We start from the raw sequence: 54,773 nt of genomic DNA on the forward strand, positions 1-54,773 counted from the left end.
GGCGAAATCACCACCAGCCGCGTGATCGTGTTCTTTGACAAGGATGGCAAGGTGGAGCGCTGGGAAGGCGGCAACCTGCCGACCGAGAAAGAATACATCGCCCGCATCGCCGGCCCGGCGCCGAACGCCAAGAAGGAAGCGGCCATCGAGGCAGCGCTGTCCAAGCCGGCCCCGACCGCGCCGCTGCCGGCCGGCACCGACAACCCGGCCGCTGCCTCGCCGGTCGGTGTCACGATCAGCAACGACAAGAAATAACAAGGATTTGAGCATGACCCAGATGAACATCGCCATCGCCGGCGCCGGCGGCCGCATGGGCCGCATCCTGATCGAAGCCGTGCAGAATGCGGACGACGCCCGCCTGTCCGGCGCGCTGGACCGTGCCGGCTCGGAGCAGGCCGATGCCGCCGCCTTCCTCGGCAAGCCGGCCGGCGTGCCGGTGGAGTCGGACTTCAGCAAGGGCCTGGCGGGCGCGCAGTACCTGATCGACTTCACCCGTCCGGAAGCGACCCTCGAGCACCTGAAATATTGCGCCGAGCACGGCATCAAGCTGGTGATCGGCACCACCGGTTTTGACGATGCCGGCAAGGCCGCGATCGCGGCAGCGGCAAAGAAAACCGCCATCGTGTTCTCGCCCAACTTCTCGGTCGGCGTCAACGTGACCATGAAGCTGCTGGAGCAGGCCGCCAAGGCACTGTCCACCGGCTACGACATCGAAATCATCGAAGCCCACCACCGCTTCAAGGTCGATGCCCCGTCCGGCACCGCGCTGAAAATGGGCGAGGTGATTGCCGACGCGCTGGGCCGCGACCTGAAGGAACACGGCGTGTTCGCGCGCGAAGGCGTGACCGGCGAGCGCGATCCCTCGTCGATCGGTTTTGCCACCATCCGCGGTGGCGACATCGTGGGCGACCACACCGTGCTGTTTGCCGGCATCGGCGAGCGCATCGAGATCAGCCACAAGTCCAGCAGCCGCGTCACCTACGCGCATGGCGCCATCCGCGCCTGCCGCTTCCTGGCCGACAAGCCGACCGGCCTGTTCGACATGTATGACGTGCTGGGCCTCAAAGACAAATGAATCCCGCGGCCAGCCAATTCACCCTGAGCCGCTTCTGGGAGCAGGGTGACGCCATCAGCCATGCGGTGGCGTTTGTGCTGCTGGCGATGTCGCTGGTCAGCTGGTTCTTCATCCTGGCCAAGGCCTATGCGTCCTGGCGCATCCGTCGCAGCGCGCCGGCGGTGCAGGCCTTCTGGGATGCGCCCAGCATGCAGGACGGCGTGGCCGCGCTGGCGCTGGCCGATCCTGAACAGATTTTCCTGCCGCTGGCGCAGCAGGGCGCCGCGCAGCTGACCGCTGCCGCCCGGCCGTCGCTGGGCGGCGAGATGGACCGCTCGGCGCAGGCCACGCGCGTGCTGCGCGCGGCGATACAACGTTCTACCAACCGGCTTGAGGCCGGCCTGACGCTGCTGGCGTCGATCGGCGCCACGGCGCCGTTTGTCGGCCTGCTGGGCACTGTCTGGGGCATTTACCATGCGCTGGCCAATGTCTCCTCGCACGGCACGGTGCAGATCGATAAAGTGGCCGGCCCGGTGGGCGAGGCGCTGGTGATGACTGCGATCGGCCTGACGGTGGCGATTCCGGCAGTGCTGGCCTACAATGGTTTCAACCGCGTCAATCGCCTGACCCTGGCCGAGCTGGACGCCTTCGCACACGACCTGCACGCTTACCTGACCAAGTAAGATCATGGCCTTCGGCGCATTCAATCACCACCGCAATCCCGGCCCGATGGCCGACATCAACGTCACGCCGATGGTGGACGTGATGCTGGTGCTGCTGGTGATTTTCATCCTTGCCGCGCCGATGTTCACCGGCTCGGTGCAGCTCGAGCTGCCGAAGGCGCAGGCCCCGGCCGCGCAAACGGCGCCGGCGGCGACCGTCACGCTGTCGATCGACGCCAAGGGCCAGGTTTTCTGGAATAACGATCCGGTGGAGAAGGACGCGCTGGAGTCGCGCCTGATCGAGGCGGCCAGACTGGACCCGCAACCGGAACTGCAGCTGCGTGCCGACAAGGACACCCGCTACGAAGTGGTGGCGCAGGTGATGGCCGCGGCGCAAAGCAATGGATTAACGAAATTGGGCTTCGTCACGGACCCCAAGGAGAAGAAATAAATGGCTACCGCAGAACTGAACGGCGCAGCGATCAAGGATTTCGACAGCTTCCACGCCGAATGCAAGGCCGCGATGGGCTTTCCCGACAGCTACGGCAATACCATGGATGCCTGGGTCGATTGCCTGAGCTATCTGCGCGATGACGATAGCATGAGCAAGTACAAGCTCAAGCCGAATGAGGTACTCGACATCGTCATCAAGGACGCGGCGGTCATGCAGCCCGACATCCTGGAAGAAGTCACCTACTGCGTGGCCGGCCTGAACGAGCGCTACGAAGATTACGGCGAAAAGCCGGCCCTCAAACTTACCCTGCGCTGATTTCTACCCCGGCCGGCACCGCGTTCGGAATATTGGCCTTGGCGCCGGTTTCGCCGGGCGCCAGCGTCAGCACCTCGAAGCCGGTTTCGGTGACGTGTACCATGTGCTCCCATTGCGCCGACAAGGATTTGTCGCGCGTCTCGACGGTCCAGCCGTCGCTCAATTCTTTCGTTGCGGCCTTGCCGGCGTTGATCATCGGCTCGATGGTGAACAGCATGCCCGGCTTCAGCACCATGCCCTGCCCTGGTCGGCCATAGTGCGTCACCTGCGGATCTTCGTGGTAGACCTGGCCGATGCCGTGGCCGCAGTAATCCAGCACCACGCTGTAGCCGGCTTTCTCTGCCACGGTCTGGATGGCGAAGCCGACGTCGCCCAGCGTGGCCTTCGGCTTGACGGCGCGGATGCCGGCCCACATGGCGGCGTAGGTGGTTTCCACCAGCTTGCGGGTGGGCTTGGACGGTTCGCCGACGTAGTACATGCGGCTGGTGTCGCCGTGCCAGCCGTCCTTGATGACGGCCACGTCGATGTTGATGATGTCGCCGTTTTTCAGCACCTGGGTTTCCGATGGAATGCCGTGGCACACCACGTGGTTGACCGAGCTGCACACGGTGGCCGGGAAGCCGCCGTAGCCAACGTTGGCCGGGATCGCCTGCTGCACGTTGACGATGTAGTCGTTGCACAGCTTGTCGAGGTAGGCCGTGGTCACGCCCGGCTTGACGTGGGGAGCGATCATGGTCAGGACATCGGCCGCCAGCTGGGCGGCGACGCGGGCCTGAACCATTTGCTCGGGCGTTTTGATGAGATTGGCGTTACGGCGGGACATGGACTACCTCGTTATTTGCTGAGGCGGTATTGTCCCACAATCTCAGCGTACCGCCTTTAAATCAAAGTGCGGGTTGAGGATGAGGCACAGCAGGTTGCCGAAGGGATCGGCCAGTTCGACCGTGCGGATGCCTTCGCCGACGTCCTGGATGGCGCCGTGGATGGTGGCGCCCAGCGCGGTGATGCGGGCGACTTCGGCTTCGATATCGTCCACGCCCCAGTAGACCAGTGCGCCAGCCTGGGCGGGCGTGCCGCCGTCCGGCAGCAGGCCCAGCTCGAAGCCGCCGATGTTGAAGCCGACGTAGAACGGCTGGTCAAAATACGGCTGGGCGCCAAAGACTTGGATGTACCAGTCCTTGGCGGCGGCCAGATCGGCCACCGGGTAGATGGCGGTGCGCAGTCCCTTGATCATGTGTGTCTCCAGTTGATGAAAACATCATCTTGGCACATCAGACAGCGGCGGGATTGGAAAAATGGAATCGCTCGGGCGTGGCGCCGGCCAGTTCCCGGAAATCGTGGATCATATGGGATTGGTCGAAGTAGCCGCACTCCAGCGCCAGTTGTGCCCAGTCCGGCACGTCGGCCGGGGCGGCCTTGATGGCGGCGGTGGCGTGGCGGAAGCGGCAAATCCGCGCAAACAGCTTGGGCGACAAGCCGACATGCTCACGGAACTGCGCCGCCAGATGCTGCCGCGACACGCCCAGCCCGGCCGCCAGGTGTTCGACGCGCAGCGCACCGCCACCGCCATCCAGCGCTTTCAACGCCCGCTGTACCAGCGCCGGGCCACCGGAGCGCCCAGTCGTTGCGCCGCCGGCCTGCAGCCGCCGCACCAGCTCCTGTTCAATCAGCGCCAGTTGCGCGCGCTCGGGCGCGTCACTGGTCCACAGCGCATCGGCCAGCCGATCCGCATCGCTCCGTCCCCACAGCACGTCGACGTCGGCCCGCTGATCGGTCAACGCCTGTAGCGGTGTCGCCAGGAACAACCCGGCCATACCCGGCTTGAAGCGTACCGCCAGCGTCCGCACCGGCCGCACGCTGGCGACCACGATGGAGGACGACATCATCCCCACCGCAAACCCTGGCTGTCCGCCATCTTGCCAAAGAATGTCGACGCAGTTATCCGGCAGCACCCGGTGCGCATGGGCCAAAGCCGGCGCACGCGCCGCCCACATGCAGTCCACGTAGGTGGCCAAGGCAGGGTGGGGTGGGTATTCTCGGTAATGCATCCGGACAGTATGCCACGCGCGAATCGTGCACGGCGCTTTTTACCGATGATGTAAGCTGGCAATAATGTTTATTTTGCATTGAACAAGGCAACCGTGGGCGAAAAAGCGATCATCCGGCTGGGCGATAAAACATCGCACAATGGCACTGTGCTGGAGGGATACCAGGACACTATCTGCATGGACAAACCCGTCGCGGGTGTTGGCCACAAGGTTAGCTGTCCCAAGTGTTCAGGCTCCCACACCATTGTCGAGGGGGCAACCAGTTTTTTTGTACTGGGGAAAAATATCGCTGTTGAGGGCATGAAAACCTCCTGCGGCGCGGTGCTGATTGCCAGTCAGCAGAACGATACCGTAGAAGCTGGAGGGGGCGGCGCGCCCGCCGGGGCTGCCGCTGCCAGTACGGCAAAGGCTGCGGCCGCCGCCGCTGCAGCGGCGGCGGCCGCGCTGGCAGCCAGCGCCTTCGACGAGCAATTCCAACTGGTTGACAAGCAGGGCAAACCGCTGGCCAACGCCACCTACAAAATCGTGGCTGCCAGCGGCCAGGAAGTGGAGGGCGTCACCGACGCCAACGGCAAGACCCAGCGCATCAAGACGGCCGCCGCCGAACAATTACAGATTTACCTGAAGAGCTGACCATGGCCGAATTCCTGCTGGTGGGCACTGCCGTCACCAATGCCGTTACCAACTCAGTGGTCCAGGTGCAGGTCGAGGAGCTGTTATGCTCGATCACGATTGTGCCCAATGAGCTCGGTGACAACCTGCCGATCATTCAAAAGGCATCGCGTACCCTGAATAACAAGGTACTGTATCACCTCAAGCTGAAAGCCCGGCTGGTGCGGAATGCCGGCGGCAAGCCGGCGCCAGGGCATGTACTGGCGCTGAAATCGAGCCGTCCCGGCGACAAGCTGACCGTGCCCCCGAAGACCGACGACAATGGCGAGCTGGTGTTTACCATCGATACCCGCGAAAAGGGCGAGGCGGTCATCACTACCACCACCGAGGGCGTCACGCTGGCTGAGTTCAGGGTTACTTTCAAAGAGGCGTGGTACGAGGAAAAATTCAAGATCACCGGCTATAACGTGTGCGACGAGGCCGATTTCTCAGGCGCGCTGGTCGCCGGCACCGGGCTGGATGAAAAGCACAAGGAAGATTTTCTCTTTGGCGCCGCCGGCGTGCCGATGCAGGGTACCGGCAAGGCCACGGACGGCCGCTACATTCGCCTGCAGTCCTTTGAAGGCGGCTGGCACCGGAATGCGCGCGGCAACCGGGACTACGTCAATACGCAGTCGAGCGTGACATTCGCCTATGCCGATGGTGTAATAGGCTCATTCAATCCGGTCAGCGCCAACCATTCGATCGCGGTTGATCCGCACGTGATCCCGAAAAAAGGCAAGGTCCATATCGAAAGCGTGGGCGAGCGCTGGGCGGATGACCGGGGCAGCGCCATCCTGGGTTATCACATCGATAATTTTCTCGGCGCGGGCAAGGCGGTGGTCACGGCCTGGCTCAAGGGTGAAGTCAACGGCACGCAGCGGCGCGTCAAGTATTTGGGAGAGTAAGGATGGCCTGGATTCGTATCGCGCTGGCGGCCAGTGCGCTGGCGCTGAGTCTGCAGGCGGAAGCGGCGGCGTTCAAGGATGTGTACGTCGACGATGCTGGCCAGGTGCACCTGGTGACGGCGGCCGGCAAGGACCTGCACATCGCTGGCAAGCGCTCCGCCATCAATCCGCAACTGGCGCCCGATGGCAACAGCGCCGCCTGGCTGGTGATGGCGCCCGCCGACGCCAAGGGCGAAGCCGGCGCCAACGAGGTGCGGCTATACCGCGACGGCAAGGCGCGCGCGATCAAGTGCGAACCCTTTATCCGTGATTTCTGGTTCTGGAAGGGCGGCAGCCGAATTGCCATCGACTGCGGCGGCAGCCACTTCGCGGGCCGTGAAATCCTCTATGACAGCGCCACGCTGAAGCAGCTGGAGAGCTTCGACCAGGCCATGGTGCCGGCTGAAAAGCGGCCTGAATGGTCATCTTCCAGCGACCGCTACCAGCCAGATTGAGGTCGCTGCGGCGTTACGCGCTCAGCGGGGGAATGAAACGGTATAATGTCCGGTTCATATTCAACTTTTGGCCGTACACCGATCATGCAAGATAAATATAGTCCCGCCGACGTAGAAAAAGCCGCTCAATCCCACTGGAAGGCGATCGACGCCTACAAAGCTGTCGAGAACGATCCGCGCTTCCCGAAAGGTAAGTACTACGCTTGCTCCATGCTGCCTTACCCATCGGGCAAGCTGCACATGGGCCACGTCCGCAACTATACGATCAACGATGTGATGTACCGCTACCTGCGCATGAACGGCTACAACGTCCTCATGCCCATGGGCTGGGACGCGTTCGGCATGCCGGCGGAAAACGCGGCAATGGCCAACAATGTGCCGCCTGCGCAGTGGACCTATTCCAACATCGCCCACATGCGCTCGCAAATGGAGCTGATGGGCCTGGCCATCGACTGGTCGCGCGAAATGACCGCCTGCAAGCCGGAATACTACAAGTGGAACCAGTGGATGTTCCTGAAGATGCTGGAAAAGGGCATCATCTACAAAAAGACCGGCACCGTGAACTGGGACCCGATCGACCAGACCGTGCTGGCCAACGAGCAGGTCATTGACGGCAAGGGCTGGCGCTCGGGCGCGGTGATCGAGAAGCGCGAAATCCCGATGTACTACGCGCGCATCACCGACTACGCCGAAGAGCTGCTGGAACACGTCGACCACAAGCTGCCAGGCTGGCCTGAGCGCGTGCGCATCATGCAGTCCAACTGGATCGGCAAGTCGACCGGCGTGCGCTTCGCCTTCCCGCACGAGATCAAGGATGCCGACGGCAAGCTGATCAACGATGGCAAGATGTACGTGTTCACCACCCGTCCGGACACCGTGATGGGCGTGACCTTCTGCGCCGTGGCTGCCGAGCACCCGCTGGCCGTCCTGGCCGCGCAAACCAATCCGGAACTGGCCGCCTTCAACGCCGAATGCAAACTGGGTTCGGTGATCGAAGCCGACATGGCGACCATGGAGAAGAAGGGCATGCCGACCGGCCTGTTCGTCACCCATCCGCTGACCGGCGACAAGGTGGAAGTCTGGGTCGGCAACTACGTGCTGATGACCTACGGCGACGGCGCCGTGATGGGTGTGCCTGCGCACGACGAGCGCGATTTCGCCTTCGCCAGGAAATACAATCTGCCGATCAAGCAGGTCATCAAGGCCGAAGGCCAGGAATTCTCGAACGACGCCTGGCAGGAATGGTACGGCGACAAGGAAGTGGCTATCGTCACCAACTCCGGCAAGTACGACGGCCTGCGCTACGCGGAAGCGGTGGATGCGGTGGCTGCCGACATGGCCGCCAAGGGCCTGGGCGAGAAGAAAATCACCTTCCGCCTGCGCGACTGGGGCATCTCGCGCCAGCGCTACTGGGGCACGCCGATCCCGATGATCAACTGCGCCGATTGCGGCTCGGTGCCGGTGCCGGAAAAAGACCTGCCGGTGGTGCTGCCGGAAGACTGCGTGCCGGACGGCAGCGGCAACCCGCTGAACAAGTACGAAGCCTTCCTGAAATGCGATTGCCCGCAGTGCGGCAAGCCGGCCCGCCGCGAAACCGACACCATGGATACCTTCGTCGATTCGTCGTGGTACTACATGCGCTATACCTCGCCAGGCTCGAACGATGCCATGGTCGACAGCCGCAATGATTACTGGATGCCGATGGACCAGTACATCGGCGGCATCGAACACGCCGTGCTGCACCTGCTGTACGCGCGCTTCTGGACCAAAGTCATGCGCGACTTCGGCCTGGTGAAATTCGACGAGCCATTCGTCAACCTGCTGACCCAGGGCATGGTACTGAACGAAACCTACTACCGCGAAGACGCCGCCGGCAAGAAGACCTGGTTCAATCCAGCCGACGTCGATCTGACCCTGGACGACAAGGGCCGCCCGCAAGGCGCGGTGCTGAAGGACGACGGTCAGCCAGTGCAGATCGGCGGCACCGAGAAAATGTCGAAGTCGAAGAACAATGGCATCGACCCGCAAGCGCAGATCGAACAATACGGCGCCGACACCGCGCGCCTGTTCACCATGTTCGCCTCGCCGCCAGAGCAAACGCTGGAATGGTCGGGCAGCGGCGTGGAAGGCGCCAACCGCTTCCTGAAGCGCGTGTGGAACTTCGGCTACGCGCAGCGTGAAGCCATCGCCGCCGCCGGTTCGCCATTGAGCGCCGCTGCCGCCAGCGACGCCGGCAAGACCCTGCGCCGCGAAGTGCACAAGGTACTGCAGCAGGCTGACTACGACGTCAAGCGCATCCAGTACAACACCGTGGTCTCGGCCTGCATGAAGATGCTGAACACGCTGGAATCGGCCAAGGACGTGGAAGCGGCCGTGCTGTCGGAAGGCTATGCGATCTTCCTGCGCCTGCTGAACCCTGTCGCGCCGCACATCACCCACGTGCTGTGGAAAGAGCTGGGCTACGCCGGCGACATCCTGGACGCGCAATGGCCGCAGGTGGATCCGGCCGCGCTGGAACAGTCGGAAATCGAAATGATGATCCAGGTGAACGGCAAACTGCGCGGCAGCGTGGTGGTGGCCAAGGGCGCCGACAAGGCCGCCATCGAAGCGGCTGCGCTGGCCAACGAGGCGGTGCAGAAGTTCATCGAAGGCACGCCGAAGAAGGTCATCGTGGTACCGGGCAAACTGGTCAACATCGTGGTGTAAGGCAGAGATATGGCAACGACTTCGAAGTTCTTGAGCGCGGCGGTGCTGGCTGCGGCGCTGACGCTGTCGGGCTGCGGCTTCCATTTGCGCGGCGACAGCGGCCATTACACGCTGCCGTTCCCGTCGCTGTACGTGGGGCTGCCGGAGTCGTCGCCATTGGCGATCGATTTGAAGCGCAATATCCGCGCCAACGGCGGCACCACGGTGGTCAACTCGGCCAAGGATGCCGACGGCGTGATCGACGTGCTGTCGAATCCCGAGAAGACCAAGACCAAAACCATTCTGTCGCTGAACAGCAATGGCCGCGTGCGTCAGTATCTGCTGACTTACAACATCGTGTTCCGCGTGCTGAACAAGCAGGGCGCGGAGCTGCTGGGGCCCACCACGATCACGCTGACGCGCCCGATCGACTTTAACGAAACCCAGCTGCTGGCAAAAGAGCAGGAAGAAGCGCTGCTGTACAAGGACATGCAGACCGACCTGGTACAGCAGATGATGCGCCGCATCGCCGCCGTGAAAACCCCGGGCGTGTCGCTGCCGCCGGCGCCGCTGCCGGCCGACAAGCAGCCATCGGCGCAGCCGTCGACGATTCCGCCGGCCGTGCCGATCCAGTAAAGGCGCCGCATGCAATTACGGTTGGAGGCGCTGGACGGCCATTTGAGCAAATCGCTGTCGCAGCTGTACGTGATCACCAGCGACGAGCATTTGCTGGCGCTGGAAGCCGCGGACAAAATCCGCAAGGCGGCGCGCGCGCAGGGCTATTCCGAGCGCGATGTGCTGACCGTGGAGCGCAGCTTCAAGTGGGGCGAACTGCTGGCGGCCAATCAGGCGCTGTCGCTGTTTGGCGACAAGAAGCTGATCGAACTGCGCATCCCGACCGGCAAGCCGGGCAAGGATGGCGGCGCGGCGCTGCAGAATTATGTGAAGGATCTGAGTCCGGACAACCTGACGCTGATCACGCTGCCAAAGCTGGACTGGCAGACGCAGAAGGCGGCGTGGGTGACCGCGCTGCAGCAGGCGGCGGTGTATATCGACATCCCGCAGGTGGAACGGGCGCATTTGCCCAATTGGATAGGCCAGCGCCTTGCCCAACAAGGGCAGAGCGCGGACCGGCAGAGTATTGATTTCATCGCCGATCGCGTGGAAGGCAATCTGCTTGCGGCCCATCAGGAGATACAAAAACTGGCTTTGCTGCACGAGCCGGGCAAGCTGACCTACGAGCAGGTGCATGAAGCGGTGCTGAACGTGGCGCGCTATGATGTGTTCAAGCTCAGTGAGGCGATGCTGGCCGGCGATCCGGCGCGCTTGATCCGCATGCTGGATGGCCTGAAAGGCGAGGGCGAGGCGCTGCCGTTGGTGCTGTGGGCGGTGTCGGACGAGATCCGCACGCTGCTCAAGCTGAAGGCGGGCATGGCGCAAGGCCGGCCGCTGGGGGCGCTGCTGAAAGAGCACCGCATCTGGGGGCCGAAGGAACGCATGATGGACCCGGCGCTGCGCCGCATTTCGCTGCCGACGCTGGAAGCGGCAATGAAGGATGCCGCGCAAGTGGACAAGATGATTAAAGGCCTGCGCGCGAAAGCGCATGCGGGCGACGCGTGGGACGCGATGCTGCAATTGGCCCTGAAAGTCGCACGCGGCTGATAACCGCCGTCATTCCGGCCTGCGCCGGAATGACGGAGCAGAGGACAACGATGGACACCAAGCACTACATGGAACAACTGGGTCAGCAGGCGCGCAAGGCTTCGCGCGCGATGGCCCGCGCCAACAGCGCGCAGCGCAACCGCGCGTTGTCGCTGATCGCCGATGCGATCGAACGCGACGCCGACGCCCTGCGCGCCGCCAATAAGCTCGACATGGACGCCGCCGCCGCGAACGGCCTGGAACCGGCCATGCTGGACCGCCTGGCGTTGTCCGACAAAGCCATCGCCACCATGGTGGAAGGCCTGCGTCAGATCGTCGCGCTGCCTGACCCGATCGGAGAAATCTCCGGCCTCAAATTCCGCCCGACCGGCATCCAGGTCGGCCAGATGCGCGTGCCGCTGGGCGTGATCGGCATCATCTACGAATCACGCCCCAACGTGACGGTGGACGCGGCCGGCCTGTGCATCAAGAGCGGCAACGCCACCATCCTGCGCGGCGGCTCGGAAGCCATCCACTGCAACCGCGCGCTGGCGAAACTGGTCAAGGAAGGCCTGGAAGGCGCCGGCCTGCCGGCCGATGGCGTGCAAGTGGTGGAAACCACCGACCGCGCCGCCGTCGGCGCCCTGATCACCATGCCGCAGTACGTGGACGTGATCGTGCCGCGCGGCGGCAAGGGCCTGATCGCGCGCCTGATGGAAGAAGCCACGGTGCCGATGATTAAGCACCTGGACGGCATCTGCCACGTCTACATCGACGGCAAGGCAGACATGAAGAAGGCGCTGGACATTGCCTTCAACGCCAAGTGCCACCGCTACGGCACCTGCAACACCATGGAAACGCTGCTGGTGGCGCGCTCGATCGCCCCGACCGTGCTGCCGGAGCTGGCCAAGCTGTATGCGACCAAGGAAGTGGAACTGCGCGCCGACGCCGAAGCGAAAGCGATCCTCGCCGGCTATCCGCACCTGACCGACGCCACCGAGGAAGACTGGTCGACCGAATACCTGGATGCGATTTTGTCGGTCAAGGTGGTCGCCGATGTGGACGAGGCGATGGAACACATCAACACCTACTCGTCCAAGCACACCGAGTCCATCGTCACCGAAGACCACTCGGCGGCGATGCGCTTCCTGCGTGAAGTGGATTCGGCGTCAGTCATGGTCAACGCCTCCACGCGCTTCGCGGACGGCTTTGAGTATGGCCTGGGCGCCGAAATCGGCATCTCCAACGACAAGCTGCACGCACGCGGCCCGGTGGGCCTGGAAGGTTTAACATCGCTTAAGTATGTAGTATTCGGTAATGGTCAAATTCGTGAGTAGATGCTAGGGAGTTCATCATGCTGACGCGATTACGAGTAAAGGGATTTAAGAGTCTAGAGGACGTTGAAGTTCGCTTTGGTCCTTTCACGTGCATTGCTGGCGTGAATGGTGTCGGCAAATCAAATCTGTTCGATGCAATTCTTTTCCTAAAGTATTTGGCTGATTTACCAATCATCGAGGCGGCAACCAACATCCGCAACTCAGTGAAGCAGCGAGCAAATATCGCGTCGCTTTTTACTAAAACTGCCACGCATCACGCGCAGATAATGGAATTTGAGGCCGATTTGCTTGTTCCTGATACGGTCATGGATGACTTTGCTCGTCAAGCTAAGCCCAAGGTAACGTATTTGCGATACAAGTTGGCTTTAAAGTATATCGCTGCGACGTCGTCCACGTCTGAAGGTATCGAACTGGCATCCGAGTCGCTCACCTTTATTCAGAAAGGCATGGCAGTTCGCGAACTCGGCTTTGATATGTCGAAGGAGTTTTTTACCTCGATCTACCAAGGAAGCAGCAAGATAGACTTCATCTATATGGATGAAAACGAACGGGGTGTAGTGAAAATCCGTCAAGATCAAACTAGTGGCCCTCCAATTAGCATACCAATTGCCAAGGCGGGGCGAACCATCCTGAGCAATATCAATACGATTGACAGGCCGACGGCGCTGGCTGCTCGTCGTGAGATGCAGTCATGGGTGAATTTGCAATTGGAGTCGAGTTCGCTGCGGAAGCCGGATGACTTTCTCTCAGTGAGTAGCGTCTCCGCCACCGGGGAACACTTACCCGCTGCGTTGGATCGGTTGAAGAAAAATGAAGATGTTGCTAATCAACTGGCGAACCTGCTGCCAGATGTTGCAAATGTTTTCGTCGACGTTGACGAGAAGAGACAACTAAAGACGCTCTATCTCGAAACGACAAGCGGTATAAAGCATGAGGCAAGATCACTATCGGATGGTACGCTTCGATTCCTAGCGCTTTCAATTATCGGTGCGGATGCGGAAGCGGGAGGCGTGATATGCCTAGAGGAGCCTGAGAATGGTATTCACCCGGCACGGATACCTGCGATTGTGGAGCTGCTCAACCAAATGGCGGTAGACTCGCGTTACCCTGTTGGGCCTGATAATCCGTTGCGCCAAATTATCATCAATACGCATTCACCATTAGTCATAGAGCGGTTAAAAGCGGACAATCTGATTGTGTCTCAGGCCTATCGACGTGACGGGGCATCGTTATCGACCTTTAACTCGATTCAGAACACATGGAGGGATGCCTACGTGGATTCCGAAGGTGCCGCGAAGCCAGTTGGTTTTGGTGCATTAATGGCTTACTTGGCACAAGACGACGTGTCAGAAAAAGGGGTTGCTGACAGACTAAACATAAGGCAGGAATTCGTTCATCAGATGAGTTTTTTGGATAGCGAAACTTGATGAAAGTGCTTCGTTATACCTTACTTTCCGACGGAAGCTCTGACGCTGCGCTGATGCCAATTGTTGAATGGCTGATCGCTGAACATAGGCCGGACCTCGGCATTTTGGGGCAGGCAGCGGCGGGACTGGAAACCAGTGATCGTACATTGCTTGAGAGAGTTCCCGCTGCTATAAAGATGTATCCGTGCAGTCTTTTATTTGTTCACCGTGATGCTGAAGGTGAGCCAACGGAACTTCGGCTTCACGAAATCGAAAGAGCATGTGCCAAGGTAGATGTGTTGTACGTTCCGATAGTTCCCGTCAGAATGACGGAGGCTTGGCTGTTGTCTGATGAAGTGGCGATTAGGTCGGCTGCGGAAAATCGTAACGGAAGTATGGCGTTGAATTTGCCCGCGAAGCGCAATTGGGAGTCGTTGCCTGATCCAAAAGGAATACTCTTCGAAACACTAGTTATCGCGTCGGGAAAACAAGGGCGTGCTTTAGCTAAGTTTAATCCACATCGGCAGCGCCCTTTGGTAGCGCAGCGAACCATTAGTTTTGCTGGCCTACGCGGGATACCGTCATTTGATTTTTTTGAGTCCCAACTTATTGAAAAACTGAGGAATTTTTAGGCATGCTCTGGATTAAAGCACTGCACATTTTTTTTGTAATTGCCTGGATGGCCGGCGTGTTCTACTTGCCGCGCATCTTCGTCAACCTGGCGATGGAGACCGACAGGAACACCACCGCGCGCCTGCTGCTGATGGCGCGCAAGCTGTATCGTTTTTCCATGTGGCTGTCGGTGTTTGCGGTGCTGTTTGGCGCAATTCTGGTGTACATGCAGTACGGCGTGCATATGCCGGGCTGGCTGCACGCCAAGCTGACGCTGGTGGTGCTGGTGATCGGCTATCACCATATGTGCGGCGGTATCCTGAAAAAGTTTGAACGCGGTGAAAACAAACGCAGCCACAAGTGGTTCCGCGTATTTAACGAGTTGCCGGTGTTCGCCATGCTGGCAATCCTGATTCTGGTGGTAGTGAAGCCGTTCTGAATATCATGAGCAAAACTTGCCAGTACTTTTTCGCCGCGCATTCGCCTTGGGCATACCTTGGTCACGAGCGTTTGATCGCGATGGCGCACAAGCACGGCGTAGCGATTGAGGTGAAGCCCTGCGACCTGGGAAAAGTATTTGGCGTATCGGGCGGCCTGCCGCTGGCAAAGCGCGCGCCGCAGCGTCAGGCCTACCGGCTGGTGGAACTGGCGCGCTGGTCGGAATATCTTGGCATTCCGCTCAAGCCACAGCCGCCATTTTTCCCGGTGGCGCCCGACCTGGCGAACAAGATGATCGTGGCGGCGCGCCAGGCGCACGGTACGGAAGCGGCGCTCGCGCTGGCCGGCGCCATCATGCGCGCCCTGTGGGCCGAGGACAAGAACATCGCCGACCAGGCGACGCTGGCGCAGGTCGCGACTATGGCGGGGATGGACGCCGCGGCCTTGCTGGCCGTGGCGCAAACGGCCAGCGTGCTGGCCGAGTATGAAAGTAATACGGATGATGCGAATGCGGCCAGCGTATTCGGATCGCCGTGGTATGTGCTGGATGGCGAAAGCTTCTGGGGCCAGGACAGACTGGACTTCCTGGAACGCGCCATGCGGAAGTAGATTTTTAACGGACAAAAGGTACACCTATGGCATCCTTCTTTTGCCCATGCCCACGAGGCATGGAAGCGGCGTTGGCCGAAGAACTGCGCGAGATCGCGCAACAAAGCACCACCATGAAGGTGCATAACGAGGTGCCGGGCGGCGTGCACGCTTCCGGCGACCTTGAGGATTCGTATCGCATCAACCTGCATTCGCGCATTGCTTCGCGCGTGCTGATGCGGATGGCCGCCGGCGGCTACAAGAACGAGAACGATATCTACGATCTGACCCTGGCGCAGCCATGGGAAGAGTGGTTCGGCTATGACCACACCATCCGCGTCGACCTGACGGCGGTGAAGTCGCCGCTGAAAAGCCTGGAGTTCACTACCCTGAAAATCAAGGACGCGATCTGCGACCGCTTCCTCGACCAGTACAAGAAGCGTCCTTCGGTCGACACCAGGGAACCGGACATGCGCATCTTCGGCTTCGTCGACGCGCACCAGTTCATCGTCTACCTGGACACTTCGGGCGAAGCGCTGTTCAAGCGCGGCTGGCGCACCGAGACCGGCGACGCGCCGCTGCGCGAGAACCTGGCCGCCGGCCTGCTGCGCGTGGCGGGCTGGAAGCCGGGCATGCCGCTGTTCGATCCGATGTGCGGTTCCGGCACCATCCTGTGCGAAGCGGCGCAGATGGTGCAGGGCGTGCCGCCGGGCGCGCGCCGCCGTTTCGCGTTCGAGAAATTCCACGACTTCGATCCGCAGCCATGGCAGGAGATGAAGGCCGCGATCAAGCCGAATCCGCTGCCGGCCGAGCCGACCATTTTCGGTTCCGACATTTCGGGCGACATGGTGGCGATGGCGCGCCACAATCTGCGCAGCGCCGGCATTCTGTTCGATGTGCCGCTGAAGCAGATCGAGGCGCAGCAAGTGCAGGCGCCGACCGCGCAGCCGGGCATTTTGCTGACCAATCCTCCGTACGGCGAACGTATCGGCGTGCGCGGCGACAGTTCGCTGGAGCAGGATGAACTGGCCAACAGCTTCTATGCGGATTTCAGCAGCACCTTGAAGCAGCGCTTCGCCGGCTGGACGGTGTATCTGTTCACGGCCGATCTGGGCGTGCCGAAGCTGCTGCGGTTGAAGGAATCGCGCAAGACGCCGTTCTTCAACGGCGCGCTGGAATGCCGTCTGTTCCGCTTCGACATGGTGGCCGGCTTCAACCGCCGCGAAGCGGCCAAGCCCAAAGACGCCTGACCCCGCAGGGCCACGCGGGGGCCGGTCCGCGAGGACCGGCGGGGCGAAGCCCCTGTCCTGACCTTGGGTCTGACCCCAGCCCATGCGCATCGGTGGGGTGAAAGCACGCACAAAAAAAAGGAAAACGATTCATGCTCCCGACACCGCCCGCCGATCTGCCCGACCAGGACACCATCGAGGACGTACCGCCGCCCGAACCGCCGCACCGCAAGCCGCTCACCGCCGCCGCGCTGGCCACCATGCTGGCCGCGCTGTCGATGATCGGCCCGTTCTCGATCGACGCCTATCTTCCCGCCTTCCCCAACATCCAGGCCACGCTGCACGCCACGCCGCTGGAAGTGCAGCAAAGCCTGACCTTCTACATGCTGGCCTTCGCCGGCATGGTGCTGTGGCATGGCGCGCTGTCGGACGCCTTCGGCCGCCGCAACGTCATCCTGGTCTCGCTGGCCATGTTCGCGATCGGCACGCTGGGCTGCGCTTCGGCGCACACGGTGCACTATCTGTGGGTGTTTCGCATCATGCAGGGCGTGTCGGCCGGCGCCGGCGTGGTGGTGGGGCGCGCCATTATCCGCGACCTGTATGAAGACGCCGCCGCCGCGCGCCTGCTGTCGCTGGTGACCATGATCTTTTCCATCGCCCCGGCCATCGCGCCGATCCTGGGCGGCTGGATCGTCACGCTGTCCGACTGGCGCGCCATTTTCCTGTCGCTGCTGGCATACAGCGTGCTGCTGTTCATCTTCTGCTATCGCCGCCTGCCGGAGACGCTGCCGCCGGAAAAACGCCATCCCTTCAACCCGCGCTTCCTGGTGCGTAACTATGGCGAGATTCTGCGCTCGCCGCTGTTCCACTTCAAGACCGGGGTGGTGGCGCTCAACTTTGCCGGGCTGTTTATTTATATCTCGGCGGCGCCGGTGTTCCTGCCCGAGCAACTGCAGCTGGGCGCCTCGCAATTTGGCTGGCTGTTCATCCCATCGGTGAGCGGGGTGTTCCTCGGCGCGCTGGCGGCCAACCGCATGGCCGGGAAAATGACATTTTCGCGACAGATCGGCATCGGCTTCTGCTTCCTGCTGGCGGCCTCCGTGTTCAACCTGATTTATCACGTGTTTCTGCCGCCGTCGCTGCCGTGGACGGTGCTGCCGATGCTGTTCTACACCTTCGGGATGTCGGTGGTGGCGCCGGGGGCGACCTTGCTGGCGCTGGATCTGTTCCCGCACATCCGCGGCACGGTGGCGTCCTGCCAATCGTTCGCGGTGACGCTGCTGGGCGCCATAGTGGCCGGGGTGATTGCCCCGGTCCTATCACACTCCGCCCTCTGGCTAGCCGCAGGACAGACGGTGTTTAGTGCCTCTGCTCTCGTTTTGTGGTTGACGTCGCGCTATTACCGGAGCATATTATCGCGCTATCCAGTCCGATAATCGTTAACGGCAGGAAAAACACTTAGTTTAGGAAGAAATTTTACTTGCTGTTAAGTTATTATCAGACTTTATGATAATATAATTTTTTAAGGCAATGTTTCCTGGCCCAAAAAACGCCGGAGAAGCGCATAAAGCCTAACGTTTGCGGAATTTGGCCGTTGATTCCGCCCCCTGTTCGATGTCTACTGGCGGCAATGTTTGATACGATGCATCAACAATCTGACCATGATATTCGCAATCGACTGCTGATTGCCCGTCTGCCGGCCATGCCGCAGATACTCATCAAGTTGATTGAGCACTTGCAGGCGGACGACGCCGGCATGCCGGAACTCGCCGCCCTCATCGCCAAGGACGCGGCGATGACCAGCAAGATCCTGACCGTGGCAAACAGCTCGGCCTATCATCGCAACCAGCGCACGGTGGGCCTCGAACAATCGCTGGTGTCGCTCGGCACCGACATGATCAAGACGCTGGTGATCAGCGAATCGGTATTCCAGACCTTTAACAGCTTCCCGCACTCGGGCAGCACCGACCTGCGCGGTTTCTGGAAAGGCTCGCTGACCACAGCTGTCATCGCGCGCGACATCGCCAGGCAGATGGAGTATCCGCACGTTGAGGAAGCCTATCTGGCCGGCCTGCTGCACAATGTCGGCCGCCTGGCCCTGCTGGCGACGGCGCCGAAAGAATACGCTTTCAACTTCACCGCGCGCGACGATGAAGACCTGTGCGCGGTTGAACAACGCACCCTGCAAATCACCCATTCGGAAGCCGGCGCCTGGCTGATCGAACGCTGGAACCTGGATTCCTTCCTGGCCGACAGCGTGCTGTATCACCACGAACCGATCACGCGGCTGGAAGCGGCGCATCCGCTGATCCGCATGGTGCGCCTGGCGCACCTGCTGTGCTGCCACGACGACCAGCAGCAGGCGATTGCCGAATCGGCGCGCCTGTGCAATCTGGATAGCGAAAAGCTGGAACAGATCATCAACAACGCAGCGCGCCAGGTGGCCAAGTCGGCCGACTACCTCGGCATCGACCTGACCGGCGCCGACGACATCGTGGCGCCAACCGCCTACGCGCCGCCGGTGGTCGATCCGGTGCAGCAGCGCCTGTCGGAAGAAGTGCGCAACATCATGCTGGTGTCCGAGATGGGGCAGACCTTCGCCCGCCAGCATGGCGAGAGCGGTCTGCTGGAAGCCATCACGCGCTCGGCGCGCATCCTGTTCGATTTTGAGAACGCCGTGCTGCTGCTGGAGAATCCGACCGGCCACGCGCTGCACGGCATGGCCACCGGCGACCACCAGCAGCGGCTGGCCGAATTCGTCATCCCGCTGAACAAGGGCGGCGCGGTGGCGCAATCGGCGCTGGAGCGCAAGCTGGCTTATGTCAGTCGTGAAGGCCAGATGCACAACGTGGCGGAAGAACAGCTGTTCCGCATCCTTGGCAGCGAGAGCATGGTGTGCCTGCCGCTGGTGGCCAACCAGCGCTGCCTCGGTGTGCTGATCGGCGGCGTGCCGGCCTGGCAGATGCCGCACCTGCAGAAGCGCGAGCGCTTCCTGCAGTCGTTCGGCACCCAGGCCGCCGCTTCGCTGGAAACCGCGATCAGCGAACGAGGTCACGCCAAGCGCCAGATCGCCCATGTGGCGGAAGAATACCGCGAAGCCTCGCGCCGCGTGGTGCATGAGGTGAACAACCCGCTGTCGATCATCAAGAACTATCTGTCGGTCCTGGACGGCAAGCTGGCCAAGCGCGAGCCGGTGGTGGGCGAGATGTCGATCCTGAACGAAGAGATCGACCGCGTCGGCCAGCTGATTAACGGCCTGGCCGATCTGCAGCCGACCGAAACCGCACGCACCACCGACGTGGCCAAGGTGGTGGACGACGTGCTGCGCCTGTTCCGCGCCACCGACTTCGTGCCGGCCTCGGTGCAGATTGTGGTGCGCATGCAGGAGGAACCGGCCGAGATCGATGGGGACGCCGACCTGCTCAAGCAAATCCTGGTTAACCTGATCAAGAATGCCGTTGAAGCACTGGGCGACGGCGGCAAGATCGAGATTTCGAATCGCGGTCACGTGAACCGTGAACGCAAGCTGTATCTGGAACTGGTGGTCAGTGACACCGGTCCGGGTCTGTCGGCCGACGTGCTGGCCAACCTGTTCTCTCCTGTACGCAGCAGCAAGGAAGGTGCCCACCACGGGCTGGGACTGTCCATCGTCCACAGCCTGGTCAAGAAAATGCAAGGCCTGATTACCTGCCGCTCCGGCAAAACGGGTACTACCTTTGAAATCCTGCTGCCCGCCAAGGGCAGTACCAGCCAAATCGCCAGCGTGCAAACGCGGGTGATGGATTCCGTTTAAGGCCATGATGAACCTGAACCCTGTCGACCTCGCCCCCGTCGAACCTTTGTCCAACGATAACCGTCCCCGCCTGCTGCTGGTAGATGACGAACCGCGCTTGCTGTCGTCACTGTACGAGCTGCTGCGCGATCGGGATTATCATCTGGTGACCGCCACCTGCGGCAGCGAAGCGCTGGCCCAGCTGACCAGACTGAAATTCGATCTGATCCTGCTCGATCTGCGCCTGCCCGACATGAGCGGCCACGAGATCATGGATTACATCAACGCCCGCGAGATCGACGGCGACGTGATCGTGATGAGCGGCGACGTCGGCATCGAAGCCGCCATCGGCGCCTTGAAGCGCGGCGCCTACGACTACCTGCGCAAGCCTTACAGCCGCGAGGAGCTGCTGAAGACGGTGGAGAACGCGCTGCAGAAGCGCCGGCTGGCCATCGACAATGAGCGCATCGCCTCCAAGCTGGAGAACTCGGAGAAGATGTACCGCTATCTGGTGGACTCGTCGCCGGACATCATCTATACCCTGAACCACGAGGGCAAGTTCACCTTCGTGAACGACCGCGTGCAGCAGCTGCTGGGCTTTACGCGCGAAGAACTGATCGGCAAGCACTACTCGGTGCTGGTGCATGACGAGGACCAGGAGCGCGCGCGCTACGCCTTCAACGAGCGCCGCGTCGATGAACGCGCCTCGCGCAACGTCGAGCTGCGGTTGAAGTGCAATCCCGGCACCGGCGCCGGCGGCGGCATCGAGCGCACCTTCAACAACACCCTGATGACGATTTCGCTGAACGCGATCGGCATGCATATTCCGGATCACGAAGTGAAGACGCGCGAGTTCTTCGGCACCTACGGTGTGGCGCGCGATATCACGGACCGCAAGCGCGCCGAGGAAGTCATCTCGTATCAGGCTTATCACGACATCCTGACCGACCTGCCAAACCGCATGCTGTTCAAGGACCGCCTTGGCCTGGCGGTGATTCAGGCCAAGCGCAAGCTGACCGAGCTGGCGGTGATGTTCGTCGACCTTGACCGCTTCAAGCTGGTGAACGACACGCTGGGCCACGTCAAGGGTGACGAGCTGCTGCAGCAGGCCGCACAACGCCTGAAAGATTGCCTGCGCCGCGGCGACACGCTGGCGCGTCAGGGCGGCGACGAATTCACCATCGTGCTGCCGGAGCTGCGCGACCGTCAGGACGCCAAGGCCATCGCGGACAAGTTCCTGGAAAGCCTGCAACGCCCGTTCGATCTGGATGGCCATCAGGTGCACATCTCCGCGTCGATTGGTATCGCTATCTACCCAGGCGACGGCGAGACCATCGACGAGCTGCTGCGCCACGCGGACATCGCCATGTATCAGGTGAAGGCGCTGGGCAAGAATGGCCACAGCTTCTATCACAACTCGATGCTGGATGTGTCGCACCAGAAGATCGCGCTGGAGCAGGCGCTGCGCAAGGCGCTGGAGCACAACGAACTGGAAATGTACTACCAGCCGCAAGTTGACGTGGCCACCGGCCGCATCATCGGCGCCGAAGGCCTGATGCGCTGGAACCATCCGCAGCGCGGCCTGCTGTCGGCCGGCGAGTTCCTGCCGTTCGCGGAAGAGAATGGCCTGATGCTGCCGATCTCCGACTGGATGCTGGGCGCGTTGTGCCGCGACCTGCTGCAATGGAATGCCAACGGCGGCGAGGCGCTGCGCCTGTCGCTGAATCTGTCGCCGCAATATCTGGACCGCGGCGACTTCTTTGAGAAGATGCGCGGCGCGCTGACGCGCTACGGCATTTCGCCGGCGCAGATCGAGGTCGAGATCACCGAAAACATCTGCATCCGCAACCCGCAATATGCGATCGAACAGCTGAACAAGTTGTGCCAGCTGGGCGTGTCGGTGGCGATTGACGATTTCGGCACCGGCTACTCGTCGCTGGCGTATCTGCATCGCTTCCCGATCCACACCATCAAGATCGACCAGTCGTTCGTGAAGGAGATCCACGACGAGAACGGCCACTACCCGGTGATCCTGGCGATCATCTCGATCGCGCGCGGCCTCGGGCTGCATCTGGTGGCGGAAGGCGTGGAGACCGAGGTGCAGGCGCGCTATCTGGAAGCCAATGGCTGCAGCACGATGCAGGGCTATCTGTACCATCGCCCGATTTCGCTGACCAGCTTTATCGATGTATTGCATGAGCAGAGCCGCCGGTCATCGCCATCGGTCGCTGTGCTGCACGCGGTGCCCGGCACCGTTGACGAACAACCGGCGATGATTGCGATCCAGGCCTGATAAGAAAGCATGACGAAATACAGTCCCAACGAAGCCGACGCGAGCAACGGCAGTACGTACACAGCTGAATTCCTGCGCGTCAAGGGACTGGCAGAACGTGGTGTAGCGAATGCCCAGCATAGCCTGGGCTTCATGTATTTCAACGGGCAGGGCGTGGCGCAGAGCTATGAACTGGCGGTGGTGTGGTATCGCCAGGCCGCGCAGGCCGGCCTCGAACATGCGCAGTACAACCTGGGCGTGATGTATCAGAAGGGCCAGGGCGTCGAGCAGAATTTCGAAGAGGCAGCGGCCTGGTATCGGCTGGCGGCCGAGCAGGGCTACGCTGCCGCGCAGTACAACCTGGGCTGGCTTTATGCCAAGGGCCAGGGCGTGCCGAACGATACGCAGCAGGCCATGCACTGGTTCAGCAAAGCCGCCGAACAGGGCGACGCCGGCGCGCAGAATAATCTCGGCATGATGTACGACACCGGCAAGGGCGTGCCGCAGGACTTCAAGCAGGCCATCTTCTGGTATCGCAAGGCGGCGGAGCAGGGCTATGCGCGCGCGCAGTTCAATCTCGGTCTGCGCTACGACAACGGGCAGGGCGTGCCGCAGGATGTGGGCCAGGCCATGTCGTGGTATCGCAAGGCCGCCGATCAGGGCTATGCGCCGGCGCAGTTCAACCTGGCGCTGCGCTTCGACAAGGGCGACGGCATCGCACAGGATTCGCAGAAGGCGATTCTGTGGTATCGGCGCGCGGCGGAGCAGGACCACGCGAGCTCGCAATTCAATCTGGGCCTGATCTACGATAACGGCCAGGGCGTGCCGCGTGACGAGCAGAAGGCGCTGGACTGGTATCGCAAGGCGGCCGAGCAGGGCCACGCGGCGGCGCAGAATAATCTCGGCCTGCGCTACCACCACGGCCAGGGCGTGGAGCAGGATTACGAGCAGGCCCAGTTCTGGTATCGCAAGGCGGCGGAGCAGGGCTTCCCTGGCGCGCAGTACCATCTGGGCCTGTTGTACGATGCCGGCCAGGGTGTGGTGATGGATCATCAGGAAGCCATTTTCTGGTATCGCAAGGCGGCAGACCAGGGGCATTTGCGCGCCCAGTTCGACCTGGGGCTGCGCTATGAAACGGGACGCGGCGTGCCGCAGGACTATCGCAAGGCCATGGGCTGGTATCGCCGCGCTGCGGAGCAGGATTATGTGGCGGCCCAGTACAGCCTTGGCCTCCTGTACGACAACGACGAAGGTCCGCAGCCCGATTGCATTCAGGCCCACCACTGGTATGGCAAGGCGGCGGAGCAGGGCCATACCCAAGCGCAGTTTGCGCTGGGCCTACGCTATGACAATGGCCTGGGTGTGCCGCAGGATTACGCCCAGGCGCATCACTGGTATCTGCAGGCCGCTTCGCAGGGCCACACGCGGGCCCAGTTCAATCTTGGCCTGATGTTCCTGGCCGGGCAGGGCGTGCGTGCCGACGCCGCACAGGCGTGGATGTGGCTGACCATGGCGCAGCGCGCCGGCTACAGTGCCGCCGCCCGCTACCTGCCGAATGCGGCCAGCCGCATGGACCCGCAACAGCTGGCGCAGGCGCGCGAGCGCATGGAAGTGCTGCCGGGCTGAGTTCAAGTTTCTCGTCGGGATGGCCGTTATTTAGACGACGAGCGCAGTTCCGCGCTCGGGATGACGGCCGCCCATGCAGATCAACACCAACATCGCCTCCCTGAACGCCCAGCGCAGCCTTACGCGCTCGGGCGAGGATATGGCCGTGCATCTGCAGCGCATGTCGAGCGGCCAGCGGATCAATTCCGCGCGTGACGACGCGGCCGGGCAGGCCATCAGTTCGCGCATGACGGCGCAGGTGAATGGGCTGCGGCGCGCCAATCAAAATATCAATGATGGCATTTCGCTACTGCAGTTGGCCGACGGCGCGGCCGGCCAGTTGAACGCCAATTACCAGCGCATGCGCGAACTGGCGGTGCAGGCGGCGAATGACACGAACAGCAAGATTGACCGCGCGGCCATACAGCAGGAAGTCAATGCCCTGGTGGCGGCCAATGTGAATATCGTCGATGGTGCACGCTTCAACAATCAGCGCTTGCTGGATGGTTCGTTCTCGCAGCAGTTGCAGGTGGGGGCGCAGGCCGGGCAGGTCATGCAACTGGCGATTCCGCGTGCGATCGTCGTGGAGGGCTACTCGACTGGCATGGTGGACGTGGCGCCGCAGCAGTCAACAGCTGTCGGCACGCCGGTGTTGGGCGCCATTCAGTTTGCCGACCTGGTGATCAACAACGGCGCGGTAGGGGCGTCTGTCGCCGGTGCGCAGGCGGGGCAGACTGCGGACAGTGCGTACGCGGTGGCGGCGGCGATCAACGCCTCGAATATCCTCAACATTTCGGCCACGGCAGCCAATAGCTTCGACGGTGCCGTCAACGCTGGCGCTGTGCTGGGCGCGGCGTCGTTTTCGGTCAATGGCGTGAACGTGGGGGCGATCGGCGGCGGCACGGCGGCGGCACGCGCGGCCAACGCGGCCGGCGCGATCAGCGCGACTTCCGGCACCAGCGGCGTCACGGCCAGCGCCAGCGGCGGCACGCTGACCCTGACTTCCATCGATGGCCGCGATATCGTGTTGTCGGAAGCGGTGGCCGGGGCGCTGGGCTCTCTGGGCCTGAGCGGGGGCGCGCACAAGGGAACGGTGACGATTAACGAGGCGCCACGCTCCGGTGCGCACGTCATGAAGATCAGCGGGAACAATCCGGCGCAGGCGGGGATGAGTGCGGGCTCAATTACGTCGGTGCGGCTGGGTGCACCGGATTATCAGCCGCGTTCGACCTACACGGCGGGGGAGCCGCCGATGGATTTGTCGACCTTTAGCGGCGCTAGTGCGGCGCTGGATTACATCGATGGCAAGCTGAATGAGGTGAACGATATCCGCGCGCAGTTGGGCGCGGCTAGCAACCGGTTGACGGCGGCGGCCAGCAATGCCGGCAACACGGCGGACAATCTGTCGGCAGCGCGCTCGCGAATACTGGACGCCGATTACGCCGACGAGGCAGCGCAACTGACGCGCACCCGCATCCTGCGCGAAGCCGGCGCCTCCATTGTGGCCCAGGCCAACGCTCTCCCACAACAAGCGCTGCTCCTGCTACGCTAGCCCCGCCAGCCGCCAGCCGCCAGCCGCCAGCCGCCAGCCGCCAGCCGCCAGCCGCCAGCCGCCCACTGCCCACTGCCGCCCACCGCCCGCCGCCCCGCGCGGACCGCTCACCGCCCACGCGCCCCGCTCGCCGCCTACGCGCACCTCCGGCCGCCCTGCTGCTTGCCGCCGCCCGCCGCCGCTTCCGGTCTACGATCCGCCGTTGCGTCGCGCTACCTGCCTGCCACCGGAGCGCTGGCAGGCGCCGACACGTGACCCACCGAGTAGCGCTGTCCCGCATCCGCCGGCGGCGCATCGCGCCACAGGCAAAGGCGCGTGATCGTCCACGTCACCGGCTCGAAGCCGACTACCACCGCCAGCGCGCCCTGCGCCAACGCCTGCTGCGCAAACGCCTCTTCCTGCAGACGCAGTTCCGACAACGCGCTATACGGCGCAATCACCGCGCCACTGCGCGTCGCAAACCGCGCCTCGCGCACCTCCGCGCCAACGCTGGCATGCCACGGCGTCCAGGTCTTCACCGACGGCCAGCCAAACGCCCGCGCCACGCCCGCAAAGGCCGGCCCATTCAGAAAGCCATGCATGGCCTCCTCATCGCGCCACAGGTAGAACGGCGCATACGCATGCTCCGTCCCATCCGCATACAAATACGCCTTGAAGACCAATCCCGGCAAACTATCCAGCAGCGGCCCCTTGGTGGCAATGCGCTCGCGGATCACCGCCATATCGTAATCCGCCGGCAGCACAAAGCTGTACTGCATCGCAATCATGGCCGCACTCCCAACAAGGACGCGGCCGGCCGCCCGCCACCAAACGACCAGTCATCCCCTTGCGATGACGACACCACCACCATCACATCCTCCGGCCGCAAGCCCGGCGACTCCGCCAGCAGCTCCACCAGCCGGCGATAAAACGCCTGCTTCATTTCTGTGCTGCGCGGCTTGCCGATGGTGATCGTAATCAGCACAAAATCATCCGAACGCGGGCCACCTTCGTAAGACCGGTCAAACATCATCTCGTAAGGCTCATGCTGATGTACCAGCTGGAAGCGGTCGTTCTTCGGCACATTGAACGACTCCTCCATCGCCCGTTGCAAACTATCGCCCAGCGCGCGGATGTACTCAGGCGACTTCCCCTTCAACAAAGAAATACGGCTCATAGGCATGATGATTCCTCCAATTGTTTCAGCACGTTGATGGCGGATGCCGCCGTCGGCCAGCCGGAATAGAACGCCAGATGCGTCATCAACTCAGCCAGCTCCTCGCGCGACACGCCATTGTCACGCGCGCGGTGCAGATGAAATGGCAACTGCTCCAGCCGATACAGGGCCACCAGCGCCGCCACCGTCACCAGACTGCGTTCGCGTGGCGACAACACCGCACGCTGCCAGATATCGTCGAATAGTATGCGGTCCGTCAGCTCGGCCAGCTTGGGCGCCATGCTGCCCATCGATTCCTGTCCTGCAGTGGATGCCATGTTCCTGCTCCAGAGTGGTTGACAACTGCACGATACAGGCATAATTTAATCCTGAAAATCAGGAATATTTTGATAAACAGTTCGATAAATCGGGATGGTTATGCGACGAATTACCTTCGACCTTGATGTGTTGCGCACCTTCGTCACTGGCGTTGACATGGGCAGCTTCGCCAAGGCGGCGGACCGACTGGGACGCTCCACCTCCGCCGTCAGCGCGCAACTGAAAAAACTGGAAGACCAGCTTGGCATGCCGGTACTGCGCAAGGAAGGCCGCGGCATGGCCACCACGCCAGCCGGTGAATCGCTGCTGGGCTATGCACGCCGCCTGCTGGAACTGAACGACGAAGCCGCCACCGCCGTGCGCGGCGCCGAACTGGCGGGCAGTGTGCGGCTCGGCATCCAGCAGGACTTTGGCGAACAAATGCTGACCGAGGTGCTGGGCCGCTTCACGCGGGTGCACCCGCAGGTGCGCATTGAAGCGCGCGTGGCGCGCAACTCGGAACTGATGGAATTGCTGGGTGGCGGCAAACTGGATTTGGCCCTGGCCTGGGATGGCGGCACGCCGGCGGTGCATGCGGTCAAGGTTGGCGTGCTGCCGATGCGCTGGATTGGCGCCGCCGACGACACGCGGCTCATCCTGCCCGAACGCGAAGCGCTGCCGCTGGTGATGATGGACGCACCCTGCATCATGCGCAGCGCCGCCACGCGCGCGCTTGATAACGCCGGCATCCCGTGGCGCATCGCCTTCACCAGTCCCGGCCTGTCCGGCGTGTGGGCCGCAGCGGCGGCGGGACTGGGCCTGACCGTGCGCACCGGGATGGGCGTGTCGCCGTCACTGCGCGTGCTGGACGACCCGCGCCTGCCGCCGCTGCCGGACGTCGGCCTGTTGCTGCACCGCGCCGAAGCGGAACTCAATCCGCCGGCCCAGCGGCTGCACGACATCGTGCTCGAAGCGCTTACTTCCTGATGCGCGCCCCGGCCAGCTGCGCCACCCCGGCCAGCGTGGTCTGGGCCGCGTTCAGGCCTAGCAGGAAGTCCTTGTCCGAGTAGTTGTCGTAGTTGTCGGTCGGCTGGTGCCAGTTCGGGTTCCAGCCGGCGCCGATTTGCTGGCCGCGCTCGTTCTCGCGCAGCGAGATCGACGGCACCAGATCCATGAACGGCGTCGAATCCGTGTTGGTCATGTGGAAGCCGACAGCGGCCGGATAATTGGTCGCATATTTATCGTTGGCGGCGCGGAAGGCCCACGCCAGCCTGGCCGACCCCTCGGCCTGCTTTGACACCGACTGATACTCAATATTGACGTCCGCCTCCAGCCGCTGCTCCGGCGGCGATACATAAGTGACCTTGCCATCGGCGCCGACTTTCGGCACCGGCATGCCATGGTCGTACATCATCATGTCGTGCTGGATCATGCCCAGCCATTTCGGCTCCGGATATTTGCCCGAGCCTTTGGGCGACTCGATGCCCTGCAAGCCCTTGCGCTGCTCGACGTAGGCGGCGGCGCCGTTCAGGCCCGTCTCCTCGTTATTCCACAGGATGAAGCGGATCGAACGATCGGTCTCCACGCCCGGCATGCTGAAGATGCGTGCCAGCTCCATCACCAGCGCCGTGCCCGAACCGTCGTCATTGGCCGCTTCGCCAAAGCCGATGCCGTCCATGTGGGCGCTGACGATATACATCTCTTCCGGATGGGTGGTGCCGACCTTGGTGCAGTAGACGTTCTCGCGCAGCGAGGTGCCGACCGGCGTCTGCTCGGCGTTCAGCGCGCGCAGGCGTTCGTCGGGCTGGCGCATCGGATCGGTGTTCACGCCGGTCGGAATGCGGTTGCCGAACAGCGTGCTGCCGCCCTGGCCCGGCGGACCGCCGGCGCCGCCGCTCGGAATGCCCGGCGCGCGCTTGGGCGCGGGTTCGCCCGGCGCCGGCTGTGTAAATTGATATTGCAAACGTTCGGTGTTGCTGCAGCCGTAGGACTTGAGTTGCGCCTCGATCCAGTCCAGCGCCTGACGATTGCGCTCGGTGCCCTGGCGGCGGTCGCCAAATTTGGTCAGGCCCTTGATGGTGGCCTTGTACTTCTCCAGTTCCAGCTGTTTGACCAGTACGGAGATGGGATCGGCGGGCGCCGTTTCGGCGCCGGCCAGCGGCGCGGCAAATGCCAGCGCCACGCTCAAACCTAAAACTGCTTTCATGGGATGTCCTTGTCGTCAAAGAGGCCCGGACATTGTGCATCAGTTAAATGCGCTTGCGAAGTAAATCCATGTAAGCGCCGCACAACACTACGATACAAAACGGCGGCACAGCGCAACTTTGCAGACAAGTTGCATAGCGAAGATGGCGGAATGAAAACACCTCTCCGATCGCGTCTGCTGCGCAGCAGCCTTTACCTGCTGGCCATCTTCCTGTTCTGCTTCAGCTACTGGATACATAAGTCCTTTGGCCAGCCGGAGCTGGACCAGATTGTGTATCACATGAACTTTGGCGTGGAGCTGATGGACACTGTCGACCCGGCGCTGATCTGGCGCTTCGTGCGCTGGTGCGTGCTGGCGCCGCTGGTGTTGCTGGCGCTGCTGTTCTACGTCGAAGCCCGGATGCGCAGCGTGATCGCGCGCGCGCCGCAGTGCTGTCACGTGCTGTTCTACCGCATCCACCGCTGGTTCCCGCAACTGCTGGTGTTCGGCGCGACCACCTTCTGGATGTGTGATGTGTCGGCCTTTAAGTATGTAACAGCAGATTTCGGACCGGATTATTTCGGCGCCAATTACATTCGACCAGCGTCGGTTTCTGTGCTAGCGCAGAAACCGAAAAACCTGATCCTGATTTATGTCGAGAGCCTGGAGCAGAGCTACACCTCGCGCACCACTTTCGGCCGCGACCTGCTGGCGCCGCTCACCGCGCTGCCGGGCACCAGTTTCGATGCGTACCAGCAGGTGCCGGGCACCGGCTGGACCATCGCTGCCATGGTGGCGACCCAGTGCGGCGTGCCGCTGGAGCGCATGACTATCTTCGACGGCAACACGCAGGGGCAGGTGATGAATTCCTTCCTCAAGAATGCCGTATGCCTGACCGACCTGCTGGCGCAACGCGGCTATCGCAACGTCTTCATGGGCGGCGCCTCGACCAACTTTGCCGGCAAGGACAAGTTCCTCAGCCAGCACCACTATCACGAAGTGTATGGGCGCGAAGAGTGGCTCAAGAGCGGCGTGGCCAGCAGCGACATGAACGGCTGGGGCCTGTACGACGCCGACCTGTTCAGCCGCGCCAAAACCAAACTGCGTGCGCTGAAGGCCGCCGGCCAGAAATTCAACCTGACCCTGCTGACGGTGGACACCCACGAACCGGAGGGACACTTGTCGGCCGACTGCGAGCGGCGCGGTTTTGCCGGCTTTGAAGGCGTGGTGTCGTGCACGGCGGCCGAGGTGGCGGACTTCGTGCAGTATGCGAAGGACAACGGCTATCTGGAGGACACCAACGTGGTGATCCTGGGCGACCATCTTTCGCGCAAAAATCCGCTGACGCCAAAGCTGTCGCAGCTGCGCGAGCGCACCATCTTCAACCGCTTCATCTCACAAGACGCGCCGGCGCCGAACCGCCCGGAGCTGCTGCACTTCGACCTGCTGCCGTCCATCATGGAGTTCACCGGCTACGCGGTGCCGGGCGGCCGCATGGGCCTGGGTTACAGCGGTTTCAACCAGCATCCGCTGCAGCCGCCGAGGGACCGCCTGCCCGAAATGGACAAGAACCTCCTGAACCGTTCGGAGCTCTACATGGCGCTGTGGTCAGATCCTGACGATCACTGATCTTCAGCTTAGATCAATAACCCTGGCAGGGATCGGCTTTATCGTCGAACCTCTTCATTTCATCAGAGAGGTTTGAGATGACTACAAATGGACCATCGCCTGCACGCATCAAAGAGCTTAGTGGCGCTCATTGGGCGCGGCGCTTAGTATCGCTGCGACTTATAGACCGATCAAACGTTCCTACCTGATGCACTGGAGCTGGCGCATCGTTAATGATGGCGTCGATCCGGCGAAAGTTCCGGCAGTAAGCGGAATCGATATCGAGTGGGAGCACCCGACCGTTTCGGCTTCGGTGAGCGCTGCCAAGGAAATGGTGCGCGCCTTATCTATCAGCCGGTTGCGCACAAAGCCTGCATTGCGGTCCCTGCATAACTTAGGGTTGGCAGTGGATATGTCGATTTCGTGGCGAGGAGCGGTGTCTTTGACAGATGCGATGGGCAAGGTGGTGCAAATAAAGTCCGGGCCGCGCACTGGAATGAATCGGCAGCTCATTGAAGTCGGCGCGACTTACGGAGTGAGGAAGTACAGGGGCAGCGGCAGGGATGTGCCGCATTGGTCTAATAGCGGACTTTAAGGAGACGTTATGAAAACGGTTTTAACGGTTTTAACTGCCGTCTTCGCACTCGGCGGCATGGCCCAGGCTGAGGAAACAATTCCGCACGACGTACAGGCATTCATTCGCAATGCTGAGGCATGTGAACACTTTGCGGGTGAGTTCGATAGTAACTTGAGCGAGACGCGGCAGAAGGAGATCGAACACTCTGTTGTGAAGTACTGTCGGCGCGCGCAAAAACAGCTCCAGAAATTGCGTTTGCAGTATGAGAAAGACGCACGGATCATGGGGGTCATTCGTCAGCACACCAATGAGTCTGTCGCCAGTTTTCGATAGGGCGATTGTCAATGATGTGTGAAGCCGCGTAGAATGCGTGGCACGCGGGTGTAGTTCAATGGTAGAACGGCAGCTTCCCAAGCTTCATACGAGGGTTCGATTCCCTTCACCCGCTCCATCTCCTTCTTCTCCCAATCCCCACACGTTTAATTCCAATAGGAAATTTTTGTATTTGTTTTTGCAAAAAATTAATTGCAAAAATGAGTATGGTTGTTGCGCATGTTATATACTTCGCTGCTCTGAAAACCATACCACTTCAATACCATGAAAAAAACTACTTTGATTGGCCGCCTGCTCGCGGCAAGTCTGGGCATCGGCGCTGTCGGCGCTGTTCAGGCCGCTGTGCCGGGTTTCGATCTCGGCGTGGCGTCGGGCTATAGCGGGTTTTTCTACGGGAATGTCAGCAAGGTGACCGACGTTGAAGGGCGTCTGGCCGTAGGTGGCGATCTGGCGACGTCGGGCTTCTCGTTCGGCTACCGCACGCAGGTGTCGACCAGCCTGCCTTCGCTGGTCGTGGGCGGCAATGTGGCGCTGGGCGGCGGCACCATTTACGCATCGCCCGGCGCGGGCATCGATACCAATGCCAGCATCGGCCCGGTCACGGAATATACGAAGAACTGGAATGGTTTTGGTATCTACGGCGGCAGCAACAGCTCGGTGAGCTATCTGACGCTGAATAAAAGCAGCAATGTCAGCCGCGTGGTGGACTTCAATGCGGCGCGCAGCGGGTTGACCGCACTGTCCAGCACCCTCGGCAGCACCGCCGGCAATGGCAGTGTGACGGTCGACGGCAGCGGCACTTACCTCAAGGGCGATCTGACCTCCGATCTGCAGGTATTCAACCTGAGTGGCGGCGCGGTGAAGAATCTGGTGCTGAGCGATATCAAGGCCGGTTCCACGGTCGTCATCAATGTGACCGGCAGTGAAGTCAGCTTTACCGGCGGCCAGGATGGTCAACTGGCCGCGCTGCGCGCCCATGTGATCTACAACCTGATCGACGCCAACGTGGTCAACATCAACACCTTTGTGTATGGCACCGTGCTGGCCAATTATGCCGAGCTGCGCGGCGCGGGTCACCTGGAAGGCAATATCATCGCCAACGCGATGAACGGCACGGTGGAAATCGGCTATGAGCCGTTCAAGGGCTACATCCCCTCGGCGGTGCCGGAGCCGGCCAGCTATGCCATGCTGCTGGGCGGCCTCGGCCTGATGGGCCTGGTAACGCGCCGCCGCCAGCAGCAGTAAAGCTCAGCCTTTGCCCGGCGCCGCCTTCACCAGGTTGTTGCGCAGCTTGACGACTGCCTTTTGCAGCACCGGGAATTCCTCCGGCGTCAGGCCGGTGGCGTCGCGCAGGTTCATGTGGAGGGCGCTTTCGCGCAGGGCGCGGCCGGCCTCGGTCAGGCCGACCCGCACTTGCCGCTCGTCGGCGGCGTCGCGCGCGCGGTGGACGTAGCCCATCGCTTCCAGTTTCTTCAGAATCGGCGTCAGCGTGTTGGATTCCAGATACAGCTTCTCGCCCAGACCGCTCACGGTCTGGTTGTCTTCTTCCCATAACGCAATGATGGCGATGTACTGCGTGTACGTCAGCCCCAGCTTGTCCAGGATGGGTTTATAGGCCTTGCCAAAGGCCAGGTTGGCTGAATAGACCGCAAAGCAGAGGAAATCCGACAGCTGCGGCGTGTTCGGTTTGCTCATGACATACCTCCTTCGATAGATGGGTGCATTATATCTCGTATCCGATTTAATCGGAATTGCTTGACAAGCGAAAATTTGCTGGTAATATACAACGCATGCGCTTCAATCGAATGCGATTTAAATTCACTTAAAGGAGTTCACCATGAGCAAAGTCCTGTACACCGGCAAAACCCACACCACCGGCGGCCGTGAAGGCGCGGCCCGCAGCAGCGACGGCCGCCTGGACGTCAAACTGTCGTCGCCCGGCAGCACCGGCGCCGGCACCAATCCTGAGCAGCTGTTCGCGGCCGGCTGGTCGGCCTGCTTCATCGGCGCCATGGGCCTGACCGCCGGCAAGCTGAACGTGAAGCTGCCGGCCGGCGTGGCCGTCGATGCGGAAGTCGATCTGGTCAACGACGACAGCGGCTACTTCCTGGCCGCGCGCCTGAACGTCAGCCTGCCGGGGATCGACCGTGCAACCGCGCAAGCGCTGGTGGACGGTGCGCACCAGGCCTGCCCGTACTCCAAGCTGACCCGTAATAACATCGATGTGCAAATCAAGCTGATCTAACCGGAAAAAGGGGAGCACATCATGTCCAACGATCTGCATCACGGTTCCTGCCACTGCGGCGCCGTGCAATTTGAAGTGCGCACCGTGCTGACGCCGGCCGCGCGTTGCAACTGCAGCCTGTGCCGCCGCAAGGGCGCATTGATGTCGCCGCCATTCGCGGCGGCCGAGTTGAAGATCGTGAAGGGCGAGGATGCGCTCACCCTCTATCAATTCAACACCCGCGTGGCCAGGCATTACTTCTGCAAGCACTGCGGCATTTATCCCTTCCATCAAACGCGCAAAGACCCGTTGCTGTGGCGCGTGAATATCGGCTGCCTCGACGGCGTCGATCCTTACTCTTTCGATGCCGGCGTCAATGATGGCGCCAGCCTTTCTACCGTGATCCTGGAGGACGCATAATGAACAAGACCATCCAAGCCATCGCCTTCGCCGGCGCCGTGTTTGCCCTGTCGGGCGTGAGCCATGCACAAGCTGCCGATGCAGCGCCGCCCACGTTCAAGACCATCAAGCAGATTGACGCCGGCGACCTGAATGTCGGCTATGTCGATGAGGGCCCGGCCAACGGCCCGGTGGTGATTCTGCTGCACGGCTGGCCGTACGATATCAACAGCTATGTCGACGTGGTGCCCAAGCTGACCGCGCAGGGCTACCGCGTGATCGTGCCGCACCTGCGCGGCTACGGCACCACGCGCTTCCTCGACGCCAAGGCGCCGCGCAACGGCGAGCCGGCCGCGCTGGCGGCGGACGTGATCGCGCTGATGGATGCGCTGAAGATCGACAAGGCCACCCTGGCCGGTTACGACTGGGGTGCGCGCACTGCCGATATCGTGGCGGCGCTGTGGCCGCAGCGCGTGAAGGGGCTGGTGTCGGTCAGCGGTTATCTGATCGGCAGCCAGGAAGCCGGCAAGCAGCCCTTGCCGCCTGCAGCGGAGCTGCAGTGGTGGTATCAGTTCTACTTCGCGACCGAGCGTGGCCGCATCGGCTACGAAAAGAATCACAAGGATTTCGCCAAACTGATCTGGAAGCTGGCGTCGCCGCAGTGGAACTTCGATGACGCCACCTATGCGCGCAGCGCGGTGTCGCTGGAGAATCCGGACCACGCGGCGGTCACGGTATCCAACTACCGCTGGCGCCTCGGCCTGGAACAGAGCGAGGCCAAATATGCAGCGCTGGAGGCCAAGCTGGCCACCTTCCCGAACATCAGCGTGCCGACCATCACCATGGAAGGCGATGCCAACGGCGCGCCGCATCCGGAGCCAGCTTCCTACGCCAAGCGTTTCACCGGCAAGTACAAGCATGAACTGATCACCGGCGGCGTCGGTCACAACCTGCCGCAGGAAGCGCCGGAGGCGTTTGCGAAGGCTGTGATCGAGGTGGAAAAGCTTTAACGGATCAGGGCAATCAGGATGATGATGGGCAGGGGGACGCCGAGCATCCACAGTAGTATCGAGCGCATGGTGTTCTCCTTGTTTTAAATAGTGCGCTGCGTGACCACCACGCGCGCGTGATCCCGGTTGCGGCCGCCGACGACAGCGGTCACCGCAGCCACGAAGGCGCCCAGCAGCAGGGCGACAAACATCCACAGGGCCGAATGGGCGGCAGCTTTGCGGGCTTGCTCGGCGGCGGCGGCGGCCTTGTTTTTGGCATCGGCCGCTGCCTGCGTGGCCTGGGCGTAGATCAGGTCCACCCGTTGTTCGGCTTCCGCCTGCGTGACGCCGGTGCGCTTGGCGATCAGCTGGGCAAGGTAGATGCGGTCTTCGCCGCTGATTTTGCCGGCGGCGAGGTCGGTCAGCAGAATGCGATTGACTTCGCTGCGCTGCGAATCGGTGGCCACTTCGCCGTTGGGCGAGCGCAGGATCATGTCGGCAAAGTAGGTGTTGGCGCGGCCGTTGTTGCCGCTCGCGTTGGCAGTGGCGGCGCCGGCCACCGGCGCCGCTGCGGTGGCGACGGCGTTGCCGGCATCGATTGCACCGCTCAATACGGCGCGCGCGCCGCCGCTCACCACCGCCACCATCAGCAGCGTGGACACCGCCCAGGTCAGCAGGCCGTGCGCGGTATCGCGGAAATACACTTCATCGCCATGGATGGCGGCCCACTTCACGCGCAGGCGTCCGGCCATGTAGCCGCCGATGCCGGCGGCGGCCAGCTGCATGAAGGCGATCCACACGATGCTGGCGGTGCCGAGCGGCTTGTCGTTGTACTCGTAGGGCGATACCGACGACAGGCCCAGGCCCATGCCGAGTATCAGCAGGATGAACGACAGCGCGGCGGCGGCAGCGGCGCCGGCCAGGATGGCGCCCCATGAGACGCCGGACTTCAAGCCGTCGCCGTCCTGCGCGGCGGCGGCAGCGGTAGGCGCGGCCGCACCGGCCACGCCTGCGTGGAGAGTTTGTGTTTGCATGATGGCTCCTTTTATTCAAGTGAGGTTCATCATGCGCTGGCGCGCGCGGCTGGTATGTTCGTGCGCCCACATATGGATCGCGATTGACTATACTGTGGGCCTCATCCATGGAGACAAGCGCATGACCGGTGTCGGACCGCAGCAACGTTTATCTACCCGTCTGGTTTTTCTGGCCAATGGCCTGGCCATGGCGGCATGGGCGCCGCTGGTGCCGTTTGCCAAAGCGCGGCTGGCGTTGGGCGAGGCGGAACTGGGCTTGCTGCTGCTGTGCCTTGGCGGCGGCTCGCTGATGGCGATGCCGCTGACCGGCATGCTGACCGCGCGCTTCGGCTGCCGGCTGGTCATGCTGGTGTCCGGAACGCTGGTCTGCCTGTTCGTGCCGGGGCTGGCGTTTGCGCCAACGCCGCTGCTGCTGGGCGCCACGCTGTTTGCGGTGGGGGCGTCAATCGGCACCATGGACGTGGCGATGAATGTGCAGGCGGTGATCGTCGAGCGTGAAAGCGGCGGTTCGCTGATGTCGGGTTTCCATGGCCTGTTCAGCGCCGGCGGCTTTATCGGCGCCGGCCTGATGGCGCTGATGCTGTGGGGCGGGCTGACGCCGACCATGTCGGCCGTCGTGATCGTGCTGCTGGTGGCGGCCTTGCTGTTAATGGCGGCGCCGAATATGCTGCATGGCACCGATGGCCCGGCGCGCGAGGGGCCGCTGTTCGTGATGCCGCACGGCGCGGTGATCTTCATCGGCGCGCTGTGCTTCCTGTCCTTCCTGGCGGAGGGTGCGATCCTGGACTGGAGCGCGGTGCTGCTGAACACCGGGCAGGGCCTGGAGGCCAGCCGCGCCGGCATCGGCTATGCGGCATTCTCGGTGGCGATGACGCTGGGCCGCCTGACCGGCGACCGCGTGGTGCGCAAGCTGGGCGGCAAGCGTGTGCTGCTGCTGGGCGGCTTGTGCGGCGCGGCCGGTTTCTTCCTGTCGGTGCTGGCGCCGGGCGTGCCGCTGGCGCTGGCGGGCTTTGTGCTGGTGGGACTGGGCGCGTCGAACGTGGTGCCCATCCTGTTCACCGCGGCCGGCAATCAGCACGCGATGCCGGCCAGCCTGGCGATTGCGGCAGTGACCACGCTGGGTTACGCCGGCATCCTGGCCGGGCCGGCGCTGATCGGCTTCGTGGCGCATGCCACCAGTTTGAGCCTGGCCTTTGGCGGCCTGGGCTGCTTCATGCTGCTGATCGCCGCCAGCGCCAGACTGGGCGCGGCGAACAGGCCCGCATAATCAGGCGATCTTGCGTTCGGCGCGCTGCGTCAGGTATTGCACCATGGCGCGGTGGCTCGGCAAATCGGCCAGCGCGCGCTGCGACATTTGCTGGATCATGGCGAACTCCTTGCGCGCTTCTTCGGTGCGCGGCAGGGTTTTGCCGTTGGCGTACAGGTCGGTCGGATACTCCATCCCGTACAGCACATACTGCCAGCTCGATGGCGGGTACATTTCATAGTCCACCACGAAGTCCATGCGGTGCGGCGCGCGCTTGCGCCACATGGCCAGCTTCTCTTTCAATGTATCCGGAATGCTGGCCGCATCGGCGTTATCGATCCAGAACTGGTTGTCCTTGCGCTGCGTGAGGCAGTAGTGCAGCTTGACGAAATCGACGATGCGCTCGTAGCGCGCCTTCATCATCTCGTTGAACACCTTGGCCACTGGCTCGAAGTCGCCATCGTGCGGGAACAGATAGCTGACCAGATACGCCGCCGTTTCAATCAGGCCGATGCCGGACGATTCCAGCGGTTCCAGGAAGCCGCCTGACAAGCCCACCGCCACGCAGTTCCTGACCCAGTGCTGATCACGGTAGCCGACGTTCAGCTTGAGCTGGCGTGGATTGCGGCCTTCCGCCTCCTTGCCGATGTAGCGGCGCAGGATTTCCTCGGCGCGGCTGTCGTCGGTGTGGCGGCTCGAATACACATAGCCGATGCCGCGCCGCTCATGCAGGCCGATGTCCCAGGTCCATCCGGCCTCGTGCGCGCTGGCGATGGTGTAGGAGGGGATGGGCGCATCCGGCTGCTCATACGGCACCTGCATGGCCAGCGCACGGTCCACAAACAGCACGTCGTTGATGTTGCGGAAGGAGGTGCCCAGCGCCTCGCCGATCAGGGCCGCGCGGAAGCCGGTGCAGTCGATGTACAGGTCGGCCGTCAGCGCGCCTGCCTCCCTGGTGTGGACCGCGCCGATGGCGCCGTCCGCGTCCAGCGCCACCCGTTCCACCGTGGCCTGCACATGCTTCACGCCCAGCGATTGCGCGTGGGTGCAGAGCAGGGCGGCGAATTTGCCGGCGTCGAAGTGGTAGGCGTAGTTCAGCGGCCCCATGAAGTCGGCGTCGGCCGGGCGCTTGGGTGCGTGCGATGCGTCGGCCACGCGCTTTTGCATGGTGGCGGCAGCGGCAAACGCCACGTCCTTGCCGGCCGCGCCCTGCAGCCAGTAGGGCAGCAGTTCCGGGCCGCCCGGACGCTGGCTGGGCTGGCTGAACGGGTGGAAGTAGTGGTCGGCGCCCGGCTGGCCCGGTGCGCGCACCCAGTGGTTGAAGCGGATGCCCTGCTTGAAGGTGGCGGTGCATTCGCGGATGAAGCGTGCTTCATCGATGCCGATGGTGGCCAGGGTGCCGCGGATCGACGGGAAGGTGCCTTCGCCAACGCCGATGATGCCGATTTCTTTCGACTCCACCAGCGTGATGTTGACCGCATCGGCATCCGCGCCGGTGCCCAATTGTTTGGCCAAAAAGCAGGCCGTGAGCCAGCCGGCGGTGCCGCCGCCGACGATCAGGACGTTTTTAACGCCGTTTTTTGGTAACGTTTTCATACTATGAAGAGTCTCCGTAAGCAGGGCTCCGGCTAAAGGAAGAGGCCGGCGATACAACGCTGCAACAATTTTTAATTTGACATCGGTGATCGGAATTATGTACTATGAAATCGATTTCACAAATACAGAAAACGTTTTCAGAAAAATTGAAATCGTTTTCACAGAACTTGAAATCGTTTTCCACGATAAATGGTAGCACCGCCTCCCCCCTCGGCGATCGCTACGCAAAGGAGACTTATGAACGTCCACGTACCGCAGTCCGGGAAGCGCTTGCTGCTGTCCCCCATTTCTATGGCCATCCTCGCCCTGGTGGCCGGCACCAATGTAGCTCACGCAGAAGAAGCCCAGGCCGCCGCCGCTACGCCGGCCGCTGAACAGGCCACACCGGCGGAAGCCGGTAAAATCACCGAAGTGTTTGTTACCGCTACCAAGCGTACCACCTCGCTGCAGAAAACCCCGGTGGCGGTGACCGCGCTGAATTCGGCCGCACTGGATGACAACCACGTCCAGACCATTCAGGACGTGGTGAACCTGGTGCCGGGCTTCTCGGCCACCGGCCAGGGCGACCACGGCGTCATCACCATGACCCTGCGCGGCATCGGCAACGACTCGGCCAAGACCGAGTACGCCGACCCGGAAGTGGCGTCCTTCGTCGACGGCGTGTACTCGCCGCGTCCGGAAGGCGCGACCGCGCTGCTGTTCGACCTGGAAGCGATTGAAGTCCTGCGCGGCCCGCAAGGCACGCTGTGGGGCCGTAACTCCACCGTTGGCGCGGTCAACATGCAGACCGTGAAGCCGGAAATCGGCAGCAACGCCGGCAACTTCGAGCTGGGCTACGGCAACTACAACCGCCTGGGCGCACGCGGCGCTTTCAACATCCCGCTGAGCAACACCATGGCCATGCGCGTGTCGGTGGTGCATGAGCAGCACGACGGCTACGTCGACTACCAGGCGCCGGTGATTCCATCGCTGGTCGCCCAGCAGGCCGCCGCCGCGCCGGCGATCGCCGCCTGGAACGCCGCGCATCCGCTGAACCCGATCGGGTTCAAGCCGATCAATGAGAACAGCTACATCCGCAACGGCCAGAAGTACAACGCCCAGGACCAGAGCGCAGTGCGCGTCGGCTTCCTGTGGCAGCCATCGGCTGACCTGAAGTGGAACATCGCATACGAGCACTACATCGACCGCGGCACCCCGAACATGAACCTGCTGCAGCAGCAGCGTCCCGGCCAGGAATTCTGGTCGGCGCTGATCGACACCGCGCCCAACGTCAACCGTGATTCCAACTCGGTACGCAGCCGCGTCGACTACCAGATCAACAACGATGTGGCGCTGGCCTACATCGCCGGCTACTCGCGCTTCAACGGTTCCTCGACCTTCGACCAGGATGGCGGCGCCAATCCGGCCACCAGCTTCACCACCGTGGGCGGCCCGGGCAATGCCGGCTACCAGGCCAACAACACGGTCTGGTCCAAGTACACCAACTACAGCCATGAGCTGGAAATCATGTCGACCGGCAAGCGTGAAGTCGACTGGCTGCTGGGTCTGTACTACGCCAATGAAGACAACGGCATCCGCTTCGACATCCCGATCATGAACGGCACCGAGCTCGGCACCGTGAGCTGGCAGGGTTCCTTCATCCAGCCGAAGGAAACCGTGGATTCGAAAGCCGCCTTCGGCCAGGCCACCTGGAACGTCAGCGACCAGTGGCACCTGACCGGCGGCTTCCGCTACACCTCGGACAAGCGCGAGAACATCGGCGGTCTGGGCAACGGCTGGAGCAACTACGACACCGTGCCGCAAGTGCCGGTGAGCCCGTCGATGAACCCGCTGGTCCCTAGCGGCAACAACGGCTTCACCCCGTACTCGTTCAACAGCGGCAGCTACAGCGACAACAAGCTGACCGGTCTGGCGCGCGTGACCTACGACATCGACAAGAACAATATGGTGTTCGCCTCGGTATCGACCGGCTACAAGTCGGGCGGCCTGCAGGACGGCGGCCGTCCTTACGGTTCCGAGACGCTGACCAACTACGAGATCGGCTCGAAGTCGACCTTCCTGGGTGGCAAAGTCCGTATGAACAATTCGGCGTACTACTCGAAGTTCAAGGACTTCCAGTTCAGCGCGCCGGTCACCAATCCTGACGGCACCCGCGGCCTGGCCACCAACAACGCCGAAGGCGCGACGGTATGGGGCCTGGAAACCGAGATTGCCGCCAAGATCACGCCGGAAGACCGCGTGCAGTTCACCGCCGCCTACACCCATGCCGAGCTGAAGCACCTGATCGGCGGCAGTAACGACTACACGCTGCCAGCCTGCCCGATCGCCGGCATCAGCACCTGCCTGGATGTGACCGGCAACACCATGCCGCACGCGCCGAAGTTCAGCGCCCAGCTGCAGTACCAGCACAGCTTTGCGCTGGCCGACGGCACGCTGATCCCGCGCATCAGCACCCACTACGAAACGTCCAGCTGGCTGAGCGTGTTCAACCTGGGTGAGCCGGATCGCCAGAAAGCGTACAACCGTACCGACATCGGTCTGCGTTACGACGCCAACTCGAAGTGGTACTTCGACGCCTTCGTCCGCAACGTCGAAGACGGCAAGATCAAGACCAGCGCCATGAACGCCAACGGTCCGTGGCAGGCGCAGTACCTGCCGCCACGTACCTTCGGCATCAACGTGGGCCGCTCGTTCTAAGCAAAGAGTTTTTCATGTAGTCCAGTGTTGTCTGTGGTCTTACACCCCTCGCGCCTTCACCGGCCGAGGGGTTTTTTTTTATGCGATACTCTTGGCGACTGTTTTTGCCGAGGTGTCGATGCCTGTACTGACTTCTGTTCTTGCCGCCGCGCTGACCTGCGTGGAGCCGCCGCCCGATCCCGCCAATACCTATGATGCCGCGCATACCTATGACAAGCTGGTACGCGCATATCCGCAGATCCGCATTGCCGATGCGGCGCTGCCGGCCGGCGTGCGCCAGCTGGCGGACCAGGTGTATGCGCAGCATGGCGCGCGCTGCCTGAAACTCGACGCCTATCTGCCGGCCGGCGAACGGCTGCCGGTGGTGGTGTTGGTGCACGGCGGCGGCTGGAAGTCGGGCTATCGCTCGGAGTTCGTGCCGATGGCGCTGCGCCTGGCGCAGCAGGGTTTTGCCGCGGTGACGGTCAGCTATCGCCTGTCCGGCGAGGCGCGCTATCCGGCGGCGGTGCAGGACGTGCAGGCGGCGGTGCGCTGGGTGCGCGACCATGCGGCCGCGCTGCACATCGATCCCGAACGGGTGGCGCTGGCCGGCGGCTCGGCCGGCGGCCAGATCGCCGCGCTGGCCGGCGTGACCGGGGAAGGCGTGAAGGCGGTGATCAATATCGACGGGCTGTCCGACTTTACCAGCGAATTGGCGCTTAAGTACGAGGACGATCCGGACAAAAATCCCTCCGCCGCCGGGGCCTGGTTCGGCGGCCGCTATGCCGAGAAAACCGCGCTGTGGCGTGAAGCCTCGCCGATCCGCTATGTGCGTCCCGGCATGCCGGCCATGCTGTTCATCGGCAGCGGCCAGCCGCGCTTCTCGGCCGGGCGCGAGGAAATGATGGCCAGGATGACACAGGCCGGCGTGGCCAGTGACAAATTGCTGCTGCCCGACGCGCCGCATTCGTTCTGGCTGTTCGACCCCTGGCTGCAGCCGACGGTGGAAGCCAGCGTGGCATTCCTGCGTCAGCATTTGCGATAGCTCGTGCTAGTATGAAGCCACTATGCGAAAGATATCCTCTCTTCTGCTGCTGGCCGCCGTTGTAGGCGCAAGCGCGCCGCAGGCCGGCCATGCGGCGCAGAGAGTGGCGGTGGGCGCCAGTTTCAGCCGCATCTTCGAGCAGGGCGCCGACGGCCAGTGGCAGGGACTGGGCGTGGACGTGCTGCGCACGCTGGCGGCGCGCGCCGGCGACACCATCCTGTTCCAGCAGTACCCGTGGCCGCGCGCGCAGGCGATGGTGGAGCGGGCGCAGGCCGACATCCTGATTGGCCCCTACAAATCGCCGGAACGGCTGCTGCGCTTTGCCTTCCTCGACCAGGCGTTTTACCGCGACCGCATGGTGTTCTACACGCGCCGCGATACCGAGCTGCCGTGGCGCGGCGAACTGACGGCGCTGAAGTCGCGCCGCATCGCCGCCGTGCGCGGCTGGCATTATGGTGCGCAGTTCGATCTGGTGCGCCCGCAGCTGGATGTCAGCGAAGTGCCGCAACTGGAGAACGGCCTGCAGATGCTGGCCGTCGGCCGGGTCGACCTGCTGGCCTCCAATGAACGCAACAGCACCGGCCTGATCGACAGCCTGCACCTGGGCGAGTCGCTGACGGTGCTGTGCCCCGACATCGCGCAGCTGGATGGCTACCTGGCCTTCCCGCGCGATCCCAGATTCAGCGCGGTGCGCGACCGCTACAACGCCCTGTTCAACGAGATGGTGCGCTCGGGCGAACTGGCGCGGCTGGGCGCGCGCAACGGCGTGCTGGTGCCGTTGGGCGATAGCGCAGCGCGCACGCCGGCCGCGTGCGGCGACAAACACAGGCCCTGACCATGAAGAAGCTCATCCTTAGCTTGTCCCTGTTGGCAGCATGCTGCGCGTCCGCCCTGGCGCAGCAGACGGCCAGGTTTGCGCCGATTCCGGTGCAGTCGATCTTTCGCCCGCTGCAGCCCAACGGCACCGCCGATGACGCGCTGGCCAGCGGCCGCGTGGTGCCGGGCCACTACGCGCCGGCTGCGCACGCGAGCAAGCGCTGGCGCATTGCCTTCCTGTTCCCGCATCTGAAAGATCCTTACTGGAGCGGCTGCGCCTATGGTGTGATCAGCGAGGCGCGCAGGCTGGGCGTGGTGGCCGACATCCTGCCCGCCACCGGCTACGACGATCTGCAAGGCCAACTGCAAAAGATGGACGAGGCGATCGCCGCCAGGTACGACGCCATTGTGATTTCGCCGATCAGCATGACGGCCAATAACCACTCGATCGCGCGCGCCCGCGCGGCCGGCATCCCGGTGCTGGAGCTGGCCAACGACAGCCGCAGCGACGACCTGAATCTGAAGGTCACCACCTCGTTGCGCGCGATGGGGCTGGAGGCGACCCGCTGGGCGATCCGCGACGCCCAGCAACGCGGCCTGAAGTCGATCAATATCGCGCTGCTGCCAGGGCCGATGGGCGCCGGCTGGGTCAAGGGCGAGGTGGATGGCACCCGGATTGCCGCGCAGGAGGCGCCGATCGGGGTCAACATCCTCGACATCCGCTACGGCGACAGCGAGCGTGGCCTGCAAGCGCAGCTGACCGGGCGCATCCTGGCGCGGCATGGCCACCGCCTCCATTACATCCTCGGCTGCACCGGCTGCGCGCCGGCGGCGCTGGGACCACTGAAGGCGGCCGGGTTGGACGAGCGGGTGCGCGTGGTGGCCTACGATCTGACCAGCGAGATCGCCCATCTGGTGCGCAGCAAGGACATCGCGGCGGCCGCCGACACCAAGGGCGTCAGCCAGGCGCGGGTGGCCATCAACGCGGCCGTCAACCTGCTGGAGGGGCGCAGCAAGGAACTGCCGCATACCATCTTGATCAGGCTGGGCATGCTGGACCAGCAAAATCTCGCCAACTATCCTTTTGATACCTCGGTGGCGCCGGAGGGCTACAAGGTGGTGCTGTCGCACGACCCCGGCAAGGAATAAGCGTACCGTACGCCTGTCCGGGCCGATCTTGCGTTACCCTAGGCCGGTGTAACAAGGAGGAGTACGTCATGAAACCGGAGCACGACAGGCGCCAGCGGCCGCAAACGTCGGATACCGCTGGCTGGCATTCCTATGATTTTATCGTCCGTCAGGCGTTGCAGGTGCAGCGTGATGTCGGCACGCCCGGCGCGGTAGAGCTGTTGCAAAACATGGGGCTCAATCCGCAGGTGATCGCCCGCGTGCTGGCGCCCGAGCGCCGCGTGCGCGAGGAAGACTTGCGCTCCCTCACCGGCGAAGCCTGAGCTGATCACATACAGGCTTTGAGCTCGCGCACATAGCGCTCGCTGACGGCCAGTTGGGCGCCGCAGGCCAGCGCCAGTTGGTAGCGGCCGTCGCCCAGCGCCGACAAGCGGCGCAGCTGGTCGCGCCGCACGATCACGGTGCGGTGCACGCGCAGGAAGTCGGCCGGCGCCAGCAGCCGCTCCAGGCGGCTGAGCGGCATGCGGTGCAGCACCGTGCGCGCGGCCAGATGCAGTTCCACATAATTCCCCGCCGATTGCAGCCACAGGACGTCCGACACCCGGATCTGTTCGATATGCCCGACCGAGCGCACGCTGAGCACCTCGGCGTGGGCCGGCTGCGTGACGGCGGCGTAGTTGCGCAGCGCGTTGCGATAACCGTCGCCGTGGCGGTAGGCCAGCATGGCGGCAGCGCGCGTCACCGCCTGCGCCAGACGCTGGTCGTCGATGGGCTTGAGCAGATAGTCCAGCGCGTGCACTTCAAACGCATCCAGCGCGTGCGTGTTGTAGGCGGTGACGAAGATGATCAGCGGCGGCGCCGCCAGCCGGCTCAGTTCACGCGCCAGCGCCAGACCCGATTCATGTGGCATCTGGATATCGAGGAAAATCACCTCGGCCGGCGTGCTGGCCAGCGCAACGCGGGCGGCGGCCGCGCTGTCGCATTCCGCCAGCAGTTGCCAGTCCGGATGCGCGCTCAGCGCCAGGCGCAGGTTGGTGCGGCCGGGTGCCTCGTCATCGACGATGAGGTAGCGGATCAGTCCCATGGCAGCTGGATTTCCGCGTAAAAGCGCTGGCCGCGCCGCCCGGCGTGCAGCGCGGCCGATGGGCTGAATATCGTCAGCCGCTCGCGCGTGTTCTTCAATCCCAGCCCGGTGCCGGGATTGGCCGGGGCTTCGGCATTGACCGGATTGGAGACGGTAATGCGCAGCGTTTCGCCGTCGCGCGTGATCTGTACGCGGATATCGCTGCGGCCAGCGTGGCAATCGAGGTCGTGGCGCAGGGCGTTTTCGATCAGCGGTTGCAGCAGCAGCGGCGGGCACAGGGCTTCGTGCAGTTGCAGGTCATCGCAGTCAATCCGGATGTGCAGGCGCTCGCCGTAACGCAGGCGCTGCAAGTCGGTGTAGTCCTGCACGAATTGCAGCTCTTCGGCCAGCCGCACGGCATCGCGCAGGCTGGCCGACAGCGCGTAGCGCAGCAAGTCGCTCAGGCGGCTGATGCCTTGCAGCGATACCGCCTTGTCGCCATCGCGCACCAGGGCGCTGATGGCATTCAGCGCATTGAAGATGAAGTGCGGCTCCAGCTGTGCGCGCAGCGCCAGCATGCGCTGCTGCTCCAGTGCCAGCGACATCTCAAGCAAAGCCACTTCGCGCGTGCGCGCCAGCCGCCAGTTGCCGATGGCGACAATGATGGCGTAGGTGGCGCCGGTCATGAACCAGCTGAAGCGCCGCATGCGCAGGCGCGCCTGATACACGCTTTGCAGGTTGATGGCATCGGCGCCATTGCGCACCCAGTCCACATACAGCCATTGCAGCGGCTGAAACAGCACCATCACCACGATGAAGAAGCCGATCACATTGCGGCGCCGCTCAAACAGCGTCGGCCAGCGCAGCAAGGCAAGGCACAGGGCGGAGCTGAGCAGCATCATCGGCACATAGTCGATGCACCATTGCTGCCACAGGCGCAGGTAGCCGCTGGCGGTGGCCGCGCCATACGCGCCGACGGCGCTGATCGCGATCCACGCCAGCACGTTCAGCACCAGCATTCTGGCGGCGGCGTAGACCGGGGAAGTATTCATCGGCAGCGAGTATAGCAGGGGGCTTTGCGCGCTTTGGCGGTGTGCGTCACGCCGATTCCGGCTTTCGTCCCACCGCGCATGCCGCAGCCGCGCGGCGGCGGCAGAATTGCCGCTCTCACCCCTCACAGAAAGGAAATCATGACTTCGCGGATACATGGCCTGGACACCCTGCGCGCGCTGGCCATCGTGCTGGTGCTGATGTACCACTACGGCGTGGTGGCCGGCGGCAGCGACTTTGGTCAGGTGGGGCGCATCGGCTGGGCCGGCGTCGACCTGTTCTTTGTGCTGAGCGGCTACCTGATCGGCAATCAGATCGTGGCGCAACGTGCGCCCTTGGCCACCTTCTTTGGCCGCCGCCTGCTGCGCACCCTGCCCAACTACTACGTGGTGCTGGCGGCGTACTGGCTGTTTCCGGCAGCGCTGGGCGGCAGCGCCACCGCGCCGCTGTGGCGCTTCCTGACCTTCACGCAGAACTTCGGCCTGCAATACGGGCAGACCTTCACGCACTCATGGTCGCTGTGCATCGAGGAGCAGTTCTATTTGATTCTGCCGCTGGCCTTCCTGCTGCTGCGGCGTCCGCGCTGGGCGTGGCTGGCGCTGGCGCTGGCGGTGTGCGCCGCCATCGCCTTTCGCGCGCAGGCATGGAGCGACGGCCGCACGCCGTTTTCGCAGGAACTGTACTACTCCAGCTTTGCGCGCTTTGACGAATTGCTGCCCGGTGTGGCGATCGCCATGTTGAAGCACTACCACCAGCCCTTGTATGAGCGCATCCTGCGCCACGGCCGGCTGCTGCTGGCGGCGGGACTGGCGATGAGCGCCTGGCTGCTGGCGCATTTTGAAGATGAAACGCTGTTCATCACCGCGTTCGGCTTCACGCTGCTGTCGATGAGTTTTGGCCTGCTGGTGCTGGCGGCGCTGGGGCCGATGGGGCGTGTGCGCGTGCCCGGCGCGGCAAGCCTGGCGTTGTGGTCTTATGCGATCTATCTCGCGCACAAGCCGCTGTTCAAGGTGGTGTCGGAGGGGATGGGAATCGACAAGCATGGCGCGCCCGGCATCGCCGTGGTCATGCTGAGCGGGGTGGCGGGCGGCTGGCTGCTCTACCGTCTGGTCGAGCAGCCATGCATGCGCCTGCGGGCTGCCTGGTTCCCGCTTACTCCTTGTGGTGGAACGGTGCGAACCACGTAACCAGGAACGATGGAATGGTGGCGGCCATCACCAGCCAGAAGTAGTGCACATAGCCCAGCAGCTGTTGCAGGTGGCCGCTGACCACGCCGGTCACCATCATGCACAGCCCCATCAGGCCGGTGCCGAAGGCGTAGTGGGTGGTGGTGTATTTGCCCGGCGCCAGTTGCTGCATCAGGTAGATCATGAAGCCCACCGAGCCGAAGCCGAAGAAGAACTTCTCGATCGCCACGCCGGCGCAGATCACCACCAGGTTGGTCGGCTGGTAGATCGACATCAGCAGGAAGGTCACGTTCGGGATGTTGACCGCGCAGCACAGCAGGAACAGGGTCTTTTGCAGGCCGCGGCGCGCCACGAAGATACCGCCCAACAGGGAGCCGAGCAGCACGGCGATCAGGCCGTAGGTACCGTAGATCAGGCCCAGCATCTCGTTCGACAGGCCAAGGCCGCCCTGCGCCACCGGATCGACCATGAAGAACGGGCCGATTTTTTCCAGCAGGCCGATACTCAGGCGGAACACGAAGGCAAAGCCCACCATCAGCCAGACGTCGCGCTTCTGGAAGAAGGTGATGAAGGAATCCTTGAGGATGAAGGCCGCTTCGGCCACCGATTTCGGCGCATTCTCGGCCTTGGCGCCTTCCGGCATCACGCGCATATGCCACAGCGCGGCCAGGATGGTGATGCCGGCCACGATGAAGAAGATGATGCGCCACGAATCGATCCATTCCGGACCGAAGGTGCCGGCCTGGTGCTTGAAGTAATGGGTGTGCAGCCAGCCGCTCAGGTACACCATGCCGCCCGAAGCGACGATCGGGCCGATGTTCCAGCTCAGGCTCTGGATGCCGCAGAACAGCGACTGCGTCTTGCTGTCCAGCGCGGTGACGTAGACGCCGTCGGAGGCGATGTCCTGCGTGGCGCCGACCAGCGACAGCACGCCGAACAGGAACACCATGATGACCATGTAGTCCGGCAGCGACATCGCCAGCGCCACGCCGGCAAAGCCGACGCCGACGATCAGCTGCGCGGCCAGCACGAAGAACTTCTTGGTGCGGTACATTTCAACAAACGGTGCGAACAGCGGCTTGATGGTGTATGCCAGGATCAGGTAGCTGGCGTATTGCGCGGCCTGGCCGTTGTCCATGCCGAGGTTCTTGAACATGATGGACGTCACGCTGGTGAGCATCATGTAGGTCAGGGCCATGGCGAAGTAGCCGCTCGGCACCCACAGCATGGGCGTGCCGCGCGCGAACATGGCGCGCAACAGCGATGGCGGCGCCGCGCCCGGCGACTGCTGGTCTTGCGGCGGTTGTGGCTCGTTCTGCACGGTGGATTGCGCGGTGGTCATAGTGTCGTCCTCGTCGTTCTCGGTGGAGTGTAGCACCAGCTCTGCGGCCGGCTTGAACGGATGCCGCCGGCACGAAGGCCGGCGGCGGTACTACGGTTGCGTTGCTCAGGCGGCGTGCGCGGTCTTTTGCGGACGCTGTTGGATCAGATAGTCGCGATACCACAGCGCGCTGTGCTTCAGGGTGCGCTTCTGGGTGGCGTAGTCCACGTGGACGATGCCGAAACGCTTGGCGTAGCCGGAGTTCCACTCAAAGTTGTCCAGCAGCGACCACAGGAAGTAACCCTGGATGTTCACGCCCTGCAGGCGGGCGTCGTTCAAGGCCTTCAGGTGGCGCTTGACGAAATCGATGCGCGCTTCATCCGGCACTTCGCCGTTGATCACGGTGTCCGGATTGGCCATGCCGTTTTCAGTGATGTAGATCGGCGGCAGCTCGTAGGCGGCGTGCAGCTTGAGCAGCAGCTCGGTCAGGCCGTCCGGGTAGATTTCCCAGCCCATGTCGGTCTTGCCCAGCTTGCACTCCGGCTGGCGCGGCGGGGTTTCGGTCGAGCAGAAGGCGCGGAAGTAGTAGTTCACGCCCAGGAAGTCGATCTTCTGGTGGGCGATTGCCAGGTCGCCGTCCTGCACCACCGGCGCGTTGTCGCCGTGGACTTTCAGCGCGTACTCAGGATATTTGCCTTTGAAGATAGGGTCCATGAACCATTCGACCGAGCGCGAATATTCGAATTCAGCGGCGGCCTTGTCGGCGTCGCTGTCGGTGGCCGGATCGGCGGTCCACTGGTTCAGCACGATGCCCAGCTGGGCCGAGCTGCCGACCTTGCGCATGGCGGTCATGGCCAGGCCGTGCGACAGCACCAGGTGGTGCGACACCTGGATCGATTGCTTGAGGTCGGCCACGCCCGGCGCGAATTGCGCGTTGCCGTAGCCGAGGTTGGCGGTGCACCATGGCTCGTTGTGGGTTGCAATCGTTTTCACACGGTTGCCGAAGCGGCGTGCCACCTCGGCCGCGTACTCGGCAAAGTGGTAGGCGGTGTCACGGTTCAGCCAGCCGCCTTCATCCTGCAGGCCTTGCGGCAGATCCCAGTGATACAGGGTGATGTGGGCGGCGATGCCCTTGGCTTCCAGTTCCTTCAGCAGACGGTCGTAGAAGTCCCAGCCGGCCTCGTTCCAGGCGCCTTTGCCTTGCGGCTGCACGCGCGACCAGGCCATCGAGAAGCGGTAGGCATCCACGCCCAGGCTGGCCATGATGGCCACGTCTTCCGGGTAGCGGTGGTAGTGGTCGCAGGCGACGTCGCCGTTGGTGCCGTCGATGACTTTGCCCGGCGTGTGGCTGAAGGTGTCCCAGATCGACGGGCCTTTGCCGTCGGCGCTGGCGCCGCCTTCAATTTGGAATGCGCTGGTGGCGACGCCCCAAGTGAACGAGGGTGGGAATTGCGTGAAATCGGTCATTTTTTTAATAAGTTTGTCAGGATCGTTGGGAGGGCATTGCTACGTTTGAAAACGATTTCACGCCTCAGGTGACGATTAGACCTCAACTGTCTGCGAGTGTCAATCGATTTGGAAAAACCACAGGTTAAGCCTGATATAATGCCGCCTCAAATAATTTATGACGATTCTGCCCATGTCTTCCGATACGCCCAAAGACGGCCCAGCGCGGCCGATGCTGTACGACCCGACCGAACACCGCATCCGCAGTTTCGTGACCCGTGCCGGCCGCCTGTCGACGGCGCAGGCGCGTTCGCTGGAAGAGCTGGGACCGAAGTTCCTGATCGAGTACAGCAAGGCGCCGCTGGACTATGAGCAGGCGTTCGGGCGCAAGGCGCCGGTGGTGCTGGAAATCGGCTTTGGCATGGGCGGCACCACGGCGCACATCGCCGGCGTGATGCCGGAGAAGGACTTCATCGGCGTGGAAGTGCATACGCCGGGGGTGGGCAGCCTGCTCAAGCTGATCAACGAGCAGGGGCTGACCAATCTGAAGGCGATCCAGCACGATGCGGTGGAGGTGCTGAACTTCATGATCCCGGACGGTTCGCTGCATGGCGTGCATATCTACTTCCCTGACCCATGGCACAAGGCGCGCCACAACAAGCGCCGTCTGATCCAGGCGCCGTTTGTGCAGCAGCTGGTGCAGAAGCTGGAAAAGGGCGGTTACATCCACCTGGCCACCGACTGGGAAGATTATGCGGTGCAGATGCTGGAAGTCCTGAGTGCGGAAGAGGGCCTGCAGAACACCGCCGACGGCTATGCGCCGCAACCGGCTTATCGTCCGCTGACCAAGTTTGAGAACCGCGGCCTGAAGCTGGGACACGGCGTGTGGGATCTGGTGTTCACCAGGAAGTAATCATTTGAGCAGCGCCGCATTCAGGCGCTGCATCGTCTCATCCGGCGTCGCCCTGGTGCACCACAGGCGGCGCTCATCGTAGATTTTTTCCGATAGTTTGCCCTTGCCGTCGCGTCCCGGCAGATCCACCCACGCCAGCATGCAGGCCGGCGCCGCGTTCTTCTGCAGGATGATCAACTGCTGTTTGGCCGGCGTGCTGCGCAGACGATAGGGAATGCGCGCAGCGGCAAGCGCTCCGGTCACCCTGGCGATGGCGGGTCCTTGCGCCATGCCGCGCTCGGTGTAGTGATGCGGCGGGCGTTCGTTGTAGTGCACAATCAGCGGCGCAACGGCAGCTTGCTGCGCGCCGCCGGGCGCTGGCGCGGCCTCATCGGCGGAAGCGGCAGCCCACGGCGACGCGGCGGTGAGCGCGGCGGCGGTCAACGCTGCGGCTTGGCGGACCAGGCACGCCATCATTTCTCCAGCGGCTCCACGTCCAGCACCACCACATACTGCAGGCGCTTGCCTTCCCACAGCGCGCCGCCGCGCACTTGCGCATCGCAGGTGCTGAGCTGCCCCTTGGCTTCCCTCTTGCGCAGCAGTTCGCGCAGCTGGAGCGCCGCCTTGGGCGACAGGTAGCCCACCATGCGGCCTTCGATAAACACCGCCACGGCGGCATTCTCGTAAGCGTTGTGATCATCCGGCATCAGCGTCGCCACATACTGCGTGGCGGCTGCCTGGTCGCCATGCTCGCCCGCCAGCGCTTGCAGCGCCGGCTGATAACGCGACTCCGTCATCACCTCCACCATGAAACGGCCACCGTCCGACCAGTGCACCGCAGGCGCAGTGTCCGGCAGCCTGGGCTCATACGGCACGCCGGTGGGCAGCGGCAATGGCTTGGGCTTGTTCGGATTGGTCTTGATGATCGCGTACACCACGGCTGCCGTGGCGATGATGATCAACAGGGAAATGGCGAATGTCATGGCGCGTCTTATTACACAAAGGCCGCTATCTTACCGCATGCCTTTCGACTGATAGACGATTTTCCCGCCCACCATGGTCTGCAGCACCTTGATGTTGGCGATATCCTCGGCCGGTATCGTGAAGAAGTTACGGTCAAGGACAATCAGGTCCGCCAGCTTGCCCACTTCCAGCGAACCGGTGAGCGTCTCCTGGCGCAGCGTGTAGGCCGCGTTGAGCGTGATCGCGCGCAGGGCGGCGGCGCGCGGCAGGCCGGGTTGATCGGTCAGCCGGCCTTGGTACTCCTTGCCGGCGCTCGGTGCGGCGGTGCGGGTCACGCCCACTTTCAGCGCGAACCATTCATCCAGCGGATCGACCGGCCAATCGCTGCCATACGCGATGCGCGCGCCGGCATCGAGCAGCAGCGCCTGCGGCTCCACCAGCGCGTAACGCTTCGGCCCCATGTAATCCTTCAGCGCGCCGACCGTGTCCGGCGCCGGCTTGGCCCACTGGAAGGACAGCACCGGCGTCACATCCAGCCTGGCGAAGCGCGCGTAATCTTCCGGCGCGACGATTTCATCATGCGCCAGCGCGGGCCGCATGCGCTTGCCCTCCGGTGTGGCGCGGACATCTTCGATGGCGTCCAGCGTTTCGCGCACGGCACGGTCGCCGTCGACGTGCACGTGCGGATCGATATGAGCGCGCGCCAGCTCCTTCAAGGTCGCGCGCAGCGACTCGGCCGAAAAATAGCTGGCCGGCCCATTGTGCGGGCCGGGTTGCCAGTCCGGCTTCTCCGGCGTGCCCTTGTTGACGAGGTAAGGCTCGATCATGGCGCCGGTGAAGGCCGGCGCCGAGATCACGCCATCCATGAACAGCTTGGCGTGGCGCACCTGCATCGACGGCGCCACTTTGGTCGGGCCTTGGTCGAACTGCTTCTGCTGCTTGAGCAAATCCGCTACCGCGCTTTGCGGCGTTGCCCCCTTGTCCAGATCGATCAGCACCGCGAAATGCGCGCGCGCCGTCAGCTTGCCCTGCTTTTGCAGATCGGTGAAGGCAGTCATTGTTTCCGGATCAGTGTAGGCATCGAGGAAGGTAGTGATGCCTTGCTGGCGCATGGCCGCCAGCGCCGCCTTGGACGCGGCCAGATTCTCCGCCACCGTCAGCGGCGGCAGCAGATTCATGGCCAGGTCCTGCGCGGCGTCTTCCAGCAGGCCGGTGGCGTTGCCTTGCGCATCGCGCGTGATGATGCCGCCCGGTGGGTTTGGCGTGTCGCGTTCGATCTTCGCCAGTCGGATGCCCTTGGAGTTCAGCAGCGCCGAGTGGCCGAACGAGGAGCGCACGATGATCGGGCGCTCGGTCTTCAGCGCATCCAGCATGGCGGCCGTGGTTTCCACGCCATCCGGCTGCATCCCCTGCTGGAACCAGTTCACCACGATCAGCCAGCCGGACTTCTTGTCGTTGTCGAGACAAGCCTGGATGCGCGACTGGAACTGCGCCACCGTCAGCGACTCGTAATTCAGGCTGCAGTTGAGCAGGCGGCTGCCGCCCGACTGCGGATGCATATGGCCGTCGATCAGGCCGGGCATCAGCATGCGGCCCTGCAGGTCGATCACCTCGGTCTTCTTGCCGGTGAGCGCCTTCACGCCAGCGTTATCGCCAACATAAACGATGCGGCCGCCGCGCACGGCCAGCGCCTGCTGCACGCTGTCCCTTGCGTCCACGGTGTAGATGTAGCCGTTGCGGTAGACCGTGTCGGCCGGCTTGTCGGCGGCGTGGGCGGAAAGGCTCAGGGCCAGTGCGGCGAAAAGGCCGATACGGTTCA

At 62.9% G+C, this 54,773-nt stretch carries 55 protein-coding genes and 1 tRNA gene (2 of these 56 running past the window's edge); 39 read left to right on the plus strand and 17 right to left on the minus strand.

Annotated features, from left to right (window positions below; all coding sequences use genetic code 11):
• The 5 genes in view from ABDW57_RS00495 to ABDW57_RS00515 are tightly spaced (at most 13 nt apart) and all read left to right on the plus strand, a layout consistent with a single transcriptional unit that may run on beyond the window.
• A protein-coding gene (locus ABDW57_RS00495; RefSeq protein WP_343728246.1) for an outer membrane protein assembly factor BamE crosses the window boundary here: on the plus strand, positions 1-255 show its final stretch. 390 nt of this gene lie to the left of the window's left edge; 255 of the gene's 645 nt are visible here — the last part of the coding sequence; its start codon lies off the left edge, out of view; the stop codon is at positions 253-255.
• Positions 256-268: 13 nt separating this feature from the next.
• The gene (gene dapB, locus ABDW57_RS00500; protein WP_343728247.1) at positions 269-1,075 is read left to right on the plus strand and encodes a 4-hydroxy-tetrahydrodipicolinate reductase; all 807 of its coding nucleotides are present in this window, start codon (positions 269-271) and stop codon (positions 1,073-1,075) included.
• Positions 1,072-1,737 (plus strand): MotA/TolQ/ExbB proton channel family protein, encoded by a 666-nt coding sequence (locus tag ABDW57_RS00505; protein ID WP_343728248.1) that lies wholly within the window; start codon positions 1,072-1,074, stop codon positions 1,735-1,737. Before dapB ends, ABDW57_RS00505 begins: the two co-directional genes overlap by 4 nt.
• A 4-nt stretch (positions 1,738-1,741) precedes the next feature.
• Positions 1,742-2,167 (plus strand): biopolymer transporter ExbD, encoded by a 426-nt coding sequence (locus ABDW57_RS00510; protein ID WP_343728249.1) that lies wholly within the window; start codon positions 1,742-1,744, stop codon positions 2,165-2,167.
• Positions 2,168-2,485 carry a barstar family protein gene (locus tag ABDW57_RS00515; protein WP_343728250.1) on the plus strand — a complete coding sequence of 106 codons (318 nt, stop codon included), beginning with the start codon at positions 2,168-2,170 and terminating at the stop codon, positions 2,483-2,485.
• Here ABDW57_RS00515 and map read toward each other — a convergent pair.
• Genes map through ABDW57_RS00530 form a run of 3 tightly spaced genes read right to left on the minus strand, consistent with a single transcriptional unit; the run spans position 2,472 to position 4,533 of the window.
• A complete protein-coding gene (gene map / locus ABDW57_RS00520; protein ID WP_343728251.1) occupies positions 2,472-3,308 on the minus strand; it encodes a type I methionyl aminopeptidase in 837 nt (278 codons plus the stop codon). The genes ABDW57_RS00515 and map overlap by 14 nt on opposite strands.
• A 42-nt stretch (positions 3,309-3,350) precedes the next feature.
• Positions 3,351-3,719, minus strand: coding sequence for a VOC family protein (locus tag ABDW57_RS00525; protein WP_343728252.1), 369 nt, complete (start codon positions 3,717-3,719; stop codon positions 3,351-3,353).
• Between the two features lie 37 nt (positions 3,720-3,756).
• Entirely contained in the window at positions 3,757-4,533 is a 777-nt protein-coding gene (locus ABDW57_RS00530; RefSeq protein WP_343728253.1) for a DUF6597 domain-containing transcriptional factor, read from the minus strand.
• Positions 4,534-4,611: 78 nt separating this feature from the next.
• On the opposite strand from ABDW57_RS00530, the gene ABDW57_RS00535 reads away from it, so the two are divergent.
• From ABDW57_RS00535 to ABDW57_RS00615, 17 genes are all read left to right on the plus strand, one after another.
• On the plus strand, positions 4,612-5,166 hold the full coding sequence (locus ABDW57_RS00535; protein ID WP_343728254.1) for a PAAR domain-containing protein: 555 nt from the start codon (positions 4,612-4,614) through the stop codon (positions 5,164-5,166).
• Positions 5,167-5,168: 2 nt separating this feature from the next.
• Positions 5,169-6,092 carry a 3D domain-containing protein gene (locus tag ABDW57_RS00540; RefSeq protein WP_343728255.1) on the plus strand — a complete coding sequence of 308 codons (924 nt, stop codon included), beginning with the start codon at positions 5,169-5,171 and terminating at the stop codon, positions 6,090-6,092.
• Between the two features lie 2 nt (positions 6,093-6,094).
• Entirely contained in the window at positions 6,095-6,586 is a 492-nt protein-coding gene (locus ABDW57_RS00545; RefSeq protein WP_343728256.1) for a hypothetical protein, read from the plus strand.
• A gap of 84 nt (positions 6,587-6,670) precedes the next feature.
• Positions 6,671-9,292 carry a leucine--tRNA ligase gene (gene leuS, locus ABDW57_RS00550; protein ID WP_343728257.1) on the plus strand — a complete coding sequence of 874 codons (2,622 nt, stop codon included), beginning with the start codon at positions 6,671-6,673 and terminating at the stop codon, positions 9,290-9,292.
• 9 nt (positions 9,293-9,301) lie between these two features.
• Positions 9,302-9,907 carry an LPS assembly lipoprotein LptE gene (gene lptE, locus ABDW57_RS00555; protein ID WP_343728258.1) on the plus strand — a complete coding sequence of 202 codons (606 nt, stop codon included), beginning with the start codon at positions 9,302-9,304 and terminating at the stop codon, positions 9,905-9,907.
• A gap of 9 nt (positions 9,908-9,916) precedes the next feature.
• Positions 9,917-10,933 carry a DNA polymerase III subunit delta gene (gene holA, locus ABDW57_RS00560; RefSeq protein ID WP_343728259.1) on the plus strand — a complete coding sequence of 339 codons (1,017 nt, stop codon included), beginning with the start codon at positions 9,917-9,919 and terminating at the stop codon, positions 10,931-10,933.
• Between the two features lie 11 nt (positions 10,934-10,944).
• Positions 10,945-12,249 (plus strand): glutamate-5-semialdehyde dehydrogenase, encoded by a 1,305-nt coding sequence (locus tag ABDW57_RS00565; protein ID WP_343729095.1) that lies wholly within the window; start codon positions 10,945-10,947, stop codon positions 12,247-12,249.
• A gap of 17 nt (positions 12,250-12,266) precedes the next feature.
• A complete protein-coding gene (locus ABDW57_RS00570; protein WP_343728260.1) occupies positions 12,267-13,676 on the plus strand; it encodes an AAA family ATPase in 1,410 nt (469 codons plus the stop codon).
• Positions 13,673-14,287, plus strand: a complete 615-nt coding sequence (locus ABDW57_RS00575; protein ID WP_343728261.1) for a hypothetical protein — start codon at positions 13,673-13,675, stop codon at positions 14,285-14,287. Before ABDW57_RS00570 ends, ABDW57_RS00575 begins: the two co-directional genes overlap by 4 nt.
• Positions 14,288-14,289: 2 nt before the next feature.
• Complete coding sequence (locus ABDW57_RS00580) at positions 14,290-14,706, plus strand: CopD family protein (protein WP_343728262.1); 417 nt, start codon at positions 14,290-14,292, stop codon at positions 14,704-14,706.
• A 5-nt stretch (positions 14,707-14,711) separates the two neighbouring features.
• Positions 14,712-15,314, plus strand: coding sequence for a 2-hydroxychromene-2-carboxylate isomerase (locus tag ABDW57_RS00585; protein ID WP_343728263.1), 603 nt, complete (start codon positions 14,712-14,714; stop codon positions 15,312-15,314).
• A gap of 59 nt (positions 15,315-15,373) precedes the next feature.
• A complete protein-coding gene (locus tag ABDW57_RS00590; protein WP_343728264.1) occupies positions 15,374-16,543 on the plus strand; it encodes a class I SAM-dependent RNA methyltransferase in 1,170 nt (389 codons plus the stop codon).
• Positions 16,544-16,674: 131 nt separating this feature from the next.
• Positions 16,675-17,958: a multidrug effflux MFS transporter gene (locus ABDW57_RS00595; RefSeq protein ID WP_343728265.1), complete on the plus strand. Its 1,284-nt coding sequence runs from the start codon at positions 16,675-16,677 to the stop codon at positions 17,956-17,958.
• A 206-nt stretch (positions 17,959-18,164) separates the two neighbouring features.
• Entirely contained in the window at positions 18,165-20,315 is a 2,151-nt protein-coding gene (locus ABDW57_RS00600) for an HDOD domain-containing protein (RefSeq protein WP_343728266.1), read from the plus strand.
• A gap of 7 nt (positions 20,316-20,322) precedes the next feature.
• Positions 20,323-22,587: an EAL domain-containing protein gene (locus ABDW57_RS00605; RefSeq protein WP_343729096.1), complete on the plus strand. Its 2,265-nt coding sequence runs from the start codon at positions 20,323-20,325 to the stop codon at positions 22,585-22,587.
• 9 nt (positions 22,588-22,596) lie between these two features.
• Positions 22,597-24,192 carry an SEL1-like repeat protein gene (locus ABDW57_RS00610; protein WP_343728267.1) on the plus strand — a complete coding sequence of 532 codons (1,596 nt, stop codon included), beginning with the start codon at positions 22,597-22,599 and terminating at the stop codon, positions 24,190-24,192.
• Positions 24,193-24,265: 73 nt separating this feature from the next.
• Positions 24,266-25,723 carry a flagellin gene (locus tag ABDW57_RS00615; protein ID WP_343728268.1) on the plus strand — a complete coding sequence of 486 codons (1,458 nt, stop codon included), beginning with the start codon at positions 24,266-24,268 and terminating at the stop codon, positions 25,721-25,723.
• A 212-nt stretch (positions 25,724-25,935) separates the two neighbouring features.
• On the opposite strand, the gene ABDW57_RS00620 is transcribed toward ABDW57_RS00615, so the two are convergent.
• From ABDW57_RS00620 to ABDW57_RS00630, 3 genes are read right to left on the minus strand one after another with little or no spacing between them, the layout of a single operon-like run.
• Positions 25,936-26,490: a DUF4865 family protein gene (locus ABDW57_RS00620; RefSeq protein ID WP_343728269.1), complete on the minus strand. Its 555-nt coding sequence runs from the start codon at positions 26,488-26,490 to the stop codon at positions 25,936-25,938.
• Positions 26,487-26,885: a tautomerase family protein gene (locus ABDW57_RS00625; RefSeq protein ID WP_343728270.1), complete on the minus strand. Its 399-nt coding sequence runs from the start codon at positions 26,883-26,885 to the stop codon at positions 26,487-26,489. The genes ABDW57_RS00620 and ABDW57_RS00625 overlap by 4 nt, the downstream gene beginning before the upstream one ends.
• Entirely contained in the window at positions 26,876-27,196 is a 321-nt protein-coding gene (locus ABDW57_RS00630) for a carboxymuconolactone decarboxylase family protein (RefSeq protein WP_343728271.1), read from the minus strand. The genes ABDW57_RS00625 and ABDW57_RS00630 overlap by 10 nt, the downstream gene beginning before the upstream one ends.
• 100 nt (positions 27,197-27,296) lie before the next feature.
• Between ABDW57_RS00630 and ABDW57_RS00635 the strand changes: the two genes are divergently transcribed.
• Entirely contained in the window at positions 27,297-28,163 is an 867-nt protein-coding gene (locus ABDW57_RS00635) for a LysR substrate-binding domain-containing protein (protein ID WP_343728272.1), read from the plus strand.
• Here ABDW57_RS00635 and ABDW57_RS00640 read toward each other — a convergent pair.
• A complete protein-coding gene (locus ABDW57_RS00640) occupies positions 28,153-29,382 on the minus strand; it encodes a M28 family peptidase (RefSeq protein WP_343728273.1) in 1,230 nt (409 codons plus the stop codon). The genes ABDW57_RS00635 and ABDW57_RS00640 overlap by 11 nt on opposite strands.
• Before the next feature lie 150 nt (positions 29,383-29,532).
• On the opposite strand from ABDW57_RS00640, the gene ABDW57_RS00645 reads away from it, so the two are divergent.
• From ABDW57_RS00645 to ABDW57_RS00665, 5 genes are all read left to right on the plus strand, one after another.
• On the plus strand, positions 29,533-30,990 hold the full coding sequence (locus ABDW57_RS00645; RefSeq protein WP_343728274.1) for a sulfatase-like hydrolase/transferase: 1,458 nt from the start codon (positions 29,533-29,535) through the stop codon (positions 30,988-30,990).
• 130 nt (positions 30,991-31,120) lie between these two features.
• Positions 31,121-31,564 (plus strand): hypothetical protein, encoded by a 444-nt coding sequence (locus ABDW57_RS00650; protein WP_343728275.1) that lies wholly within the window; start codon positions 31,121-31,123, stop codon positions 31,562-31,564.
• A gap of 9 nt (positions 31,565-31,573) precedes the next feature.
• Positions 31,574-31,879, plus strand: coding sequence for a hypothetical protein (locus tag ABDW57_RS00655; protein ID WP_343728276.1), 306 nt, complete (start codon positions 31,574-31,576; stop codon positions 31,877-31,879).
• Positions 31,880-31,923: 44 nt separating this feature from the next.
• Positions 31,924-31,997: transfer RNA gene (locus ABDW57_RS00660), tRNA-Gly, on the plus strand.
• Positions 31,998-32,143: 146 nt separating this feature from the next.
• Complete coding sequence (locus ABDW57_RS00665) at positions 32,144-33,124, plus strand: choice-of-anchor A family protein (RefSeq protein WP_343728277.1); 981 nt, start codon at positions 32,144-32,146, stop codon at positions 33,122-33,124.
• Positions 33,125-33,127: 3 nt separating this feature from the next.
• On the opposite strand, the gene ABDW57_RS00670 is transcribed toward ABDW57_RS00665, so the two are convergent.
• Positions 33,128-33,574 carry a MarR family transcriptional regulator gene (locus ABDW57_RS00670; protein WP_343728278.1) on the minus strand — a complete coding sequence of 149 codons (447 nt, stop codon included), beginning with the start codon at positions 33,572-33,574 and terminating at the stop codon, positions 33,128-33,130.
• A gap of 142 nt (positions 33,575-33,716) precedes the next feature.
• On the opposite strand from ABDW57_RS00670, the gene ABDW57_RS00675 reads away from it, so the two are divergent.
• Genes ABDW57_RS00675 through ABDW57_RS00685 form a run of 3 tightly spaced genes read left to right on the plus strand, consistent with a single transcriptional unit; the run spans position 33,717 to position 35,512 of the window.
• Entirely contained in the window at positions 33,717-34,124 is a 408-nt protein-coding gene (locus ABDW57_RS00675) for an organic hydroperoxide resistance protein (protein ID WP_343728279.1), read from the plus strand.
• 21 nt (positions 34,125-34,145) lie between these two features.
• The gene (locus tag ABDW57_RS00680; protein ID WP_343728280.1) at positions 34,146-34,523 is read left to right on the plus strand and encodes a GFA family protein; all 378 of its coding nucleotides are present in this window, start codon (positions 34,146-34,148) and stop codon (positions 34,521-34,523) included.
• Positions 34,523-35,512 carry an alpha/beta hydrolase gene (locus tag ABDW57_RS00685; protein WP_343728281.1) on the plus strand — a complete coding sequence of 330 codons (990 nt, stop codon included), beginning with the start codon at positions 34,523-34,525 and terminating at the stop codon, positions 35,510-35,512. Before ABDW57_RS00680 ends, ABDW57_RS00685 begins: the two co-directional genes overlap by 1 nt.
• A gap of 83 nt (positions 35,513-35,595) precedes the next feature.
• On the opposite strand, the gene ABDW57_RS00690 is transcribed toward ABDW57_RS00685, so the two are convergent.
• Positions 35,596-36,525, minus strand: a complete 930-nt coding sequence (locus ABDW57_RS00690) for a hypothetical protein (protein ID WP_343728282.1) — start codon at positions 36,523-36,525, stop codon at positions 35,596-35,598.
• Positions 36,526-36,646: 121 nt separating this feature from the next.
• Here ABDW57_RS00690 and ABDW57_RS00695 point away from each other — a divergent pair, with 121 nt between their 5' ends.
• Complete coding sequence (locus tag ABDW57_RS00695) at positions 36,647-37,792, plus strand: MFS transporter (RefSeq protein WP_343728283.1); 1,146 nt, start codon at positions 36,647-36,649, stop codon at positions 37,790-37,792.
• Here the strand turns inward: ABDW57_RS00695 and ABDW57_RS00700 are convergent, their stop codons facing one another.
• A complete protein-coding gene (locus ABDW57_RS00700; RefSeq protein ID WP_343728284.1) occupies positions 37,793-39,367 on the minus strand; it encodes a tryptophan halogenase family protein in 1,575 nt (524 codons plus the stop codon).
• 237 nt (positions 39,368-39,604) lie between these two features.
• Between ABDW57_RS00700 and ABDW57_RS00705 the strand changes: the two genes are divergently transcribed.
• From ABDW57_RS00705 to ABDW57_RS00725, 5 genes are all read left to right on the plus strand, one after another.
• Positions 39,605-42,064 carry a TonB-dependent receptor gene (locus ABDW57_RS00705; RefSeq protein WP_343728285.1) on the plus strand — a complete coding sequence of 820 codons (2,460 nt, stop codon included), beginning with the start codon at positions 39,605-39,607 and terminating at the stop codon, positions 42,062-42,064.
• A gap of 118 nt (positions 42,065-42,182) precedes the next feature.
• A complete protein-coding gene (locus ABDW57_RS00710; RefSeq protein WP_343728286.1) occupies positions 42,183-43,088 on the plus strand; it encodes an alpha/beta hydrolase in 906 nt (301 codons plus the stop codon).
• Positions 43,089-43,110: 22 nt separating this feature from the next.
• Positions 43,111-43,923, plus strand: a complete 813-nt coding sequence (locus tag ABDW57_RS00715; protein WP_343728287.1) for a transporter substrate-binding domain-containing protein — start codon at positions 43,111-43,113, stop codon at positions 43,921-43,923.
• 2 nt (positions 43,924-43,925) lie between these two features.
• Positions 43,926-45,053: a TMAO reductase system periplasmic protein TorT gene (torT, locus tag ABDW57_RS00720; RefSeq protein WP_343728288.1), complete on the plus strand. Its 1,128-nt coding sequence runs from the start codon at positions 43,926-43,928 to the stop codon at positions 45,051-45,053.
• Between the two features lie 68 nt (positions 45,054-45,121).
• Positions 45,122-45,355: a hypothetical protein gene (locus ABDW57_RS00725; RefSeq protein ID WP_343728289.1), complete on the plus strand. Its 234-nt coding sequence runs from the start codon at positions 45,122-45,124 to the stop codon at positions 45,353-45,355.
• A gap of 5 nt (positions 45,356-45,360) precedes the next feature.
• Here the strand turns inward: ABDW57_RS00725 and ABDW57_RS00730 are convergent, their stop codons facing one another.
• Together ABDW57_RS00730 and ABDW57_RS00735 are read right to left on the minus strand one after the other, a co-directional pair.
• Entirely contained in the window at positions 45,361-46,116 is a 756-nt protein-coding gene (locus ABDW57_RS00730; RefSeq protein WP_343728290.1) for a LytTR family DNA-binding domain-containing protein, read from the minus strand.
• Positions 46,107-47,147, minus strand: coding sequence for a histidine kinase (locus ABDW57_RS00735; protein WP_343728291.1), 1,041 nt, complete (start codon positions 47,145-47,147; stop codon positions 46,107-46,109). The genes ABDW57_RS00730 and ABDW57_RS00735 overlap by 10 nt, the downstream gene beginning before the upstream one ends.
• A gap of 138 nt (positions 47,148-47,285) precedes the next feature.
• On the opposite strand from ABDW57_RS00735, the gene ABDW57_RS00740 reads away from it, so the two are divergent.
• On the plus strand, positions 47,286-48,332 hold the full coding sequence (locus tag ABDW57_RS00740) for an acyltransferase (RefSeq protein WP_343728292.1): 1,047 nt from the start codon (positions 47,286-47,288) through the stop codon (positions 48,330-48,332).
• Here ABDW57_RS00740 and ABDW57_RS00745 read toward each other — a convergent pair.
• Both ABDW57_RS00745 and ABDW57_RS00750 read right to left on the minus strand, forming a co-directional pair.
• Positions 48,298-49,581: an MFS transporter gene (locus tag ABDW57_RS00745; RefSeq protein ID WP_343729097.1), complete on the minus strand. Its 1,284-nt coding sequence runs from the start codon at positions 49,579-49,581 to the stop codon at positions 48,298-48,300. The two genes, ABDW57_RS00740 and ABDW57_RS00745, sit on opposite strands and share 35 nt — an antisense overlap.
• Before the next feature lie 198 nt (positions 49,582-49,779).
• On the minus strand, positions 49,780-51,120 hold the full coding sequence (locus ABDW57_RS00750) for a GH1 family beta-glucosidase (protein ID WP_343728293.1): 1,341 nt from the start codon (positions 51,118-51,120) through the stop codon (positions 49,780-49,782).
• 211 nt (positions 51,121-51,331) lie between these two features.
• Here ABDW57_RS00750 and trmB point away from each other — a divergent pair, with 211 nt between their 5' ends.
• Positions 51,332-52,012 carry a tRNA (guanosine(46)-N7)-methyltransferase TrmB gene (trmB, locus tag ABDW57_RS00755; RefSeq protein ID WP_343729098.1) on the plus strand — a complete coding sequence of 227 codons (681 nt, stop codon included), beginning with the start codon at positions 51,332-51,334 and terminating at the stop codon, positions 52,010-52,012.
• Here trmB and ABDW57_RS00760 read toward each other — a convergent pair whose 3' ends face one another.
• The 3 genes in view from ABDW57_RS00760 to ABDW57_RS00770 are tightly spaced (at most 30 nt apart) and all read right to left on the minus strand, a layout consistent with a single transcriptional unit that may run on beyond the window.
• A complete protein-coding gene (locus ABDW57_RS00760) occupies positions 52,013-52,465 on the minus strand; it encodes a hypothetical protein (RefSeq protein ID WP_343728294.1) in 453 nt (150 codons plus the stop codon).
• Positions 52,465-52,974, minus strand: a complete 510-nt coding sequence (locus tag ABDW57_RS00765; RefSeq protein WP_343728295.1) for a hypothetical protein — start codon at positions 52,972-52,974, stop codon at positions 52,465-52,467. The genes ABDW57_RS00760 and ABDW57_RS00765 overlap by 1 nt, the downstream gene beginning before the upstream one ends.
• 30 nt (positions 52,975-53,004) lie before the next feature.
• Positions 53,005-54,773 carry the 3' portion of an amidohydrolase gene (locus ABDW57_RS00770; RefSeq protein WP_343728296.1) on the minus strand. Its footprint extends 1 nt past the window's final position, so only the last 1,769 of its 1,770 coding nucleotides appear in the window; its start codon straddles the right edge of the window (only 2 of its three bases are visible, at positions 54,772-54,773); the stop codon is at positions 53,005-53,007.

Origin of the sequence: Duganella sp. (genome assembly GCF_039595735.1) — a bacterium.
Lineage (GTDB): Bacteria > Pseudomonadota > Gammaproteobacteria > Burkholderiales > Burkholderiaceae_D > Rugamonas.

What these genes read in the sequence shown, in the direction of transcription:
- dapB (WP_343728247.1), top strand. Translation starts at nt 269, where the DNA reads ATGACCCAGATGAACATCGCCATCGCCGGCGCCGGCGGCCGCATGGGC.
- ABDW57_RS00505 (WP_343728248.1), top strand. Translation starts at nt 1,072, where the DNA reads ATGAATCCCGCGGCCAGCCAATTCACCCTGAGCCGCTTCTGGGAGCAG.
- ABDW57_RS00510 (WP_343728249.1), top strand. Translation starts at nt 1,742, where the DNA reads ATGGCCTTCGGCGCATTCAATCACCACCGCAATCCCGGCCCGATGGCC.
- ABDW57_RS00515 (WP_343728250.1), top strand. Translation starts at nt 2,168, where the DNA reads ATGGCTACCGCAGAACTGAACGGCGCAGCGATCAAGGATTTCGACAGC.
- map (WP_343728251.1), bottom strand. Translation starts at nt 3,308, where the DNA reads ATGTCCCGCCGTAACGCCAATCTCATCAAAACGCCCGAGCAAATGGTT.
- ABDW57_RS00525 (WP_343728252.1), bottom strand. Translation starts at nt 3,719, where the DNA reads ATGATCAAGGGACTGCGCACCGCCATCTACCCGGTGGCCGATCTGGCC.
- ABDW57_RS00530 (WP_343728253.1), bottom strand. Translation starts at nt 4,533, where the DNA reads ATGCATTACCGAGAATACCCACCCCACCCTGCCTTGGCCACCTACGTG.
- ABDW57_RS00540 (WP_343728255.1), top strand. Translation starts at nt 5,169, where the DNA reads ATGGCCGAATTCCTGCTGGTGGGCACTGCCGTCACCAATGCCGTTACC.
- ABDW57_RS00545 (WP_343728256.1), top strand. Translation starts at nt 6,095, where the DNA reads ATGGCCTGGATTCGTATCGCGCTGGCGGCCAGTGCGCTGGCGCTGAGT.
- leuS (WP_343728257.1), top strand. Translation starts at nt 6,671, where the DNA reads ATGCAAGATAAATATAGTCCCGCCGACGTAGAAAAAGCCGCTCAATCC.
- lptE (WP_343728258.1), top strand. Translation starts at nt 9,302, where the DNA reads ATGGCAACGACTTCGAAGTTCTTGAGCGCGGCGGTGCTGGCTGCGGCG.
- holA (WP_343728259.1), top strand. Translation starts at nt 9,917, where the DNA reads ATGCAATTACGGTTGGAGGCGCTGGACGGCCATTTGAGCAAATCGCTG.
- ABDW57_RS00570 (WP_343728260.1), top strand. Translation starts at nt 12,267, where the DNA reads ATGCTGACGCGATTACGAGTAAAGGGATTTAAGAGTCTAGAGGACGTT.
- ABDW57_RS00580 (WP_343728262.1), top strand. Translation starts at nt 14,290, where the DNA reads ATGCTCTGGATTAAAGCACTGCACATTTTTTTTGTAATTGCCTGGATG.
- ABDW57_RS00585 (WP_343728263.1), top strand. Translation starts at nt 14,712, where the DNA reads ATGAGCAAAACTTGCCAGTACTTTTTCGCCGCGCATTCGCCTTGGGCA.
- ABDW57_RS00590 (WP_343728264.1), top strand. Translation starts at nt 15,374, where the DNA reads ATGGAAGCGGCGTTGGCCGAAGAACTGCGCGAGATCGCGCAACAAAGC.
- ABDW57_RS00595 (WP_343728265.1), top strand. Translation starts at nt 16,675, where the DNA reads ATGCTCCCGACACCGCCCGCCGATCTGCCCGACCAGGACACCATCGAG.
- ABDW57_RS00600 (WP_343728266.1), top strand. Translation starts at nt 18,165, where the DNA reads ATGCATCAACAATCTGACCATGATATTCGCAATCGACTGCTGATTGCC.
- ABDW57_RS00605 (WP_343729096.1), top strand. Translation starts at nt 20,323, where the DNA reads ATGAACCTGAACCCTGTCGACCTCGCCCCCGTCGAACCTTTGTCCAAC.
- ABDW57_RS00610 (WP_343728267.1), top strand. Translation starts at nt 22,597, where the DNA reads ATGACGAAATACAGTCCCAACGAAGCCGACGCGAGCAACGGCAGTACG.
- ABDW57_RS00615 (WP_343728268.1), top strand. Translation starts at nt 24,266, where the DNA reads ATGCAGATCAACACCAACATCGCCTCCCTGAACGCCCAGCGCAGCCTT.
- ABDW57_RS00620 (WP_343728269.1), bottom strand. Translation starts at nt 26,490, where the DNA reads ATGATTGCGATGCAGTACAGCTTTGTGCTGCCGGCGGATTACGATATG.
- ABDW57_RS00625 (WP_343728270.1), bottom strand. Translation starts at nt 26,885, where the DNA reads ATGCCTATGAGCCGTATTTCTTTGTTGAAGGGGAAGTCGCCTGAGTAC.
- ABDW57_RS00630 (WP_343728271.1), bottom strand. Translation starts at nt 27,196, where the DNA reads ATGGCATCCACTGCAGGACAGGAATCGATGGGCAGCATGGCGCCCAAG.
- ABDW57_RS00635 (WP_343728272.1), top strand. Translation starts at nt 27,297, where the DNA reads ATGCGACGAATTACCTTCGACCTTGATGTGTTGCGCACCTTCGTCACT.
- ABDW57_RS00640 (WP_343728273.1), bottom strand. Translation starts at nt 29,382, where the DNA reads ATGAAAGCAGTTTTAGGTTTGAGCGTGGCGCTGGCATTTGCCGCGCCG.
- ABDW57_RS00645 (WP_343728274.1), top strand. Translation starts at nt 29,533, where the DNA reads ATGAAAACACCTCTCCGATCGCGTCTGCTGCGCAGCAGCCTTTACCTG.
- ABDW57_RS00655 (WP_343728276.1), top strand. Translation starts at nt 31,574, where the DNA reads ATGAAAACGGTTTTAACGGTTTTAACTGCCGTCTTCGCACTCGGCGGC.
- ABDW57_RS00665 (WP_343728277.1), top strand. Translation starts at nt 32,144, where the DNA reads ATGAAAAAAACTACTTTGATTGGCCGCCTGCTCGCGGCAAGTCTGGGC.
- ABDW57_RS00670 (WP_343728278.1), bottom strand. Translation starts at nt 33,574, where the DNA reads ATGAGCAAACCGAACACGCCGCAGCTGTCGGATTTCCTCTGCTTTGCG.
- ABDW57_RS00675 (WP_343728279.1), top strand. Translation starts at nt 33,717, where the DNA reads ATGAGCAAAGTCCTGTACACCGGCAAAACCCACACCACCGGCGGCCGT.
- ABDW57_RS00680 (WP_343728280.1), top strand. Translation starts at nt 34,146, where the DNA reads ATGTCCAACGATCTGCATCACGGTTCCTGCCACTGCGGCGCCGTGCAA.
- ABDW57_RS00685 (WP_343728281.1), top strand. Translation starts at nt 34,523, where the DNA reads ATGAACAAGACCATCCAAGCCATCGCCTTCGCCGGCGCCGTGTTTGCC.
- ABDW57_RS00690 (WP_343728282.1), bottom strand. Translation starts at nt 36,525, where the DNA reads ATGCAAACACAAACTCTCCACGCAGGCGTGGCCGGTGCGGCCGCGCCT.
- ABDW57_RS00695 (WP_343728283.1), top strand. Translation starts at nt 36,647, where the DNA reads ATGACCGGTGTCGGACCGCAGCAACGTTTATCTACCCGTCTGGTTTTT.
- ABDW57_RS00700 (WP_343728284.1), bottom strand. Translation starts at nt 39,367, where the DNA reads ATGAAAACGTTACCAAAAAACGGCGTTAAAAACGTCCTGATCGTCGGC.
- ABDW57_RS00705 (WP_343728285.1), top strand. Translation starts at nt 39,605, where the DNA reads ATGAACGTCCACGTACCGCAGTCCGGGAAGCGCTTGCTGCTGTCCCCC.
- ABDW57_RS00710 (WP_343728286.1), top strand. Translation starts at nt 42,183, where the DNA reads ATGCCTGTACTGACTTCTGTTCTTGCCGCCGCGCTGACCTGCGTGGAG.
- ABDW57_RS00715 (WP_343728287.1), top strand. Translation starts at nt 43,111, where the DNA reads ATGCGAAAGATATCCTCTCTTCTGCTGCTGGCCGCCGTTGTAGGCGCA.
- torT (WP_343728288.1), top strand. Translation starts at nt 43,926, where the DNA reads ATGAAGAAGCTCATCCTTAGCTTGTCCCTGTTGGCAGCATGCTGCGCG.
- ABDW57_RS00725 (WP_343728289.1), top strand. Translation starts at nt 45,122, where the DNA reads ATGAAACCGGAGCACGACAGGCGCCAGCGGCCGCAAACGTCGGATACC.
- ABDW57_RS00730 (WP_343728290.1), bottom strand. Translation starts at nt 46,116, where the DNA reads ATGGGACTGATCCGCTACCTCATCGTCGATGACGAGGCACCCGGCCGC.
- ABDW57_RS00735 (WP_343728291.1), bottom strand. Translation starts at nt 47,147, where the DNA reads ATGAATACTTCCCCGGTCTACGCCGCCGCCAGAATGCTGGTGCTGAAC.
- ABDW57_RS00740 (WP_343728292.1), top strand. Translation starts at nt 47,286, where the DNA reads ATGACTTCGCGGATACATGGCCTGGACACCCTGCGCGCGCTGGCCATC.
- ABDW57_RS00745 (WP_343729097.1), bottom strand. Translation starts at nt 49,581, where the DNA reads ATGTTCGCGCGCGGCACGCCCATGCTGTGGGTGCCGAGCGGCTACTTC.
- ABDW57_RS00750 (WP_343728293.1), bottom strand. Translation starts at nt 51,120, where the DNA reads ATGACCGATTTCACGCAATTCCCACCCTCGTTCACTTGGGGCGTCGCC.
- trmB (WP_343729098.1), top strand. Translation starts at nt 51,332, where the DNA reads ATGCTGTACGACCCGACCGAACACCGCATCCGCAGTTTCGTGACCCGT.
- ABDW57_RS00760 (WP_343728294.1), bottom strand. Translation starts at nt 52,465, where the DNA reads ATGGCGTGCCTGGTCCGCCAAGCCGCAGCGTTGACCGCCGCCGCGCTC.
- ABDW57_RS00765 (WP_343728295.1), bottom strand. Translation starts at nt 52,974, where the DNA reads ATGACATTCGCCATTTCCCTGTTGATCATCATCGCCACGGCAGCCGTG.